This window comes from Robbsia sp. KACC 23696 (genome assembly GCF_039852015.1).
Lineage (GTDB): Bacteria > Pseudomonadota > Gammaproteobacteria > Burkholderiales > Burkholderiaceae > Robbsia.
Genome location: NZ_CP156626.1, coordinates 576,715 through 634,209, shown reverse-complemented (window position 1 = coordinate 634,209; position 57,495 = coordinate 576,715). Strand labels below are relative to the sequence as shown.

The 57,495-nt window shown below is 60.1% G+C and carries 53 protein-coding genes and 2 riboswitches (2 of these 55 cut by a window edge); of the genes, 26 read left to right on the top strand and 27 right to left on the bottom strand.

The genetic code is table 11. The annotated features are described in order from the left end of the window. The 3 genes from kdpB to ABEG21_RS02545 form a co-directional block, all read right to left on the bottom strand. Positions 1–29 carry the start of a potassium-transporting ATPase subunit KdpB gene (kdpB, locus tag ABEG21_RS02555; protein WP_347556587.1) on the bottom strand. It extends 2,053 nt beyond the left edge of the window, so the window shows 29 of its 2,082 coding nt (coding positions 1–29); it begins with the start codon at positions 27–29; the stop codon falls past the left edge of the window. Positions 30–159: 130 nt separating this feature from the next. Next, complete coding sequence (gene kdpA, locus ABEG21_RS02550) at positions 160–1,968, bottom strand: potassium-transporting ATPase subunit KdpA (protein WP_347555718.1); 1,809 nt, start codon at positions 1,966–1,968, stop codon at positions 160–162. Further along, positions 1,965–2,060 carry a potassium-transporting ATPase subunit F gene (locus ABEG21_RS02545; RefSeq protein ID WP_347555717.1) on the bottom strand — a complete coding sequence of 32 codons (96 nt, stop codon included), beginning with the start codon at positions 2,058–2,060 and terminating at the stop codon, positions 1,965–1,967. The genes kdpA and ABEG21_RS02545 overlap by 4 nt, the downstream gene beginning before the upstream one ends. A gap of 434 nt (positions 2,061–2,494) precedes the next feature. Between ABEG21_RS02545 and ABEG21_RS02540 the strand changes: the two genes are divergently transcribed. The 6 genes from ABEG21_RS02540 (at position 2,495) to ABEG21_RS02515 (ending at position 6,452) form a co-directional block, all read left to right on the top strand. Further along, on the top strand, positions 2,495–2,821 hold the full coding sequence (locus tag ABEG21_RS02540; protein WP_347555716.1) for a hypothetical protein: 327 nt from the start codon (positions 2,495–2,497) through the stop codon (positions 2,819–2,821). Next, positions 2,818–3,741 (top strand): dihydrodipicolinate synthase family protein, encoded by a 924-nt coding sequence (locus ABEG21_RS02535; RefSeq protein ID WP_347555715.1) that lies wholly within the window; start codon positions 2,818–2,820, stop codon positions 3,739–3,741. Before ABEG21_RS02540 ends, ABEG21_RS02535 begins: the two co-directional genes overlap by 4 nt. 3 nt (positions 3,742–3,744) lie before the next feature. After that, entirely contained in the window at positions 3,745–4,083 is a 339-nt protein-coding gene (locus ABEG21_RS02530) for a hypothetical protein (protein WP_347555714.1), read from the top strand. Positions 4,084–4,167: 84 nt separating this feature from the next. After that, complete coding sequence (locus tag ABEG21_RS02525; RefSeq protein WP_347555713.1) at positions 4,168–4,554, top strand: VOC family protein; 387 nt, start codon at positions 4,168–4,170, stop codon at positions 4,552–4,554. A gap of 101 nt (positions 4,555–4,655) precedes the next feature. Continuing rightward, a riboswitch (cobalamin riboswitch) is annotated at positions 4,656–4,862 on the top strand. 79 nt (positions 4,863–4,941) lie between these two features. Beyond that, on the top strand, positions 4,942–5,979 hold the full coding sequence (locus tag ABEG21_RS02520) for a HoxN/HupN/NixA family nickel/cobalt transporter (protein ID WP_347555712.1): 1,038 nt from the start codon (positions 4,942–4,944) through the stop codon (positions 5,977–5,979). Positions 5,980–6,269: 290 nt separating this feature from the next. Then, positions 6,270–6,452 (top strand): hypothetical protein, encoded by a 183-nt coding sequence (locus tag ABEG21_RS02515; RefSeq protein ID WP_347555711.1) that lies wholly within the window; start codon positions 6,270–6,272, stop codon positions 6,450–6,452. Positions 6,453–6,468: 16 nt separating this feature from the next. Here the strand turns inward: ABEG21_RS02515 and ABEG21_RS02510 are convergent, their stop codons facing one another. Next, on the bottom strand, positions 6,469–7,380 hold the full coding sequence (locus tag ABEG21_RS02510) for a LysR family transcriptional regulator (protein WP_347555710.1): 912 nt from the start codon (positions 7,378–7,380) through the stop codon (positions 6,469–6,471). Between the two features lie 93 nt (positions 7,381–7,473). On the opposite strand from ABEG21_RS02510, the gene ABEG21_RS02505 reads away from it, so the two are divergent. Then, positions 7,474–8,394, top strand: coding sequence for an EamA family transporter (locus ABEG21_RS02505; RefSeq protein ID WP_347555709.1), 921 nt, complete (start codon positions 7,474–7,476; stop codon positions 8,392–8,394). Here ABEG21_RS02505 and mntP read toward each other — a convergent pair. Next, on the bottom strand, positions 8,391–8,960 hold the full coding sequence (gene mntP, locus ABEG21_RS02500; RefSeq protein ID WP_347555708.1) for a manganese efflux pump MntP: 570 nt from the start codon (positions 8,958–8,960) through the stop codon (positions 8,391–8,393). The genes ABEG21_RS02505 and mntP overlap by 4 nt on opposite strands. Before the next feature lie 10 nt (positions 8,961–8,970). After that, positions 8,971–9,136, bottom strand: a riboswitch (yybP-ykoY riboswitch). 802 nt (positions 9,137–9,938) lie between these two features. Here mntP and ABEG21_RS02495 point away from each other — a divergent pair. The 4 genes from ABEG21_RS02495 to ABEG21_RS02480 are packed head-to-tail and all read left to right on the top strand — an operon-like array spanning position 9,939 to position 14,209. Then, positions 9,939–10,178 carry an acyl carrier protein gene (locus tag ABEG21_RS02495; protein ID WP_347555707.1) on the top strand — a complete coding sequence of 80 codons (240 nt, stop codon included), beginning with the start codon at positions 9,939–9,941 and terminating at the stop codon, positions 10,176–10,178. A gap of 2 nt (positions 10,179–10,180) precedes the next feature. After that, positions 10,181–11,407 (top strand): acyl-CoA dehydrogenase family protein, encoded by a 1,227-nt coding sequence (locus ABEG21_RS02490; protein WP_347555706.1) that lies wholly within the window; start codon positions 10,181–10,183, stop codon positions 11,405–11,407. Positions 11,408–11,409: 2 nt separating this feature from the next. Continuing rightward, positions 11,410–12,366 carry an amino acid--[acyl-carrier-protein] ligase gene (locus ABEG21_RS02485; protein WP_347555705.1) on the top strand — a complete coding sequence of 319 codons (957 nt, stop codon included), beginning with the start codon at positions 11,410–11,412 and terminating at the stop codon, positions 12,364–12,366. 4 nt (positions 12,367–12,370) lie between these two features. Further along, entirely contained in the window at positions 12,371–14,209 is a 1,839-nt protein-coding gene (locus ABEG21_RS02480) for an alpha/beta fold hydrolase (protein ID WP_347555704.1), read from the top strand. A 66-nt stretch (positions 14,210–14,275) separates the two neighbouring features. Here ABEG21_RS02480 and ABEG21_RS02475 read toward each other — a convergent pair whose 3' ends face one another. Then, a complete protein-coding gene (locus ABEG21_RS02475; protein ID WP_347555703.1) occupies positions 14,276–15,433 on the bottom strand; it encodes an acyltransferase in 1,158 nt (385 codons plus the stop codon). A 520-nt stretch (positions 15,434–15,953) separates the two neighbouring features. Here ABEG21_RS02475 and ABEG21_RS02470 point away from each other — a divergent pair. Further along, positions 15,954–18,233 carry a TonB-dependent siderophore receptor gene (locus ABEG21_RS02470; RefSeq protein ID WP_347555702.1) on the top strand — a complete coding sequence of 760 codons (2,280 nt, stop codon included), beginning with the start codon at positions 15,954–15,956 and terminating at the stop codon, positions 18,231–18,233. 80 nt (positions 18,234–18,313) lie between these two features. On the opposite strand, the gene ABEG21_RS02465 is transcribed toward ABEG21_RS02470, so the two are convergent. The 5 genes from ABEG21_RS02465 to ABEG21_RS02445 all read right to left on the bottom strand — a co-directional run bounded on the left by ABEG21_RS02465 (position 18,314) and on the right by ABEG21_RS02445 (position 22,820). Beyond that, positions 18,314–19,768, bottom strand: a complete 1,455-nt coding sequence (locus ABEG21_RS02465; protein ID WP_347555701.1) for an aldehyde dehydrogenase family protein — start codon at positions 19,766–19,768, stop codon at positions 18,314–18,316. Positions 19,769–19,807: 39 nt separating this feature from the next. Then, positions 19,808–20,488 (bottom strand): type 1 glutamine amidotransferase domain-containing protein, encoded by a 681-nt coding sequence (locus tag ABEG21_RS02460; protein WP_347555700.1) that lies wholly within the window; start codon positions 20,486–20,488, stop codon positions 19,808–19,810. Between the two features lie 99 nt (positions 20,489–20,587). Next, the gene (locus ABEG21_RS02455; RefSeq protein ID WP_347555699.1) at positions 20,588–21,196 is read right to left on the bottom strand and encodes a TetR/AcrR family transcriptional regulator; all 609 of its coding nucleotides are present in this window, start codon (positions 21,194–21,196) and stop codon (positions 20,588–20,590) included. 73 nt (positions 21,197–21,269) lie between these two features. Then, positions 21,270–22,034 carry an alpha/beta hydrolase gene (locus ABEG21_RS02450; protein WP_347555698.1) on the bottom strand — a complete coding sequence of 255 codons (765 nt, stop codon included), beginning with the start codon at positions 22,032–22,034 and terminating at the stop codon, positions 21,270–21,272. A gap of 45 nt (positions 22,035–22,079) precedes the next feature. Next, positions 22,080–22,820: an SDR family oxidoreductase gene (locus tag ABEG21_RS02445; protein WP_347555697.1), complete on the bottom strand. Its 741-nt coding sequence runs from the start codon at positions 22,818–22,820 to the stop codon at positions 22,080–22,082. 274 nt (positions 22,821–23,094) lie between these two features. Between ABEG21_RS02445 and ABEG21_RS02440 the strand changes: the two genes are divergently transcribed. The 3 genes from ABEG21_RS02440 to ABEG21_RS02430 all read left to right on the top strand — a co-directional run bounded on the left by ABEG21_RS02440 (position 23,095) and on the right by ABEG21_RS02430 (position 26,579). Next, positions 23,095–23,904 (top strand): helix-turn-helix transcriptional regulator, encoded by an 810-nt coding sequence (locus ABEG21_RS02440; protein ID WP_347555696.1) that lies wholly within the window; start codon positions 23,095–23,097, stop codon positions 23,902–23,904. A gap of 96 nt (positions 23,905–24,000) precedes the next feature. Further along, complete coding sequence (locus ABEG21_RS02435; protein WP_347555695.1) at positions 24,001–25,416, top strand: NAD-dependent succinate-semialdehyde dehydrogenase; 1,416 nt, start codon at positions 24,001–24,003, stop codon at positions 25,414–25,416. A gap of 53 nt (positions 25,417–25,469) precedes the next feature. Further along, positions 25,470–26,579 (top strand): alkene reductase, encoded by a 1,110-nt coding sequence (locus ABEG21_RS02430; protein WP_347555694.1) that lies wholly within the window; start codon positions 25,470–25,472, stop codon positions 26,577–26,579. Positions 26,580–26,628: 49 nt separating this feature from the next. Here ABEG21_RS02430 and ABEG21_RS02425 read toward each other — a convergent pair whose 3' ends face one another. The 9 genes from ABEG21_RS02425 to ABEG21_RS02385 form a co-directional block, all read right to left on the bottom strand. Further along, positions 26,629–27,456, bottom strand: coding sequence for a hypothetical protein (locus ABEG21_RS02425; protein ID WP_347555693.1), 828 nt, complete (start codon positions 27,454–27,456; stop codon positions 26,629–26,631). Positions 27,457–27,584: 128 nt separating this feature from the next. Further along, entirely contained in the window at positions 27,585–28,172 is a 588-nt protein-coding gene (locus tag ABEG21_RS02420; RefSeq protein WP_347555692.1) for a sel1 repeat family protein, read from the bottom strand. Between the two features lie 516 nt (positions 28,173–28,688). Continuing rightward, entirely contained in the window at positions 28,689–29,510 is an 822-nt protein-coding gene (locus ABEG21_RS02415; RefSeq protein ID WP_347555691.1) for a hypothetical protein, read from the bottom strand. Positions 29,511–29,601: 91 nt separating this feature from the next. Beyond that, complete coding sequence (locus ABEG21_RS02410; RefSeq protein ID WP_347555690.1) at positions 29,602–30,684, bottom strand: beta-propeller fold lactonase family protein; 1,083 nt, start codon at positions 30,682–30,684, stop codon at positions 29,602–29,604. A 63-nt stretch (positions 30,685–30,747) separates the two neighbouring features. Then, on the bottom strand, positions 30,748–32,166 hold the full coding sequence (locus ABEG21_RS02405) for an SAF domain-containing protein (protein ID WP_347555689.1): 1,419 nt from the start codon (positions 32,164–32,166) through the stop codon (positions 30,748–30,750). A 73-nt stretch (positions 32,167–32,239) separates the two neighbouring features. Then, a complete protein-coding gene (locus ABEG21_RS02400; RefSeq protein WP_347555688.1) occupies positions 32,240–33,589 on the bottom strand; it encodes an MFS transporter in 1,350 nt (449 codons plus the stop codon). A 251-nt stretch (positions 33,590–33,840) separates the two neighbouring features. Continuing rightward, the gene (locus ABEG21_RS02395; protein WP_347555687.1) at positions 33,841–34,530 is read right to left on the bottom strand and encodes an arylsulfatase; all 690 of its coding nucleotides are present in this window, start codon (positions 34,528–34,530) and stop codon (positions 33,841–33,843) included. Positions 34,531–34,628: 98 nt separating this feature from the next. Beyond that, a complete protein-coding gene (locus ABEG21_RS02390; protein WP_347555686.1) occupies positions 34,629–35,546 on the bottom strand; it encodes a LysR family transcriptional regulator in 918 nt (305 codons plus the stop codon). 112 nt (positions 35,547–35,658) lie between these two features. Then, complete coding sequence (locus ABEG21_RS02385) at positions 35,659–36,774, bottom strand: putative zinc-binding metallopeptidase (RefSeq protein ID WP_347555685.1); 1,116 nt, start codon at positions 36,772–36,774, stop codon at positions 35,659–35,661. A gap of 188 nt (positions 36,775–36,962) precedes the next feature. On the opposite strand from ABEG21_RS02385, the gene ABEG21_RS02380 reads away from it, so the two are divergent. From ABEG21_RS02380 to ABEG21_RS02370, 3 genes are all read left to right on the top strand, one after another. Then, positions 36,963–40,379, top strand: coding sequence for a transglutaminase family protein (locus ABEG21_RS02380; RefSeq protein ID WP_347555684.1), 3,417 nt, complete (start codon positions 36,963–36,965; stop codon positions 40,377–40,379). A 74-nt stretch (positions 40,380–40,453) separates the two neighbouring features. Next, positions 40,454–43,087 (top strand): circularly permuted type 2 ATP-grasp protein, encoded by a 2,634-nt coding sequence (locus ABEG21_RS02375; protein WP_347555683.1) that lies wholly within the window; start codon positions 40,454–40,456, stop codon positions 43,085–43,087. Continuing rightward, the gene (locus ABEG21_RS02370; RefSeq protein ID WP_347555682.1) at positions 43,084–43,974 is read left to right on the top strand and encodes a transglutaminase family protein; all 891 of its coding nucleotides are present in this window, start codon (positions 43,084–43,086) and stop codon (positions 43,972–43,974) included. The genes ABEG21_RS02375 and ABEG21_RS02370 overlap by 4 nt, the downstream gene beginning before the upstream one ends. A gap of 65 nt (positions 43,975–44,039) precedes the next feature. Here ABEG21_RS02370 and ABEG21_RS02365 read toward each other — a convergent pair whose 3' ends face one another. Beyond that, the gene (locus tag ABEG21_RS02365) at positions 44,040–45,026 is read right to left on the bottom strand and encodes a substrate-binding domain-containing protein (protein ID WP_347555681.1); all 987 of its coding nucleotides are present in this window, start codon (positions 45,024–45,026) and stop codon (positions 44,040–44,042) included. 294 nt (positions 45,027–45,320) lie between these two features. Here ABEG21_RS02365 and ABEG21_RS02360 point away from each other — a divergent pair, with 294 nt between their 5' ends. From ABEG21_RS02360 to ABEG21_RS02350, 3 genes are read left to right on the top strand one after another with little or no spacing between them, the layout of a single operon-like run. Next, positions 45,321–46,004: a response regulator transcription factor gene (locus ABEG21_RS02360; protein ID WP_347555680.1), complete on the top strand. Its 684-nt coding sequence runs from the start codon at positions 45,321–45,323 to the stop codon at positions 46,002–46,004. After that, positions 45,991–47,355: a HAMP domain-containing sensor histidine kinase gene (locus ABEG21_RS02355; RefSeq protein ID WP_347555679.1), complete on the top strand. Its 1,365-nt coding sequence runs from the start codon at positions 45,991–45,993 to the stop codon at positions 47,353–47,355. Before ABEG21_RS02360 ends, ABEG21_RS02355 begins: the two co-directional genes overlap by 14 nt. 36 nt (positions 47,356–47,391) lie before the next feature. Beyond that, positions 47,392–48,498: an aromatic ring-hydroxylating dioxygenase subunit alpha gene (locus tag ABEG21_RS02350; protein ID WP_347555678.1), complete on the top strand. Its 1,107-nt coding sequence runs from the start codon at positions 47,392–47,394 to the stop codon at positions 48,496–48,498. Between the two features lie 39 nt (positions 48,499–48,537). On the opposite strand, the gene ABEG21_RS02345 is transcribed toward ABEG21_RS02350, so the two are convergent. Beyond that, positions 48,538–49,137 (bottom strand): TetR/AcrR family transcriptional regulator, encoded by a 600-nt coding sequence (locus tag ABEG21_RS02345; RefSeq protein ID WP_347555677.1) that lies wholly within the window; start codon positions 49,135–49,137, stop codon positions 48,538–48,540. An 88-nt stretch (positions 49,138–49,225) separates the two neighbouring features. Between ABEG21_RS02345 and ABEG21_RS02340 the strand changes: the two genes are divergently transcribed. Further along, entirely contained in the window at positions 49,226–49,711 is a 486-nt protein-coding gene (locus tag ABEG21_RS02340; protein WP_347555676.1) for a VOC family protein, read from the top strand. 53 nt (positions 49,712–49,764) lie between these two features. On the opposite strand, the gene ABEG21_RS02335 is transcribed toward ABEG21_RS02340, so the two are convergent. The 3 genes from ABEG21_RS02335 to ABEG21_RS02325 form a co-directional block, all read right to left on the bottom strand. Continuing rightward, positions 49,765–50,733 carry a VOC family protein gene (locus tag ABEG21_RS02335; RefSeq protein ID WP_347555675.1) on the bottom strand — a complete coding sequence of 323 codons (969 nt, stop codon included), beginning with the start codon at positions 50,731–50,733 and terminating at the stop codon, positions 49,765–49,767. A 67-nt stretch (positions 50,734–50,800) separates the two neighbouring features. Beyond that, entirely contained in the window at positions 50,801–51,556 is a 756-nt protein-coding gene (locus ABEG21_RS02330; RefSeq protein ID WP_347555674.1) for a pirin family protein, read from the bottom strand. A 71-nt stretch (positions 51,557–51,627) separates the two neighbouring features. After that, positions 51,628–52,392, bottom strand: coding sequence for an SDR family oxidoreductase (locus ABEG21_RS02325; protein WP_347555673.1), 765 nt, complete (start codon positions 52,390–52,392; stop codon positions 51,628–51,630). Positions 52,393–52,564: 172 nt separating this feature from the next. Here ABEG21_RS02325 and ABEG21_RS02320 point away from each other — a divergent pair, with 172 nt between their 5' ends. Then, positions 52,565–53,482 (top strand): LysR family transcriptional regulator, encoded by a 918-nt coding sequence (locus ABEG21_RS02320; protein ID WP_347555672.1) that lies wholly within the window; start codon positions 52,565–52,567, stop codon positions 53,480–53,482. Between the two features lie 77 nt (positions 53,483–53,559). Here ABEG21_RS02320 and ABEG21_RS02315 read toward each other — a convergent pair whose 3' ends face one another. Together ABEG21_RS02315 and ABEG21_RS02310 are read right to left on the bottom strand one after the other, a co-directional pair. Then, a complete protein-coding gene (locus ABEG21_RS02315; protein ID WP_347555671.1) occupies positions 53,560–54,453 on the bottom strand; it encodes a LysR family transcriptional regulator in 894 nt (297 codons plus the stop codon). Positions 54,454–54,549: 96 nt separating this feature from the next. Further along, a complete protein-coding gene (locus ABEG21_RS02310; protein ID WP_347555670.1) occupies positions 54,550–55,530 on the bottom strand; it encodes an aldo/keto reductase in 981 nt (326 codons plus the stop codon). Between the two features lie 360 nt (positions 55,531–55,890). Between ABEG21_RS02310 and ABEG21_RS02305 the strand changes: the two genes are divergently transcribed. From ABEG21_RS02305 to ABEG21_RS02295, 3 genes are all read left to right on the top strand, one after another. Beyond that, on the top strand, positions 55,891–56,304 hold the full coding sequence (locus ABEG21_RS02305; protein ID WP_347555669.1) for a cupin domain-containing protein: 414 nt from the start codon (positions 55,891–55,893) through the stop codon (positions 56,302–56,304). Positions 56,305–56,386: 82 nt separating this feature from the next. Next, positions 56,387–57,052, top strand: coding sequence for a carboxymuconolactone decarboxylase family protein (locus ABEG21_RS02300; protein ID WP_347555668.1), 666 nt, complete (start codon positions 56,387–56,389; stop codon positions 57,050–57,052). Between the two features lie 293 nt (positions 57,053–57,345). Beyond that, positions 57,346–57,495 carry the start of an NADP-dependent oxidoreductase gene (locus tag ABEG21_RS02295; RefSeq protein ID WP_347555667.1) on the top strand. Its footprint extends 828 nt past the window's final position, so 150 of the gene's 978 nt are visible here — the first part of the coding sequence; its start codon is at positions 57,346–57,348; its stop codon lies beyond the right edge, outside the window.

Genomic DNA, 57,495 nt, shown 5'->3' with positions numbered 1-57,495 from the left:
GCGGGACGCAACAAGGCCGGATCGAACATCGATCGTGCGCCCGGTTTCGGCTGGGGAGTCGGCGCACCGCCCTCGGCGTGTTGGCCCCCGGAAGCCGGCGCATCGCCGACGACATGCTTTAACGGAGAATTCATTTTCGATCTCGTGAACGACGGGGCCTCAATGGCCCGACACCATCATCAATTGCTCGACCACCGGTCCCAAGGCCAGCGCCGGAACATAGGTCAATGCACCCACCAATACGATCGTGCCGAGCAACAGCACCACAAACAGCGGACCATGCGTTGGCAGCGTCCCGGACGTCACGGCCAGTCGCTTCTTCGCGGCGAGCGCACCCGCCACCGCCAGTACCGGCACGATCCAGACGAAGCGACCGAACCACATCGCGATAGCCAGCAGGATGTTGTAGAAGGGCGTGTTGACGGTCAGGCCGCCAAACGCGCTGCCGTTGTTATTGGCCGCGGAGGAAAAGGCGTAGAGCACCTCCGAGAAACCATGCGGGCCGGGATTGGCGATGCCCGCGAGCCCGGCCGGCGCAAGTACGGCGATCGATGATCCGACGAGGACCAGGAAAGGCGTCAGCAGGATCGCCACGGCGACCATTTTCATCTCGTACGCTTCGATCTTTTTTCCGAGATATTCCGGCGTGCGGCCGATCATCAACCCGGCAACGAAGACGGCCAATACCGCGAAGGCCAGCATGCTGTAGAGGCCGGAGCCCACGCCGCCGAAAATCATCTCGCCCAATTGCATCAGCAGCATCGGCACCAGGCCGCCGATCGGCGTCAGGGAATCATGCGTGGCGTCCACCGCCCCGGTCGACGCCGACGTGGTTGCAACGGTGAAGATGCCGGTTTGTGCGATGCCGAAGCGCGTTTCCTTGCCCTCGGCGTTGCCGCCGGACTGCAAGGCGCTTGGCGTCTGATCGACATGCAGCGCGGCGAATGCCGGATTGCCGCTTTGCTCGGCATGCAGTTCGACGCCCAAGGCGATCGTGAAAGCGATCGTCATCGCGGCGAGAATTGCGATGCCTTGCCGCCTGTCGCCCACCATGACGCCGAACGTGACGCACAAGCCCGCTGGAATCAACAGCATGGCCAGCACTTGCAAGAAGTTTGTCAGCGGCGTGGGATTCTCGAAGGGGTGCGCCGAGTTGGCATTGAAAAAGCCGCCGCCGTTCGTTCCCAATAGCTTGATGGCTTCTTGCGAGGCAACCGGCCCGAGCGCAAGCGTCTGCTTGCTGACGGACGTATCCACCGTCTCGGGATTGCCGCTGGCGTCTTTCACCGGATTGCCTGCGCCATCCAGCTTCGGCGCCTGATATACCGTTGTCTGGAGCGTATCGATCTCTTTGTAAGGCGCAAAGGTTTGGATGACACCCTGGCCGACAAAGCACAACGCGACGACCACGGCGAGCGGCGCAAGGATGTACAAGGTAATGCGTGTGAGGTCGACCCAGAAATTACCGATCGTCCGCATCGTGTGTCGGGCAAATCCCCGGATCAACGCGACGGCGACCGCGATCCCGGTGGCGGCGGAGAGGAAGTTCTGCACCGTCAGCCCGACGACCTGCGACAGATAGCTCAGCGTGCTTTCCCCGCCGTACTCCTGCCAGTTTGTATTAGTGACAAAGCTGACCGCGGTATTGAACGCGCCATCAGGGCTCATCGGCCCCATCGCTTGCGGATTGAACGGCAGCCATTGCTGCAGTCGAAGCAATGCATAGAGAAACAGCGTACCGATGCCGCTGAACAGCAGGATGCAAACGGCATAGCGCTTCCACGACATTTCGGTATCGGGATCGACGCCTGCGATCGCGTATAAAACCTTTTCGATGGGGCGACCCAGCCGCCGCACGACAAACGACGAACCGTCCATGACCGCTGCGATATAGCGTCCTACCGGGTAGGCCAACAACAACAGCACGACGATAAAAACTGCGGATTGCAGCACGGTGTTGGCATTCATTGCAGATCCTCCGCACGCACCAGCGCATACACGAGGTAGAGAAAAAGCAGCAACGATGCGCCACCCGACATCCATAAAGTCCAGGCAGTCATATCAGCGACCTCCCGGGGTACGGCGCAAACGGTCGCAGCCGCGCACCAATAAGAGACAGACTACGCAAAAGCCGACGATGCCGGCCACGTAAAAGGCGTCCATTTTGCTTCGTTCCTTACACGAAAAAGTCGTGGCGATCCTGCGTATAAAGCGTATCAAGAGCAGCATAAAGATCGCGATAAGAAACAGGGCGAAGGTATAAAGAACGCATAAAGATTGATGTGCAAGGGCCCGTACGCCTCGCTGTCCACAAAAAATCGCCGCGTCCTTGATGCAAAGGGGCGCTTTTTTTACGCCAATTTGATGCACCCCGGCGCTACGATTCCGGCATCGCCTCTCTGCCTGTTGGCGCGTCAACGGGCTCCCGGAGGAAAGCGCGCATTGGATCGCATTCCTGCGCGATCCCGGCATGTGGCAACAGGAGGAATGAGTCATGCTTTCGTGGAACAAGACGCATGCGGTGCGGCGCCCTTCGCACGCCGCGCTACCCGCACCGTTCGATGCCTACATCATCGAAGTGGTCGCGCACGATCTCGCACCATCGCAACAGCGAATGCAACTGAAGCGCGTATTCGAATCGTCACTCGGTGCGACGGTGCGCGAGGCCACGCTGTTTCCTTCACGCATTCACTTCACGTTCGACGCCCCTGCCGCCGGCATGAAAGCGACCTTGCAACATCTGCTGTCGCTGATCCCCGGTGCAACTATCCAGCAAATTTACCCGCGGGAATTTGAATACCCGTCGCGACGGACAAAATGATGATTTCAGGTATATGGCTGCCGCTGGTCACGCCGTTTAAACATGGCGAAGTGGATCTGGCCGCACTGCAAAAGTTGATTCGATACTATGCAAAAACGGGTATCAGCGGCTTCGTCGCCTTAGGCACAACCGGCGAGTCGGCACTCCTCTCACCGGCAGAACGCCTCGCCGTACTGGAGACCTTTTTCGACGTAGTCCCAACCGGGATGCCGGTCTTTATCGGCGTAGGCGGCATGAGTACTGCGGAGATGTGCGACGCGATGTCGACCTATCGCGCCTTCGATCCGGCCGGCTATCTGATACCCGCACCCGCCTATATCCGTCCCGATCAAGACGGCTTGCTATGGCACTTTTCCACCATCGCGGACGCTGCAAAAAAACCGATCATCCTCTATGACGTGCCTGTGCGATCAGGCGTCGCATTGGCGCCCGAAACGGTCGAGAAGCTGCTTTATCGGCACGAGATCGTTGCGATCAAAGCGTGTGTCCCGGCGAGCTTCACCGCTTTCGGAAAATTACCGCTCAGCATGCTTTGCGGTACCGACGCCGCCTTGATCGAGTGTCTGCTGGCCGGCGGCAGCGGCGGCATTCTCGCAAGCGCGCATGTCTTCCCGGAGGCGCTCGTCGCAATCGACCGAGATATGCGCGGCGCGGCCGAAGGCGCCGCCCCCTACGGCATGGCGCGCCGACGCAGTGAGGCCTCGCTCGACTTCGACGCGCTCACCGACACGATTCGCCTGCTTTTCTCGACGAGCAATCCCACCGCGATCAAAGCGTGCCTGGCATTGGCCGGCTTAGCGCGCGCCGAAACCCGTCCGCCCTTGACGACGGCGTCCGACAAGCTGATGGAGCAGCTGTCTCGTGCCCTGTCCGTCACCCCCTCGGCGCTACGCCGGATGCCCTTGTCTGTTCTGGAGTAAGCGATGAACCGTTCTACGCCGCAAACCGCGCCGCTTTGCGCCGCACCCTCCTTGACGCCCGCCCGCGGGCTTGGCGATGCCGCCGCTGTCGCACAGCAACGCGTGTTTCTCGACATCACCCTGCAAAGCGACTGTCACGGCAAGGCCGGCTCGCCACGCGACCGGCTGAGTCAGTTGCTCCATTCCGCTTTGGGCGTGTACATCATCGGTACCAGCGTCGCGGGCGAAAACGTGGTCGTGCGTTTCGATATCGCCGCGGCCGACGTCGACTTTACGCTGCACATGCTCATCACGGCCTTGCCTGGCGCAATGATCGGCCGGCTCGTGTCGCGCGGCGTTTGAGCGGCGCTGCCCGTGACGCCGATCGAAGCGTGCCTCATGCGTTAAAATTGCCGCATCCTCCGCGATCGGACAAGGCACGCATCAGTGAATATTTCAGGCATCCACCACGCGGCAATCATCGCCTCCGATTACCCGCGCTCGCGCCGTTTCTATACCGAAGTCCTCGGATTGGAGATCGTCGCGGAGGTCTATCGCGCGCAACGCGACTCCTACAAGCTGGATTTGCGCCTGCCGGATGGCGCGCAGATCGAACTGTTTTCCTTTCCCTCGCCTCCGCCGCGCGTCAGCCGACCCGAGGCCTGCGGTCTACGCCACCTTGCATTCAGCGTGCCGGATCTGGAAGCAGCCGTGCAGTCATTACGACATCACGGCATCGAACCGGAGCCGGTGCGGGTGGACGAATATACCGGCAAGAAGTTTACGTTCTTTGCCGACCCGGATGATTTGCCGCTCGAGCTATACGAAGCGTAAGGTCCGCGCCCAGCTGGCAAGGCGACGCGTGCATATCGCGCCCGTGCGTCGATGTTTCGGGTCTTTATCGAGATACGCCCTTTCCAGCGCCCGGATCCCGCCGTATAGTGGCGATCGATGGTTCCATATCGGATTAAAAGGGAACACAAGGCGCGGAGGCGGCATGCCGCGGGCTTGTGGCTGCCCCCGCAACTGTGTGCGAGAAGCGCGCCGTCCTTGACTGCCACTGACACCGCAAGGTGTCGGGAAGGCCGACGGTGCGCGATGATCCGCCAGCCAGGAGACCTGCCGTCGAACCCGGGTCAGAGCGATGGCGTCGTGCGGGGTGCCGCGACGCCGTTGATGCGCGAATGCGCGGCTCTGGCAACCTGACCAATGAGTTTCGCCGTGCAAAACACGTCTTTGACGAGGGATGACGTCTCCCTTAAAGCCCGCATCCTCTCCGTTTTTTCGGTACTCGGCCTTTTCAATATCGGCACCTGGATATGGGCCTTTATCGCCCTCCACGGGCAGCCGCTATTACTCAGCGCCGCACTGCTGGCGTATGGCTTCGGCTTACGGCACGCCGTCGATGCCGATCATATCGCCGCCATCGATAACGTGACCCGCAAACTCATGCAGGACGGCAAGCGGCCCGTCACCGTCGGCTTCTTTTTTGCACTGGGCCACTCCGCCGTTGTCGTGATCGTCGCCTTGGGCGTCGCCATTGCCGCGTCTGCCTTGCAAAGCCGCGTGGATGCGTGGCGCACGATCGGCGGCATTCTTTCGACATCGGTCTCGGCGCTCTTTCTGTTCCTGATCGCCGCGATGAATATCGTGATCTTGCGAGGCGTCTGGAAGCGGTTCGACAAGGTGCGCCGCGGCGAGTCGATCGAGGCGGACGATCTGGATCTGCTGCTGAATAATCGCGGGTTGCTCGCGCGCTTGTACAAACCGCTTTTCCGGCTGGTGTCGCATCCCTTGTGGATGCTGCCATTGGGCTTCCTGTTCGGCCTGGGATTCGACACGGCAACGGAAGTCAGTCTGCTGAGCATGTCCGCCTCGCAGGCGGTACATGGCGTCTCGCTATCTCAAATTCTCGTTTTTCCGATGCTGTTCGCGGCGGGCATGTCTTTGGTCGATACGGCCGACGGCGTCCTGATGCTAGGCGCCTATCAATGGGCTTTCGTCAAACCGATCCGCAAGCTTTACTATAATCTGACGATCACGCTGGTATCGGTCGTCGTCGCCGTCATGATTGCCGGCATCGAAACGCTCGGGCTGTTGAACGACCAGTTCGGCTTTACTGGCGTGTTTTGGGATATCGTCGGCGCGCTGAACGATAACTTCAACGATTTAGGCTTCTTTATCATCGGCCTGTTCATCTTTGCGTGGGTGTCGTCGTTGGCGATCTATCGCTGGCGCCGCTACGATCGGCTTGCGTGATCATCCGCGCAACACCCTTCCTTAACGCAAGCGCAAGGCGACGCGATCGCCGAATTTTCGATGTCGATGGAGAACATGTCCGCACGGCCTTTATTCATAATCCAGATGGGGATCCCGCCCCTCGATGTAAGAGAGGCATACGGCGAACAGGCGGCGTGGGTGCGGCAAGCCTTGGCGAGTGGGCATCCCGAAATCATTGGCGTACAGCCGGAACGGGGTGAGAACCTGCCATTGCCCGCGGCGGTGTCGGGGGCGATCATCACCGGCTCCTGGTCGACAACGACAAGTCGATGTCCGTGCAGTTTCACCCCGAGTTCACCGTCGCGCTGATTCGACACTGTCTGACGCGACACCGGAACGCCTCATCTCGCAATGGCAACGCGCTGCCGCCAGAGACAACCGGCACGTCGGCATCGTCCGATACGCCCCACGCGCATCGCTTACTGCTGCGCTTCGTGGCGTCGCTCGCGTAGCGTGCCGCGTGCCTCGTCAGCCGCACACGCGACTGACAAGGAAATCCACGAAGAGGCGATGCCGCGCCGATAGATATCGCGTGCCGGGATAGAGCAACCATGCTGCGCCTTGCCACGGCGTGCGCAGCTCCCAATCGGTGAATATCGCTTCCAAGGCGCCCGAGCTCAGCGTATCGCCCACCATGAAATCCAGCATACAGGCAATGCCGAGGCCCGCCTTGGCCGCGTCCAGCCGCATCGGACTGTGATTGCACACATAGCGTCCGGCGACTTTCACGGAGACTTTCTCTGCGTCGCGGTGAAAATGCCATACATTGTCGTCCGGCGCTTCGCCCAGGAACACGCAACGATGGCCGGCCAACTCGCTGGGATGATCCGGGCGGCCGTACTCCTGGAAATAAGCAGGCGAGGCGCAGACCACTTGCCGCACTGGCGTCAACGGGCGCCCCGTCAAACCCTCGGGCGGCGTGTCGGTGATGCGAATCGTTAGATCGACGTCTTCCTGGAAGGGATCGATGACGCGATCGGTGACGATCAACTGGAGATCGACAAGGGGATAGCACTTCAGAAAGTCGATTGCGATGGGCTGCACGACCTTCACTGCGAACGCGCGCGGCACGCTCAGGCTGATTTTTCCTTGCGGTGCTTTCACGAATCGATCGCTCAGCGCCACGACCTCCTGACTCGCGCTCAGCATCGCGCGTCCGTGCGCGTACGCGGCCTGCCCCGCGTCGGTCAAGCGCAGCGAGCGTGTCGTCCGAACGAGAAGCTGCACACCGAGCGCATTTTCGAGACGTGCAATCTGCTTGCTCACCGACGATGGCGTCCGGCCCAGTTGCCGTGCAACCGCCGAAAAGCTTTCCGCCTCCGCGACTTTCGCAAAAACGGCGATGTCGGGCAGCAGCTGGATGCCGAGACTTGTGCTCACGGGGAATAAATGAAGTGCCTGAGAAGAGGATTATCACCGTTTAGGATGCCCCTGAGAATAGGTGCCGTCAACCACGTCATCTCAAAGGTCCGTATGAAGCTGCCAGCACGTTGCCAGACTGTCCATCTGGCGGAATGGATGTTGCTCCTGGTCGCCATTGCGTGGGGCAGTTCCTACAGCATCGCCAAACACGCGGTTACCTTTTATCCGGTGCTCGGCTTTCTGTGCATTCGCTTCGGGCTGACGTTTCTGCTGACCTCGCCCGCATTTTTGCGATTGCATCGAACCGACAAGGCCCGCGCGTTGAAAGTCGGCATGCCGTCCGGCATGATCTTGCTCGCCATTTTCGTGTGTGAAACCTTCGGGGTTGCACAGACGAGCGCCAGCAACGCGGCCTTCCTGATCAATCTCTGCGTCGTCATCACGCCCTTTGTCGAATGGGGGCTGCTTAAGCGCACACCCAGCGGTCGGGAGCGCGCGGCGGTGCTCGTCTCCGCGGTAGGCGCGCTCCTGATCACGCTCAATGGGGGGTTCTCATCGATCGGAACAGGGGACGTCTTGATTTTGGCCGCCGCCTGCCTGCGCGCGTTGATGGTGTGCGCGACAAAATGGCTGACGCGCGACAACGCCGTCTCGCCGCTTGCGTTGACGTCGATTCAAAGCCTCTCGGTCGGCATCGGATCGGGTATCGGCGGGATCCTGTTCTTCGGGCACGGCATGGCGGCGTTGCCACATGAGGCCAGCTTCTGGCTCTGTACGGTCTATCTCGTTTTGGTCTGCACGGTCTTCGCGTTTTTTGCGCAAAACGTAGCGGTACAAAAAATCGATCCGACGCGGGTGTCGCTGCTCATGGGCACCGAGCCGGTGTTCGGCGCCGTGTTTGCCTGCGTCTGGCTGCATGAATCGGTGCCGATGCTCTCATGGCTGGGCGGGGGGCTGGTCGTCGCGTCGGCGTTGTTCGTGACGGTAGGGCCGAAAGCGCTGGGCCCGCGTCCCGCTCCCGTGCTGGACTAGCCGATCAGATTCAGGTGCTCGGCGAGAATCAGCGTGCCGATGCCGATGAGCACGACACCTCCGGCGCACTCCGCACGGCGCCCCACGATGCGGCCCACGACACGCCCCACCATGACCCCGATCGTTACCATCGTCGCCGTGGCCATACCGATCGCGGCGGCCGTGGAAAAGATATTGACGTCGACGAACGCCAGCCCCGCGCCCACGGCCATGGCGTCAATACTCGTTGCAAAGCCCGTAACGGCCAGCAGCCAGAATGAATGACGCGCCGGCTTCTCGTCGATCGCGTCCTCTACGTTGAAGCTATTGATGATCATGCGGCCGCCGAGAACGCCGAGCAAGGCGAAGGCGATCCAATGATCCCAAGCGGAGACATATTGCGCCGCCGCCTTGCCGAGAAACCACCCGACGATCGGCGTCAGCGCCTCGATCACGCCAAAAATCAAACCGGTCCGGATCGCCTCGCGCCATCGCGGTCGATGCAGCGCGGCGCCTTTGCCGATCGCAGCCGCGAAGGCATCGGTGGACATGGCAAAAGCAAGGAAAAGCGTCGCGACGGGATTCATTGTGTGGGGACTCTAGGTCGGGCAAAAAACCACGACACATCGCCGCGCCCGACCGGTCGCGAGATGTGTCGATGGTCTCGCCAACCTAAAGGCTGGCTGCGCCACGGTCTGGGCGACCGAGAATGTTGACGCAGCTGCTTCCAGATAGAAGCCGGCTACTCCCCAAAGACAAGCGCAACATTAGCACGAATGAAAGAATATTGTAATTTCAAGCGCCTCGGCCGCGCGACATCAGGCTGAAACGCCGACGGACGTTTCCGACACGCGGGAATCACCGAATTGAAAACGTTTGCACGTAAAATAGGAAACAGACCATTTGCGTAAATGGGGTCATTCGTCACAAAGGACGGACGCGTCCCATATCAGTACCCATCGAAAGACGTAATAAAAAAAAATAATAACGGGACGCGTGCGGAGACCCATCATTCGTTTCAAAGGAAATTCTTACCGAATACGCGAATGGCGCTCTTTCCCGCTCCCGATCGACGCAGGCGTGACGTATTTACTACATGGAAAATCATGTCCGCAGACTCTTAAAGCGTCGACTACCGGTAATTAGCCGTGGTCGCGCCGATATGCCGCGGACGGGTAAATGATCATCCGGCACATCCAATAACGAAAACTTTCAATTTTTTTCCGTGTGCAAAGAATTAACGGTAGTATTTAGGGCGGACGTTTGATTCATGCGATTGTCTGAAATCAAAGATTGCCCTCGGCTAATGCAGGCGGGGGAGTAGCGTAAACGCAACAGACTGAGTATCGTAAGACGCCCCCTCCGCGATCGCCCCGTCGAACGGCGCAACTGCGTGCGCTCCGGGTGGCTGACGAATCACGCAACGTGTAGCGCAGCATTTATTACCGCATTACGAAAAAAGAAAGGCAGGGACGCGCATTCGAGAACGATTGCACAGCAACTTTCTCATACGAGTCGCCGCCATGCCTTCGAGTTTGTAAATCTATTCAGGGGAAGGAAATCCGGTGGAAGATACACTACGCGAAATTTTGAGCGAAACCGCTAATCTGAGCGTGCCGGCCGCAACAATCGGTTCCGGCGATGACTTGTTCGCATGCGGGCTGACGTCATTTGCCACCGTCGGCGTCATGCTCGCAGTCGAATCGGCGTTTGACGTCGAGTTCCCCGACAGCCTGCTGGTCCGCTCGACGTTTTCCAGTATCGATTCGCTCGCGTCCGCTGTAAATAGCCTGACAGGCAGCTGACCGTGAACGCCATCCACAGTGAGCAGCTGGCGCAGGGCGCCGAGTTGGACCTTGCTGGTGTAGTACGCGTGGCCGCGAGTTTTGCGGACCAGGTGGATCGGGAAGGCCGATTCCCGACGGAGGCCATCGACGCATTGCGTTCGGCTGGCTTCCTTGGCTGCATGTTCCCATCGGAACTGGGTGGAAGCGGTGCTTCGCTTCTCGACATTGCGAGACAGTGTCAGCAATTGGCGCGCGGATGTTCGTCGACGGCGATGATTTACGCGATGCATCAGAGTCAGGTAGCCTGCATCGTCGGGCACGCCCTCGATCAGCCGTGGCATCGCGCCCTGGCCCAACGTATTGCCAAAGACGGCTTGTTGCTCGGATCCGTGACATCGGAAGTCGGCGTCGGTGGCGATATCAGCTCGAGTCGATGCGCGCTCATCGTCGATGGCGATCGTTTTACATTGGACAAGCAAGCGCCTACGGTTTCGTACGGCGCGTATGCGGACGTTCTCCTGGCGACATGCCGCACGCACGCGGATGCACCGCCGTCGGATCAGGCCTTGGTCACGTTGCTGCGCTCGGATTGTAGTCTGGTCCCTTCTGGCAGCTGGGATGCGCTGGGCATGCGGGGAACATGCAGCAGCGCCTTTCAACTGTCCGCATCGGCTGGCGTGGAGCAGATCATTCCCGCCGCCTTTTCCGTGATCAGCGACGAGTCGATGATGCCGGTCTCGCATCTCCTTTGGAGTGCGGCCTGGACCGGCATTGCCGCCGAGGCGTTGACGCGTGCGCGCGCGTTTCTCCGCGCGCAGGCCCAGCGCCAGATAGGCTGCGCGCAGCCCGGCGCCATACGACTGGTGCAGGCGACGGCAATGCTCGACGCGATGCGCACCAGCTTGTCGAACGCCTTGAAACAATTCGATGCGGCCAATACCTTCAAACGGCCGCGCTCGGAAACGGAAAGTGCCGCCGCGCAAGCGATCGAACCCTGGCCGTCGGGTATGGCGCGGACCTCGCTATTGAACACCCTGAAAATCGAGATATCGACGCAATGCCACGAAGTAGTCTTGGAAGCGCTACGTATCTGCGGGATGGCCGGCTACAAAAACGGCGGCGAATTCAGCGTAGGACGGTATCTGCGCGATAGCCTCAGCGCGCAGATCATGATCTCGAATGACCGCATCGCCAACAACACAGGCGCGCTTCTCATAGCACAACGCCGAAACTTGAGCACACTCTGACCATGAACATCGAGCCGACTTTTCGCGAGCAACTGATTGATGCGGGCATTCTGATCCCTCTAGGCGTCGATGGCGTCTGGGGTCGTAATGGCGTCTTCGAAGCCATTTGCGCCGGACTCGAACATGCGATCAGCGAAGCCGGGTTGAACGATGCGCCGGAGGTGATGCGCTTTCCGCCGGCCATGCCGCAGGATTATTTTGAGAAAAGCGGCTATATGAAAAACTTCCCGCATTTCGCGGGGACGATTCATAGCTTCGACGGCGACGAGCGCGGTCAGCACAAATTGCTCGGCCAAATGGCGCGCGGCGAACCGTGGATGGAGCAGCAGCAGCCTGCCGGCCTCGTGCTCACGCCCGCTGCATGCTACTCGGTATATCCGACGCTCGCGCGTCGGGGTCCGCTGGCGAACGTGGGCGCCTTGGTCGATGTGTACTGCTGGTGTTTCCGACATGAACCGTCGCTGGAGCCCACGCGCTTCCAGTTCTTCCGCATGCGTGAATTCGTTCGTGTCGGAACCGTGGCGCAAGTGATGGCATTCCGAGAGGACTGGGTCGCACGCGGCAAGGTATTCGCCACGTCGCTGGGCATTCCTTTCGAAGTCGATATCGCGAACGATCCCTTCTTCGGCCGCGGTGGAAAATTGATGGCGGACAGCCAGCGCGAACAAGCGCTCAAGTTCGAACTGCTGGTACCGATCAATGAAGGCGCCGGACCGACGGCTTGCATGAGTTTCAACTATCACATGACCCACTTTGGCGAAACGTGGGACATGCGCACAGAGGACGGTGAAGTGGCCCATACGGCGTGTATCGGCTTCGGCATCGAGCGCCTTGCATTGGCGATGCTGCGCCATCATGGCTTCGACCTCGATCTATGGCCCGTCGACGTGCGTGCGTTCATGGGTTTCGGCACCAAGGTAAGCAAGAGCGTTGGATCGGTCGACGCCGTGGAGGCATGACCCCATGAGCATGCAGCCTACCTATTTCGAACGCCGGTTCGGATGGCTCCACCAGCCGGATACCACGGGTGATGGTGTTGTGGCGTTGTCGTCCGTCGGCGTGGTGATCTGTTCAGCCTTCGCGCAAGAGGAAATCTGCACGCACTACGGCGTGATGCATTTATCCGAGTCACTGGCGAACGCTGGCGTATCGACGCTGCGTTTCGATTACAACGGCACCGGCAATAGCGATGCCGTCCCGCGTTCGATCGACAGTTTTGTGGAAGATGTGTTGCTCGGCGCGGAGCATCTGCGCGCGCGCACCGGCGTCCAGCATATCGTCTTGGTGGGCATCCGCCTGGGTGCCATGGTCGCCACGCTCGCGGCCCAGAAACTGGCGGGCGCGGGCCTGGTGCTACTGGCACCGGTGGTGGCGGGTAAAACCTTCCTGCGCGAGACGCGTACCGCGGCGAAGGTATCGAGCCTGTCGACCTACAACCCGATACCCGACGCCGAAAGCGACGAACCGTTGAACACGAACGGCTTCTGGTGGACCGCGGCGCTACAGGCGCAGATCGGCGCTGTCGATCTTGCAAAGTCCATCGTACCGCATCAGCCGGTCAGTGTTTTCACCGTGCGCGGCGATCGTCGCAGTGATGCGTTGGTAGACGCCTGGAAAGCGGCCGGCATTCCCGTTACCGCGAACGTCTTCACCGAATACGCGGCCTGGATGCAGGATCCGACGACGAGCACGTTGCCCGTCGAGACGATCGCGGCCGTCCGTGACTGGGTGCTGGAACGACAGCCCGCGAACCACGCTGCCGCGCACCGCGCAACGGTCGTCGCCGATCGATTGATGGCGCCTGATTTCATCGAGGAGCCGCATCGCTTTGGTCCGGACAACAATTTGTTCGGCATCTTGTGCCGACCCTCGCACTCGCGCGGGGAGCCGATCGCGGCGTTGCTGATCCACGAAGGATCGAGCCACCACATCGGCAATGGCGGTGCTTACGTTTCCTTGGCGAGACGACTGGCGCGCGCCGGCATCGCATCGCTTCGATTCGATCTAAGCGGCGTGGGCGATAGCCTGGCGCCGCTCGATCAGCGACATCTGCATACGGATCCGAGCACCCTCGACGACGCAATGGCGGGGATGCAATGTCTTGTCGATCAGGGCTATCCGAATGCCATCGTGTCGGGCCTGTGTTCCGGCGCCTATATCGGCCTGCATGTTTCGGCCCGGGATCCGCGCATCGTCGGCAGCATCTTGGTGAACTTGCAGAAGTTCATCGTCCCGGACGGCGAAGAGGTCAAGATGGCCGTGCGAACCCATAAGCGCAGCGTCAAGGCATATTTGCGCTCGCTACGTAACCGGGGTGAATGGCAGCGCGTGCTACGCGGCGACGCCGATCTGCTTGGAACCGCGCGTGTGCTGATCGTCCGGTCACTCAAGCGCGGCGTGGAAGTGGCCAAGAACATGTTGCCACCGGCCGCGGATTCCGAGCGCGCGAAATCGTATGCGTTGATGCGCACGCTGGCGAAACGCAATGTGCAGACCAATCTGCTGTATAGCGACGATGATCCCGGCCTCGGCGACCTGACGCTGAACTTCGGGCGGGGCGCACGCCGCATGAGCCATTTCGCGCCGGCACGGGTGACCTTCCTGAAGCAGGCAGACCATCATTTCAACGCGACGCGAACGCGATTCGAATACTACGAACTCGTGCTGCAGGTCTTCCGCGACACCAAGGCCGCCCACGCGACATCGCAAGCCACGCGCGACGCGACCGGTGCCCCGTCGGACAAGGTCGGCGTGCATGCCAGCGGCAGCTATTCGAACTCGAAGGCCTCTTCTTTGAGCTGAACGGTACGGCGCAAAACTCGGCGACGACACAGAAGCGGCACGCTGGCCTTTCGGGCCAGCGTGCGCTTACTCGCCGGCGACCGCTTCCTCTCTCCCTCCCCTTGGTTTCCCGAACACCCCACGAATGACATCGCGCGTCCGATCAGTCCTTGATTCGAAGGCGTAGTAGATCAGACAGGCCAATGCGAGCGCGCCCATCATGCCGATACCGAATTTCGCAAAGACTGCAGCGTTGAGCGCCGACAACGTCCATGGCGTATCGATCAAAGCGCATATCAAAATCAAAAACGGGAGATGCGTCAGATAGAGCGAGTAGGAAAGGTTGGATGACCAGCGCGCGACCCAGCCATAAAGCGAAGGCCGCTGCGGCGTACGTTGGCAGATGATGGCATACAACAGCGCGCCGACCAGTAGCGCCACCGCCGCTTCGCCGACATACAGCGGCAGATGCAATTTTTTGATCTCGAGGAAGCACACGCAAAAGACGACGGCGGCGATCGACACGACCTTATTCGCGCGCTCCGCGGGAATAAGGCGCGGCACGACAGCAAGCCCGGCACCAAGAAGCCAGGGAAGGAAAAGAAAGGCCGCATGCGCGCCGATCAATCCAACGATGCATACGATGCCGAATGCGTAAGCGAGTCGGCGAGCCAGGCGTCGCTCATACCGCACGGCAAGCATTCCCATTGGAAACAGCAAGTAATACCAAAATTCGTTCGACAGACTCCACAGTGCCGAATTCGTTCCCACCGTCGGCACGACGATCGTTTGCAGAAAAAAGAGATTACCGATAATGATCGGGATACTTTTTATCTGATCTGAAAGGATCGTTTGCACATAGGTCTGTCCGGCCGGCGCGGAATAAATGCTTCCATTCGCCGCCAAGAAATGAAAACCGATCGCATCGATTGCGATGCCGAGAAATACCGCAGGAATCAATACGATCCATAATCGGACGAGACGCTTGAGGAGGTAGTTGGACCATGACCAACGATGCCGCCCCATATCGCGGATGACGCTACCGCCAACAAGATAGCCGCTTAACACAAAGAAGACCATCACGGCCTCATCGCCAATCGTCAGCTGCCCCGCGTCGGACACACCTGTCACGCTCGCAAAGAAGAGACTTCGGGCATGGCCGAGCGCAACGATCAACGCTGCTGCACCCCGCATCGCGTCGATATGTACCTGCGCCCAAGTGGTTCGCTTATCCTGTATCGTCATCGCATCACCGTCTTCCTTCCCCTTGATTTTAAGTTTTTTTATTACGGCACTTGATGGTCTGCGCGTTTTGCGTCAACAGGATCTCGGATAAAGATCGGTAATTTTTTTCGATTATTTTTTCAGGTCTCCCCGCAGGCCTGAATGAGATCGCACCACGTTGATTGGATGCGTTATTGATCTATCCGACGTCACGCGCACAGGCCTGCGTACAGACTTTTTCGACGCGTGCAGCCAATCCGAGCCGGGTGATATTAGCAGATCAAGGTCCACCTCAAGCGCTATTGCAAATGGCGATGCGTGACGAATCCGGTGGCACCAAGCGTCCATGCGCAAGTCAGGGCACGGTAAGAATAGGTAAGGCGAAACGACCGGCTCGCCCGGTACGCGTCGACCAGCGCGAGCAGGAAGGGACGCGACATGAAGCAGCGCCCGCCGTCCGCACGCAGCTGTCTCAAAAACGGTTATTGCAAACGATAATGATTTTCATTTATTATTCTGCTTTTCTTAATAAATGAATGCCATGCGTCGCTTATTCTCCGAAACGCCCGCCCAGCCGTCCGCGTCGATTCGTCGGGCTGGCCGGAATAACGTGCCGCGCCCGGCACGGCCGATCGTAGCGCTGTTGGCGATTGCCGGCATGCTGCCCATGCTTTCGTGGGCGCAGGCGAGCACCGCCACGAACGACAACGGCGTCGGCGGAACGAGCGGCGCATCGGCTGCGACAGGATCGACGGCGCTTGCCACCCCTGCCCTCGCGCAAGATTCGGCGCTACCCACCGTCACGGTCCATGCGCAGAACAGTGGCATCCAGCAGCCCACCGAACGCACGCACTCGTACACGATCCAATCGACGACCGCGGGCAGCAAGATCGGCTTGTCACCGAAAGAGACGCCCCAATCGGTCTCCGTGCTGACGCGCGAAGAAATGGACGACTTCCAGCTCAACGACGTGAACACCGCGCTTCGGCATGTCACTGGCGTCACGGTCGAACCGTACGATTCGTATGCAACCGACTTCACGTCGCGTGGTTTTCATATTACGAACCTGCAGTTCGACGGTGTCGGCTTGCCGTTGGAATACACATCGCAGTACGGCGATATCGACATGGCGCTATACGACCGTGTCGAAGTCCTCCGTGGCGCGGACGGACTGAACGCCGAAACCGGTAATCCCTCGGCCACCGTCAACTTCATTCGGAAGCGCCCCACGTACCAGTTTCAAGCGTCGGGGGATGTCTCCTATGGATCGTGGGACACGAAGCGGGTCGATGTCGATATCTCCGGGCCGCTGAACAAAGCAGGAACCGTGGCGGGACGCCTCGTCGCCGTGCATCAGGACGGCAGCTCCTATACCGATCGATTACAGCCGAGCAAGGACATCGTCTATGGCGTGGTCGATATCAATATCACGCCGAGCACCTTGGCGACCGTCGGCTATAGCTACGAACACAATCGCCTGAAAGGCGCCAGCTGGGGCGGCCTGCCGTTCCTCGATGCCTCGGGCAATCAGCTCAGCTATAACGTCGGCGCGAGCATGGCGCCCAGTTGGGCATTCTTCAATACCGAAGAGCAGCGCGCCTTTGCGGAAGTGACGCAGCAGTTGGGCAATCGATGGAAATGGAAGACATCGGTCAATTGGAACGATATCTACAGCTACGCCCAATTCTTCTATCCCTACGGCTCCTTGAATGCCGACGGATCGGGTATCAACTCCTACACGTCCAACTACCAGTCGTCGAATCGGCAGTTCGTCCTGGACTCCAGCGTGACAGGAAAGATCGATTTGTTCGGTCGGACACATGACCTCGTATTCGGCGCGAACTTCTCGCGATCCCAGTTCACGAACCCCTCCGTCGAAGGCGATACCGATGGCATACCGGTTGGTTATGCGGAACTGCTGGCCGGCACCTATCCAAAACCGTCGTTCGGCGACGCCACCTCGCACGTCAATTACCTCGATGTCCGGCGTTCGCTTTACGCCTCGTCGCGATGGAGTCTGACCGACCGTGCCCATCTGCTGCTCGGGGTGAATTACACGCAAGCGGCGAGTAGCGGCAGCGCCGATGGTACGGGATACAACCAGCAGTCGTCCGGGTCTGCGCCCTATGTCGGGTTGACGTACGATCTGACGAATCAAATCACGGCGTATGCGAGCTTCACCAAAATCTTCAACCCGCAATACCAGCTGAATATCGACAATCAGTTACTCGGCCCGGCGCGCGGACGCAGTGCGGAAGCCGGTATCAAGGGCGCGTTTTTCGACAATCGTCTGAACACGTCGCTTGCGGTGTACCGCATTCACCAATCGAATATCGCAACGCAAGCCGGCTTCAATTCGGATACGGGCGACTATTACTATTCCGGTGGCAATGCGACATCGGAAGGGATCGAAGCCGATATTTCAGGACAGATCACGCGTGACTGGAATGTCAGCGCGGGCGCGACCATTCTGCGCGTCACCGATGACAGCGGGCAATCGACGCAGCTCTACGTACCGCGAAAATCGGCGCATCTGTCGACCAGCTATCGCTTGCCGTACTTCGACCACAAGCTGACCGTGGGAAGCAGCATCCGCTGGCAGAGCGCCACACGTTACGTCGATGCGACGCTGGGAACGGCACGGCAAGGTTCGTATGCCGACGTCGACTTCATGGTGCGCTACGACGTGAACAAGCATTTCACGATCACGGGCAATTTGTACAACGCGTTCAACAAGAAATATTGGGCGTCGATGGAATACAACTACGGGACCTACGGCGCACCGTTGAACGGCAGCGTCAACCTGACCTGGAAGTATTGATCGAGGCGATGCCGTGCGACGGGGCCCCGCCCGTCGCACGGCATTTCACCCTGCCCCCTCTCTCGACCACGGGTGCACGCTTACTTCCGGATCAGCACTGTCTTCGGGTTGGTAAAGAGCTGACGCCCTTCGCTACCGTGCTCGGTGCCCAGACCCGATTGCTTCTGCCCACCGAACGGGATATCGACGCCTTGCGTGTGGATCTCGTTCACCCACACCATGCCGGTCTCCAGGCGGTTGGCCACCGCCACCGCCGCCTTCGTGTCGCGCCCCCACACGGAGCCGCCGAGACCGAACGGGCTGTCATTTGCCCGCTCGATCACATCGTCGACATCGTCATACGCGATGATGGGAACGATCGGGCCGAACTGCTCTTCCTGGACGATACGCGAATCTTCGGGCGGATTGTCGACGACGGTGACCGGGATGAAATAGCCGGGACGGTTCTCGTCCACCTCGCCACCCAACACGACCTTCTGCCCATTCGCCTTGATGTCATCGAGGAAGGTCTTCACCTTGTCGAATTGCATCTTGTTTTGAACCGGGCCCACGGTGACGCTGGGATCCAAGCCATCCCCCAGCTTCTGCTGCTTTGCATAATCGACAAACGCGGTGACGAAGTCCTGGTGGAAGGAGCGGTGCACGTAAAGGCGTTTGATGCCGACACACCATTGCCCCGAATTACCCACCGCGCCCCAGAACAATTGCGGGATGATTGATCGATAATCGGCGTCCGGCAGCACGATGGCGGCATCGTTGCCACCCAGCTCCAGCGTCACGCGCTTGATGGTCCCCGCGGCCGAGCGCAGCACGTGCTTGCCCGTCTCCGTCGAACCGGTGAAGCTGATCTTCGCGATATCCGGATGCGCGGTCAGTTGCGGCCCCAGTTCATTACCGCCCGACACCACCGACAGCACGCCGGGCGGCAGGACCGATTGCGCAATTTCGCCGAAACGCAACGTCGACAACGGCGTGAACGGCGACGGTTTGATCACCATCGTATTACCGGTGATCAGCGCGGGCGCGACCTTCCATAAAGCCAGCAATACCGGGAAGTTCCACGGCGTGATGGCGCCGATGACGCCTAGCGGCGTGTGATGCAGCTCGACGATATGCTGATCCGTTTCCTCGACGATTTCGACCGGGATGCGGCGCGCGGCGATCTGGCGTATCCACGAAATCGATTGATCGACTTCCGGCTCGGCCATCGTCGTCAACGGCTTACCTTGCTCCTGGGTCAGCAGGCGCGCCAGCTCGTCGCGATGCGCTTCGAGTGCATCGGCATAGGCGTTCAGATAGCGCTGTCGCTCCTCGTAGCGGAGGGCCGACCACGTCTTGTACGCTTTCTTCGCGGCGGCAATCGCCTCCTCCAGTTGCGCCGGCGTGGCGGCCGGCGCTTGCGCGAGTACCGCGCCTGTCGCGGGATTCATCACATCGAAGGTCGACGTGGCGGCACGCTGCTCGCCGGCGATGCTGAGGGTATAGGCGCCTTCGAAGAGGCGCTGCGACGGCTTGGATTTGAGTACGGCGGACATGGGAAACGCTCCTCTAAGAGATATCGGGTTCGCGACGGCTTAGCGCGACAGCTGGTCGATCAGGAGCACCGCTGCCTCGGCCGATGACGCCGGATTCTGGCCCGTGATCAGCAGCCCGTCGCGGACCACATAGGAGCCCCAGTCGGCGCCCTTCGAATAGATGCCGCCCTTCGCCACCAGCTCGTCCTCGACCAGGAACGGCACGATGTGAGTCAAGCCGACCGCTTCTTCCTCGGTATTGGCGAAGCCCGTCACGCGCTTACCTTCGACCACCGGCCGACCCTCTGCCGACTTCACGTGGCGCAGCACGCCGGGAGCATGGCAGACCAGTGCCACCGGCTTGTTGGCGGCGAAGAAGGATTCGATCAACGCGATGGAATCGGCGTCTTCGGCGAGATCCCACAGCGGACCGTGACCGCCCGGGTAGAAGACCGTATCGAAATCCGCTTGCGACACGCTGTCCAGGCGAACCGTCGTGGCCAGTTGCGCATTGGCGGCGGCATCGGCCTCGAAACGATGGGTCAGCGCGGTCTGGAAAGACGGCTCATTGCTTTTCGGATCCAACGGCGGCTGACCGCCCTTGGGCGAGGCCAGCACCACTTCGGCGCCAGCATCCTTGAATGCGTAATAGGGCGCAGCCAGTTCTTCCAGCCAGAAACCCGTCTTCTTGCCGGTATCGCCCAGTTGGTCGTGGGAGGTCAGGATCATCAGTACTTTCATGGTGTTACTCCTTGGAGGGGTGAGACCGTCACATCGGATACGAGTAGACCGGTCGTCTATTAAAAAGGTAAAAAAAGGCGGTTTCCCGCCATTGCTACGTTATGCAGCCGGCAGACCCAGCAATTGGCGCGTCGCCACCATCGCGGTCTGAAACGGCTCGGGATTGCGGACGATTTTCACCATCACGCTGGCACCCAACCACATCTGATACAGGCTCTCGGCAATCGCCTTCGGCTTTCCGTCGACCACCACCGAGCCTTCCGCGACGCCGGCTTCGATCGCGTTCGCCAAGCGTCTGACAATGCCGGACGTCCCACGATCGAGTGCCGCACGCATGGCGTCCGAAAAGTCCGCCACCTCGGCACCGAGCTTCACGGCCAGGCACTTTCCCTGACACTCGAGGAAAGATTGGTTTTCCTGCCACTGCTCGAAGTACCGCACCAATCGCTTCGCCATCGTCAAACCGGGCAGGCTCATCGTGGCATCGATGTCCGCCAGATAGTCGGTGAAATAGTGCTCGAGCAGCGCTTCGCCGAACGCATCCTTCGAACCGAAGTAATGGTAGAAAGAGCCCTTCGGCACACCGCTTGCCGTGAGAATTTCATTCAATCCGACGCCCGAATATCCCTTCCCGGCCATGATGCGTTGGCCGGTATCGAGGATGTTCCGACGGACATCCGAGGTGTCGTGAGCAGTTGAAGTGTTCATGTGTCTACTCTAACCCAAATTAGACCAGTCGTCTACAACTTTTCAATGTCGATATCGTTCTAGCGACTGCCGCTTATTCCGCGTTGCCGGACGCGCGCGCCGCCTGCTCGATGACCTTCGCCACTTCGGCCGGGTGCGCGATGAACGCCACATGGCTGCCGTGAATTTCGGTCACTTTGCTGCCGGCGCGCTGGGCCATGAAGCGCTCCAGGTCGGGATTCACCGTGCGGTCATCCTTCGACACGATCGCCCAGCTCGGTTTCGTTTTCCACGCCGCCTGCGTCACGGCGGTATTGGCGGTCTGCAGTGTCGGCAAGACTTGCGAAATCGCCATGAACTTCGCGTCGGCCTCCGGCACGCCGGCGGCGAAGTCCGCGCTGAAAAGCGTCTGATCGAAGGCCAGATGCCCGTCGGGCGTCGCCTTGATGCCCTTGGTCGCGGCCGGCATCTTGTCGGTCAGATCACGCAAGGTCTCGCCCACCTCGGGTTCAAAGGCGGCGATATAGACCAGGCCTGCCACTTTGTCGTCGTTGCCGGCCTGCGTGATCACCATGCCGCCATAGCTATGCCCCACGAGCAGACTTTGTCCGTCGAACGCATTGACGGCGCTCTGCGTCGCCTTGACGTCATCCGCCAGCGATGTCTCCGGCTCCTGCACGACCGCGACATGGTAGCCGTCCCGCGTCAGGATCTTCGACACGCCCTGCCATCCGGAACCATCGGCGAAAAAGCCATGGACCAGCACGATATTCTTGACCGGTGCGGCACTGGCCGCCTGACCCGCCGTCAAAGCCAACGCGACAGCAACACCGGATACGATACGATTCAATGAAAACATGATAAGCACTCCTTTTTAGTATGAAGAAAATGAACAAACGACGAATCAAAATACCTGGCTTGTGGGACGCAGCACGATCTCGTTGATATCCACGTCGTCCGGCTGCTCGATGGCGAAGGCGATGGCGCGCGCGACCGAACCGGCCGGAATCGCCTGACGATAGAAGTCGAGCACCGTGTCCTTGGCGGTTCCGGACGTGCTGTGCTTCAGATCGCTGTCCACCGCGCCGGGCGCGATCGACGTCACGCGAATCTTGTCACCCACTTCCTGACGCAGGCCCTCGGAAATCGCCGAGACGGCAAACTTCGTTCCGGAGTAGACCGTGCCGCCCGGGGCGAAGACCTTGACGCCGGCCACCGAACTGAGATTGATGATGTGACCGCTTTCCTGCTTCAGGAAGCGCGGTAACACGGCCGCGATCCCATATAGCGTGCCTTTGAGATTGACGTCGATCATCGCGTCCCACTCGTCGGTATTGACCTCCGCCATCGGTCGAATCGGCATCAGGCCGGCGTTGTTGATCAGTACGTCGACCTTGCCGAAATCGGCGACGACCGCCGCGATAACCATTTCGACGTCGGCTTTTTTCGAGACGTCCAACGCATAGGCTTTCGCAACCCCGCCTTGCAACGCGATATCGTCGACGACGGCGTCCAGTTTGTCCTTGCGACGCGCGGCGATGGCGACAGCCGCCCCTTTGCTCGCCAGTAACCGGGCCACTTCGGCGCCAATGCCGGTACTGCCGCCAGTGATCACTACGACTTTCCCTTCGATGCCCTTGCTCATGTCCCGCTCCTTAATGGTGAGTCCACGTTTTATAGTAGACCAGTCGTCTATATTGCAGGCAAATCAAAAGTCGGGGGGCGCTTGCGCCCTGAACCGACTCGATGGAATGGACTATAGCCTCAATTAGACCGGTCGTCTATAGATTTTCGCATTTTTTTTCGATCTTTCCTATGGCGCCGCCGCGCGCCGTCCCGATGTCATCTCGATTTTCGTGAGATCCTTGCCAGCAGTTCACGTAAGCGCGTCACGTCCCCGACACTCCTTCCCGCGTCCCATGGTCAAGAAAACCTCTCCCGAACAGCGACGAGAGCTAGGCACCTTCCTCTCCAGCCGCCGTGCACGCCTGCAGCCAAAAGCGTTCGGCTTGCCGGAAGGACCGCGCCGCACGCCGGGCTTGCGACGCGAAGAACTGGCCGTGCTCGCCGGCGTCAGCGTCAGTTGGTACACCTGGCTGGAGCAGGGTCGCGATATTCAGCCATCCGCCGATGCCTTGCAGCGCATCGCGAAGGTCATGAAGCTCGACCGCGTCGAATCGGCGCATCTCTTCGCGCTCTCGCCGCGCGAGCAGCCGGCGACCGCGACCGAGAGTGAGGTCAGCGAGGGCTTGGAACGGTTGGTTCGCGCGATCAATCCGATTCCGGCCTATGTGCGCAATACGCGGCTCGACATCCTGGCTTGGAACGATGCCATCGCCGATCTTTTCGTCGACTATGGCTCGCTGCAACCTCATGAGCGCAATACCCTGCGGCTGCTTTTCCTGTATCGCCCCTATCGCACCTTGATACTGGATTGGGAACAGATGGCGCGCGGCATGATTTCGACGTTTCGCGCCTCCCGTGCGCAGGCGCTGGACAAAGCGCCCTTCGATCGACTCATCGATGAACTCTCGGAACAAAGCAGCGAATTCCGCGAGTGGTGGCAGGACACTGGCGTCAAGGGCTTCGACGAAGGCAGCAAGCGTCTGCAGCATCCCACCTCCGGCCTCATGTCGTTTACCTATGTCGCGCTGACACCCGAGGGGCGACCCGACCTCTCGCTGGTGACCTATATCCCGAAAACGCCTGCCTATGACCCGCAGTCATAGGATCACAAGACGCCTTCTTCGCTGAATCCGACTTGCCTACACTGACTTTCATCGCAGCATCACTTGCTGCTTTCAACTGTCATGGAGGCAATAAAGATGTCGAACGCACACACCCAGTCCCCGATTCAACAAGCCAATGTCGCCACCTCGCGCAATCCGGCGACTGGCGAACTGATCGCCACCTATCCCTACCAAACGGCGGAAGAAGTCGACCGCCTGCTGGACAAGAACGCCGCGGCCTTCCGCCTGTGGCGCGCAACGCCGATGCGCGAGCGTGTTGCGGCCTACGGTCGCCTTGCCGCGGAACTGCGGTCGCGTTCGGAAACACTGGCCGCGCTGATCACCGCCGAGATGGGCAAGACCCTCGGCGCCGCACGCAGCGAAATCGAAAAGTGCGCGGCCACGATCGATTGGATCGCTGAAAACGGCCCGGCCATCCTGGCCGACGAACCGGTCGCGATCGACGGCGACGATCAGGTGCATGTTTCCTATCTGCCGATCGGCACCGTACTCGCCGTGATGCCGTGGAACTTCCCGTTCTGGCAGGTTATCCGCGCCTCCGGCCCGATCATGCTGTCCGGCAACGGCTTCCTGCTGAAGCATGCGCCCAATGTCATGGGTTCCGCCTATGCCTTGCAGGAAGCGTATGAGGCCGCCGGCTTCCCCAAGGATCTTTTTGCAAACCTGATTACCGACAACGACACCGTTGCCCGTGCGATCGAAGACGACCGCGTGGCTGCCGTCACGCTGACGGGCAGCATGCGCGCCGGCTCGGCGGTGGCCGCCACGGCAGGCAAGGCACTGAAGAAGAGCCTGTTGGAGCTGGGTGGTTCCGATGCCTTCATCGTCCTGGCCGATGCGAACATCGATCTGGCCGTCAAGGCGGCCGTTGAAGCGCGCTTTCAAAACGCCGGACAAGTCTGCCTGGCCGCCAAGCGCTTCATTCTCGAAAAGCCCATTGCCGATGCCTTCACCCAAAAGTTCGTTGCCGCGGTCCGGCAACTGAAGATGGGCGATCCGACGGATTCGCAAAATGTCGTCGGGCCGATGGCGCGCTTCGACTTGCGCGACGAATTGCATGGCCAGGTCCAACGGACGATCGATGCGGGCGCGACGCTGCTGCTCGGCGGCAAGAAGGTCGAAGGTGCCGGCAATTTCTACGAGCCGACGATCTTGGCAAACGTCACGCCAGGCATGGCGGCATTCGACGAAGAAACGTTCGGTCCGGTCGCGGCAATCACCATTGCCGACAACGCGGAACACGCGATCGAACTGGCGAACACCAGCGACTACGGATTGGGCGGTAACCTCTGGACCCAGGACATCGCTCGCGCCCAGCGCATCGCGCGCCGCCTGGAAACGGGGGGGGTCTTCATCAACGGCTTTTCCGCAACGAATGCACGCATTCCCGTGGGCGGCGTGAAAAAGAGCGGCTATGGACGCGAGCTGTCGCATTTCGGCCTGCGCGAATTCACGAACGCCCAAGCGGTCTGGGCCAAGACGGTCGACTGAGGGGGGCGGTACGCCGATAGCCCTTTCACGCACATTCAGAGAGAACACCCATCATGTCCAATCAACAATCCAGTCCGGTTCTGCAACCGGTGATCCTCGGCGAGCTTCATCTTAGAAATCGTATCGTCATGGCGCCGATGACGCGCAGCCGGTCCGATGAAGCGGGCGTACCGCCGGACTACGCCGCGGCCTACTATGCGCAGCGTGCCAACGCGGGGCTGATCATCACGGAGGCAACCAATATCTCGGCCCAGGGTCGTGGTTATCCCCGTACGCCGGGCATCTGGAACGACACGCAGATCGCAGCCTGGAAGGAAGTGACGGACGCCGTGCACCGTCAAGCAGGCAAGATCTTTCTGCAACTGTGGCATACCGGGCGCATGTCGCATCCGGACATGCAGGACGGCGCACTGCCGGTCGCACCGTCCGCCATCAAGCCATCGGGGCAGATTCGCGTGCACGACGGGATGAAGGATTTCGTCACGCCGCGGGCACTGGATACCGACGAGATCCCCGGGATCGTCGAGGATTACCGTCGCGCAGCGGAGAATGCGAAGCGCGCGGGTTTCGACGGTGTCGAGGTGCACGCGGCCAACAACTACCTGCTGGAGCAGTTTATTCGCGACAGCACCAATCACCGCACGGACCAATACGGGGGCGCGCTCGAAAACCGTCTGCGTTTTCCGCTGCAAGTCGTGCAGGCGGTTGTCGATGTCTGGGGCGCCGCACGCGTCGGCATCCGCATCTCGCCGGTCACCACCGCGCCGGGCGACACGCCGCTCGACAGCAATACGATGGAGACCTTCGGTACCTTCGTCGATGCGCTTTCCGATCTCGGACTGCTGTACATCCACGACATCGAAGGCGTGACGCAGTTGAATCGGGACACGTCCGACGGCATCAGCTTCACCGCGCTGCGCGAACGCTTCAAGGGCACGTATATCGCCAACAACCAGTACACGCTCGGCCTGGCCGAGAAGACGCTGGCCGCGGGCGACGCCGATCTGTTCAGCATCGGGCGTCCCTTCATCGCCAATCCCGATCTGGTCGACCGCCTTCGCAGCGGCGCGCCGTTGGCAGAGGCGCCGAAGGAATATTGGTACGGTGGCGATGCGACCGGTTATTCCGACTGGCCCGCGTTGACCGGACGGCAAGACCTTTAAATAAGGTCGTCGGCAGGTTCCGATCCCGGATCGGAACCGACACCGCGGATCAGTTCACCTTCAACTGACCGCCGCGACCCAGGCCGCCCTTCACGTCTTGCGCCTTATAGTTACGCAGGGCGACGACCATCTTGTTCCAGGAGTCGATGAAGGCCACGACCGTCGCTTTGCCTGCGGGGGTGCTGGAGAAGCCGCTGAGGCCTCCTGCCGCGCCGCCCCCAATGCCCGCAAGCGCCGCGCCATAGTTGGTCGACGTCGCACTCCCTTCCGCTGCAGCGATTTGAACGGCGGAGCGGACATCGAACAATGTCAGCGTCACGACAGATGCCTTCGTTTGCATTCCGCCGGCCGCCTTCGAAAACGCGCTGTTACCGATGAAGCCCGCGATCACACCGCCGACGCTGCCGACGGCGGAGTCATTGATGATGATTTGCGGCTCGAGATAATAATCGGCTGCCACGCGCTGGCCTTTCTGTTGTTTCGATCCAGCGCGGTATTCACCGGAGTTACGTTGAATCTCCGTGATCCGCGAAATCCGCGAGTCGGTTTTCTGGTTGCCGATTGCCGTGATGACAAAGCAGTTGGACTGCTGGACGGCGAGACGCAATAACGGCTCGATGGTCGTCACCTGAGTGGCACTGCCGAATGCACCGTACCAATCGGCATTCCGTCCATCGTCCACGGCGATCGTCCCCAGCGGGCTCGCGCAACGCTCCAGCTTGTCGTCCGCGCCGGCACTGGTGCCGCCGCCAGCGGCACCCGTCACCCCGGCGTTTTGGCCGCCACTGCTGACCATGCCGCCGCACGCGGCCAAAGTGGTCGTCAGCGCGAGGATCGCGACAGTCTTTACGCCCGAGAATCGAGAACGGAATAACATGGTCTTTTTTATCGAATGGAGGTGGAGGGTAACGCCAGACGTCTCAAAAAAAGAGACGCGTGCTGCCGGTGACGATGGATACGCTCCCGCCTTGCAACAGGGAACGCGTTGCCGCGAATGCAGGATGCTCAAGGCCAATACCAGGCGCTGCCACGCCAATAACCCCTATAGGCATAGCCGCTGTTCCAATAGCCGTAGTACACGCCGCGCCACTGTGTCCGCCATTTGTAGTCGTCCTCATCGGATTGCTTCGCGGCTCGGGCCTGTACCAGGAGATTCGCGGACTCCTTGTCTCCCCGACCGGCCGCGATCGAAAGCCACTTTTCCGCCTCACGCGGATCGGCGCCCATCTCTTCCAGCCCGAAGAGATAGAACACGCCGAGTGCCTTCTGTGCATCGAGATAGCCGGCCTCGGCCGATTTGCGCATCCACACGATGGCTTGATAACTGTTCTGCCCGATGCCATCGCCTCTGAAATAGCGCAGGCCGAGATCGTAGGCCGCACGGGGATTGGTTTCTGCAGCGCGTTGCAAGGCCGCGATACGCGCGTCTTCCTCGGTGCTGGAAGCCGATTGCATCGGCTGGTAGTTCACCTGGCTTTTCGGCTGGACGTGGCAGTCTACGTCGCATATGCGAACGTTTTCACTGCTGCTTGAATTCGAGGCACAGGCTGCGAGTACGACGCAGGAAATCAGAATAAGTCCGCGATATGTCATGCCGAATCTCGCATCTCCCACTCGTACAATGAATGGCGGTCCGGCTTGCCGCCGACACATTGAAAGAATCGAAGCCGCGACCCATTACGACTTCATTACATCACACGGGCGCAATGGGACACCATCCCCCGGCACGATGTCACGCCACCCACCCCTGAAATGTCCGTTCCATAAAGGTTATTTCAAAGAATTCGACGTGTACCGCGATCGGTCAGACGGGCCATCGACTGCCGGCCGACAACTCAGGAAATCCCGAAGTTATCGACTTTCTGCAAGCGAATTGCAAGAATTTTGAGAACTATATAGAAGATTCTGTATCCCTGTCAATATCTCACAAAGGCAAGGCAGTCCTTACCTCAGCTTTCCGACTGGAAAGCAAGGACGGGCGGTAGGCGTGTATCGATTAGGGCTCGGAACGGGATGGGGCAGGAGGCCGCCCACACTACGTGGGGGAGAGAAAAAGGGAGAAAGACGCGCCCGATGCGAGTACCGCACGGCCGTGCGGCCAAGAGATCACTATCGGAGCTCGTACTCCATGATTTCGAGCGGCTCCTCGGCGGCATTGGTCACTGCGATCAGACCCGGGGTGGTGAACAGCGCGTCACCGGGCCGAAGCGAAATCTGCTGCCCCAACTCACCGGGACGTCGATCGATCAAGCGCGCACCGGAGAGCACCACGCGAATACCGGGCCCATCCTGCCGATATACCGGCGTGGTTTCGCCCGGCTGCAGCTTCAAGCGCCACCCCCGCACGTGAGGTTTGTCGAGGATAACGCTGAAGTTCGTCGCATGCGATCGATCGGCATTGCCGTAGTTTCTGCGGGCGAGATCGGTGATCTCAAAGGCGATCTGGTGATTCAAGGTGGTGCCGACATTGCTGACGCGATCGACAATCGGGCTGCGTTGATAATCGCCATAGCGTACCGAGCCGGTCTTCATTTCGACGGGCTCGCCCGGACCCTCGCCTTTTCGCGCAATGATGTTGTGCGAGCCACCGATGATCGTATTGACGAAGTCCAGATTCTGCGCGTGCCACAGCGTGGCGTGCCCCGGTGGAATCATGACGCGCATGACACGCATCACGCCATTTTCCATGATGACGTGATGACGGGGTTCGTCATAGATAGGAACGATCAGGTTGTCATCGTTCGCGTCCGGATCCACGCTGTTCCAACTGACAGACGCGGCGCTGCCCGACGAAGTCGCGCTGTTCGTTTCATTTGCGCGGCCGACCGCCGGCGAGAGCGCGAGCAAGGCCGCACCGGCGCTCGCCAATAGCGCGCTGCGACGTTCGCGATTGATGTCTGTGGTGGAAAGGGGGAGAAACGTATCGGGCATGACCTCTTCCTTCTAGTGGCACCCTGTAAGGGTGGAGAAGCGCCGCGCACGTCGTCGCGGCGGCGCGCATGGAATGCCTGCCTGCCGCGGACTAGGCCAGGTCGACGATTTCAACCCAGTTGGCGCCCCGTCCCACCGGATAGCGTTCGTGCAATTGCAAATGCCCGCTTTGCCCGTCGATCGCAAAGACCGAGAGCTTGTCCGACTTCTCGCCGGCAGCCACGAGCCAACGCCCGCTGGGATCGATGGCGATGCCGCGCGGTTGGCGCTCCGCGGCAAAGCGCGCGACATAGGTGGGCCGTCCGCTATCCGCGTCCAACTGTAAGAGAACGATCGCACTTCGCGTCCTTTCCGTGGCATAGAGGAAGCGTCCGTCCGGCGTTATCTTGATATCAGACGCCCAGATTCGCGCGACGTCCCCCTCGTCTGCACCAGCAGAATTGGCTTCCGCCGCGTTCTCCCGCGCGACGCCTCGAACCAGGCCCATATCGGCCTGCACGAAAAGCGTGTCGCTCACATGGCGCAGTGCCCCGGAACCTTGATCGATTTCGCACTGCGCGATTTCCCCTGTGTGCTGGTGAATCACGTACAGATAGCGATTGTCGGGAGAGACAACCGCGACGCGTGGGCCCTGGCTCGGATCGACGCGCAACGCCGCCTGGACGGTGGGCGTCAGTGCGCCGGTTTCCGCGTCGAAAAGAAACGAGAGAATATGCCCTTCGCCAAAGTTGATCGCGTAGACGAAGCGATTGGAACGGTCCGGGATAATGCAGTGCGCCTTCCCGCCGATCGGCAACACCTGACGCGGAAGCGTTTCCGGAAGCCCCTTTTCGGTCAAACGGAACACGGCGAAATTATTGCCCGCGAACGAGGCGGTGAACAGATACCGTCCGGTATTGTCGAGCGAGAGATACACCTTGTTATCGGGCAAGGCGGTGACGGGGCCCGCTGCCGCCAGGGTCCCCGCGCCGCTATCGATGTCATAGGTGTGGATCGATGACGGCACCGAGCGGACCGCCGCATAGAGCCGCGGCTGCCCCTGTGACACGACTGTCATTGGCATCACCAGCTTCCCGACGTCGGTGGCACCGGTGCGGGTCAGCAAGCCGGTATCGCCATCCAGGCGGTACCCCTCGATTCGACCGTCTTCTGACGTGGAAACAAAAACAAACATGTCGGTATTCGCGTAAAAAAGCGCGCTACGCGAAAGCGCTCCGCGCAGGCAAAACTCGAACGGTCACTTCGTCCCGAACGTCTCGTCCTGAAGGCGACGCAAGCGCCACAAAGTCGAATGCGCCGGCTCTTCGACCATGTCATAGGTGATGACGGTACCGCGCGGGATATCGACTTTCGCCCGGTTCCCCGTCAACAGATGGGCGCAAGCCGGGTTCGCGGACGCGACCGGTTTGGCCGGCGTAATTTTTGCAGTGAGTTGATGGCTATGGTCGTTGCCGAAAATATCCCCGGCGGCGATGTCTTCCGCCGCCACCTTGATCAGATCCCAGCGCGGCAGGAAATCGTCCGAGCCGGTGTCCACGCCCAGTAAGCCCGCCGCCAGCAAACTGACCGACGTTTCCACACCGCAAAGATGATACGGCCGATACAGCACGCATGCTGAGTCGTCGTAATTGGCGATCTGACCTTTGGTGGCCATGACGTGATTGGAATACGCGTTCTCGGCGCGGACTACCAGGAACACGCCACCGCCCAAGCCTGATTCATTGGGCGTGCGCAGGCACGTCGCTAGATCGATCGCGCCAGGCGCCTTGAACACGCCACCGTCGGCTTGCGTGCAATACGCCACCGGAATTTCAGTGATGCGTAACGGCGCGTGCCAGAGCGAATCACGCGCGGGCGCCAGGCCCGTGTAATTGGCGGCAACCGTCATCTCGCATAAATCGTAGGCACCCGGCTGCGGCAGGCCCGACAGAATTTCCGCCCGACGCGCCACATACTCCTCGACGCCGCCATTCGGAATTTTTTCGAGATAACGACGATCGTTTGCCGACACGCTGACGCGTTCCTGATACGGCGGCTTGATATGCTTGTCGGTCTTGATCGTGACGGTGCTCTCGCGCTCGTCATAGACGAATTCGCCGTCCGTCGCTTTCCCGCCGCTGATCACCTCCAACCCGATGACCTTGGCCCACTCGTACATCTGAATGAACAGGCCGTGCTGGTCACCATCCACCGGCGTATAGACCACGCCTTTCTCTTTCGCCAGACGCTTCAGCATCGGCCCGACGGCAACGTCGCAATCCTTGGTGCACATGGCGACGTGCTTGCCATTTTCGATAGCCGATAGCGCATAGTTCGCCGCCCCTTCCGGACTGCCGGTGCTTTCGCAAACGACATCGACGCGCGACAGTTTCGGGACGATTTCGCAGTGATCGGTATAAACGCGGTTGCCTTTCTCTATTTCCGCCTCGGCCCGCGACACTGTCTCGCAATACACCAGGCGAGATGCATCCACGCCCGCCTTCTCGAACGCCCCTTTGGCCAATGTGGCCGACAGATCGGCAACGATCATGACTTCCAGACCCGGCGTATAGGGCGCCTGCGTCACCACGGCGGTGCCGTAGGCGCCCGCTCCGATAATGCCCACGCGAACCGGTGCTTTCGCGGCCGCCTGCTTGAAAAGATGGTGATAGATCATAGTGAATCTCCCAAATGCTGCTTTGTAGATGAGCCGCGCAAGGTAATCGAGACCCCGCGCCGCTGACACGAACCTATAATGGCGGCGCTTGACGCGCCCGCCCCCTTATCTGGCTCGCGGCAGCGGAACGGTTGATCGGACGACTACGGGCAAAGAAACAGGCGCCAGCCGCAATCAACGACGTTGCAGCCAAACCGTACAAGCCGCCCGCGACGGACCCCGTATGCTGCTGAAGAAAACCAAAGGCCGTCGGGGCCGCGAAGCCGCCCAGGTTGCCCACGGAATTGATCAAGGCAATCACACCGCCGGCAACGCGCGCATCCAGATAGCCCTGCGGAATCGGCCAAAACAACGACGATGCGGCCTTGAATCCGATTGCAGCGAAACAGATGGCAATGAAAGAGGACATCGGACTGCCCGACGCCGAGGCGAACAGGCCCAGCGCGGCGATCACGAGGGATAAGGCAACCCACGACCGTTGCGAACGACGCTTCGCCGACAGCACCGCGAACCCGTACATGGCGACGATCGCGATCAGCCAGGGCACGGCGTTGTACAAGCCCACCTGGAAATCCGTGAGTCCGCCGATCCGGCGAATGATGGTGGGCAACCAGAAGACCACTGCGTAGATCGTCATCTGGATGGCGAAGTCGAGGCAGCAAAACAGGATGATTTGCGGATCTTTCAGCAGCGCCAGTTTAGAGACGCGCGCACTCCCCGCGCTCCGCTCGCGCTCCGCCTGCTCGTTCACCATGTACGTCTGGAGCGCGTCTTTTTCCGCGTCGTCGAGCCAATGCGCGTCACGAATATTCGACTTCAGAAAGATCCAGCACACGCCACAGAGAAGGATCGAGAATCCCCCCTCCACCAGGAACATCCACTGCCAGCCCTTGACGCCGAAACCGTGCAAGGACAGCAACAGTCCGGCCAACGGACCGGCGATGACAGACGATACGGCCGCACCGGACAGAATGATCGCTGCGGCTTTGCCGCGATCTTTGTCCGGTAGCCACTGCGCAAAATACAGGATGATGCCCGGGAAGAACCCGGCTTCCGCTGCACCGAGCAGGAAACGCAGAACGTAGAAAGACGTATCGTTACGGACGAACGCCATGGCGCCGGCAACGATCCCCCATGTCAGCATGATGCGCGTGAGCCACGCGCGGGCGCCGAACCGCTGCATCAGGATATTCGAAGGCACTTCGAATATCGCGTATCCGACAAAGAACAATCCACTTCCCAGACCGTACGCCGCTGCGGATATGCCGAGATCGGTTTCCATATGCGCGTTGACGAAGCCTACGCTGACCCGATCGATGTAGTTCGCGATGAACATGATCAGGAATACCGGTACCACGTGGCGCATCACCTTGCGCGCGGCGGATTCCAAAGGATCGTCGCGCCTTACAATAGACTCTGACATGCAAGTGTCTCCCACTTATTTGCAGTCCTTATGAAGTGGCATTGCTTCACAAGGATGCTTCGGCGTCTCGCGCGGCACGGCCATGACATCGCTTACAAACCTGGCGCCCCAACCTTCACTGGACACCATGCTGAAATACCGCGTCATTACCTTCCGGCGTATGCGCCTTCATATGAACCGATGGTACAGCCGATTCGACACGATGTTAAATGGCAATAATTGATCGGACGGCATTCCGATCTGGAATGCCTTCATTGCCCTCGATGCCCTTTTTCAAGGCGCTCGCGCATCCGAATGACCGCGGCATGCGGCGCGGTCAGCACCGGCACGTCGATTTTGGCGCGTACGGCATTGGCAGCGCGGGACGTGGAAAAATGCGCCAGCATCACGACGTCGCAGTCTCGCAACTCGGCCGCGCGCTCGGCGACCAGCGCGTTATGACGCACGTCATCTCCTGCTCGCAGTGCTTCGATGGCGCCCGTTACCAGCACCGTTTCGAGGCGCGTCGATGCCAGAGACGGATCGTCTTTCGCGGCCAACGCCACATAGTCTTCGAATTCCTGCGTCATCGATGCCACCGCCGGCGCAAACGTTGCCAGCATGCCGATACGACGACCTTGTGCGACGGCGGCCTCGAACATGGGCTGATTCGGCTTGAGCACGGGGACGGGAATCGCGTCCGCCAGCCGCTCGATCGCTTCGCCAAACGCGGAACAGGTGGCGAGGATGCCATCGGCCTGCATGTCGTGACCATACCGGCCGAACCGTACGAAGCGTTCGATCATGGCGTCGGACAAATCTTTTTCGCGAGCACGATCGATCGACAGGCCGTCATCGAGCAGATTCACGGTTTCGGCTTCCGGCCAGGCGTCCGCAAAGGCCGCGGCGATAGGCGCCATGGCAACGGGGGTGGCGTGCAAAAGGATGATTCGGGCGGGCATGACGGAATCCCTCCATGCAAAATGCAACAGGATGAAAAAACGACGCGGCGCATGCCGTCCTGTCACGACCGCCAACGCGGCGCCGGACGACGTTGCGCTTATCGGTGATGGGGTGCCGTTTCAAGCGTGCGCGCGTCGACCGGCGATGCGTCAGCCTCCAGCTGTTCCTGCATGAAATCGACGAAATTCCGCACCAAGGGGATGGCGCGCATATCCTTCTGCCAAACCATCCAGGAATTGCGTATCAGCGGCGTGTCGTCGGCATAAGTCAGCGCGAGTTCGTAGAGACCATGGTCTTCCGGGAGAAAGACATTCGACAGGAAAATGCCATAGCCGAGACCGGCCGCGACCATTTCGCGACACGTATCGCCGTGATTCGCGCGCATCCCGATAATGGCGGGCTCCTTGAATCGGTCTCGCCACCAGGCGTCCACGAGCTTGTTGGCGAAGGGATCCCGTCGATACACGATCTGCGGCAACGTGGGGAGATCGGCGAGCGTGATCGGCGTGCTGCTGACTGCACGCGCCTGATCCTGGCTGATAAGCACGCGTTCGAACTCGACATCGGTCTCTCCGCAGATGAAACCGACATGCGCCGTATAGTCCTTGAGGCTTGCAATCAGATTGGCACTGATATCGGCCGACACACTTAGCTCGACGCCAGGAAAAGCCTGTTGAAACTTTTTAAGATACAGCAACAGCGTCGAGCGGGCAAAGCCGTTCGTGGCGCCGATGCGTAACTGCCCGGATCGGCCACTCCCGACCTGAAGAATCGTTTTCTTGATGTCGTCGAATTCTGCGAGAAAGGCGCGCGCCTTTTCGGCCAGATATTCGCCCTCCGGCGTGAATACCACGCCTTTCGAAAACCGCAGGACGATCTGCACGTCCATTTCGCTTTCGATCTGCTGCAGACGCTTCGACAAAGCCGACTGCGTCATATTGAGGCGCAGAGCCGTCTTACTAATGTTCGGTGTTGCGTGCAGCTCCGAGACAATTTTCCAATCAAGGTTGTTCATCGACAAACCTTACTCTTCATCGTTTGTCGACCCAGCTTATCAGATTTCGCCGAGCCGCCTGATACGATGAAGAAAGGCATTCCATTTTGGAATGTCTTGTCACGAAAATAGGTCATACCGCGACGTGGGGTGCGCTCTCCGGCAGCCTCGGTTCACTCGGTACCGTCAGGCTCGGTCGTTCAGCATGGATAACGCGATGCACGAAGCGCAGCTTGTCTATGACTTTCGGCGCCAATGTGAACGGATAGGCATCGGCCAGCCCGAGGCTGCGGTTCAAGCTGTTCAGCGCATACGTCAGCGGAAACCACTGCTTCATGAGCCGATCGAAACTGGCGTTCTCCACCGGCGTCAGCGTCGTCAGCGTCGGTTCGTTCGGCGTATCCGGCATCAATTTCATGCCGCATCCCACTGCCGTATCGAGCGTATCGATGATATGCAGGTAATGCGCCCAGGTTTCCGCCCAATCCTCCCACGGATGCGTCGTTGCATACGCACTGACGAAGGACGTCTCCCAATCGAGCGGCGCGCCGGCCTGGTAATGCGCTTGCAGCGCGGCCTCGTAGTCGGCGCGCTCGTCGCCGAACAATGCGCGGAACGGCTCCTCCCACGCCTGCCCTTGAATCAGGCGATCGAAATAATAGTGACCGATCTCATGCCGGAAATGACCGAGCAGCGTGCGATACGGCTCCCCCATTTCCTCTCGCACCTTGACCCGGATGGCATCGTCGGCTTCCGCGACATTCATCGTGATCAAGCCCCGATCATGGCCGGTCAGCACTTTCTCGCCGCCCGGATCATCCTGGAGAAAATCGAACTGCAGGCCGTTCTCCGGATCGGTGTCTCGGCCTTCCGCTTGTAGCCCCAATGACTCCAGCGTGTACAGCAGGCGACGTTTGGCGTGTTCGAGCCGATACCAATACTGCGCATTTCCCGGCACCGACAAATTGGGAATCGTCCGCGTCAGTTTACACGCCGGGCACAGCGTATCCGGGCTTTCCGCCGGAATCATCCAGTTGCAGACATTCGCCACGGCATAGTTCTGGCATTGCCGGAACAGCCGGCCCTCTCCCTGCGGATGCAGGCTGCGCCACGTCACGCCGCCCGCCGGCTCAAAGGCACTTATCTCCTTAAATTCAGGGACATACCCCAACATTGCCGCACATGCGCCGCAATTGATATTTTCGAAGAAAACGTGCTGCTGACAACGATTGCAATGAAAGGTTTTCATATTGGCATGCCAAGCTCTTATTCTCGTGTGAAACGCTATCGAGCGGCTCAGATCGCAAAAACCGTGCCGCCAGGCCGCCAAGTGCTACCCGATTGCCCAAACCGACGAATCTATGCCGTGGAAATTGTTTCGGGCGGCATAATTCACCCTAGCGTGCCGGGTTCGCTTAATCCAACGAGGAGTCTAGTGTGTCGATTCGTGTCGCATTGAACCATGTTACGCACTACCGCTACGACCGCTTGGTCAGCTTGTCGCCGCAGATCGTCAGATTGCGCCCGGCGCCGCATTGCCGCACTCCCATCCTGTCCTATTCGATGCGGGTCGAGCCCGCCGACCATTTCACGAATTGGCAACAGGACGCCTTCGCGAATTATCAGGCGCGGCTGGTGTTCCCGGAAAAAACCCGCGAGTTCAAGGTCACGATCGATCTGATCGCCGAGATGGCCGTGTATAACCCGTTCGACTTTTTCCTCGAACCGGAAGCCGAACAGTTTCCCTTCACCTATTCGCCGCAGCTCGCCGCGGAACTGGCGCCTTATCTGGTCAAGGGCGCGGTAACGCCGCTACTGGCCCGCTTCCTGGCGGATATCCAGACCGATATCGCCACGGCGCCAAAAGCCACTGCGGATTTCCTCGTCGGCATCAATCAGCAGATTCAGCACAAAATCGGCTATGTGATCCGCATGGAGCCGGGAGTGCAGTCGCCCGAGGAGACGCTCGAAAAAGCGCTCGGTTCTTGCCGTGACAGCGGTTGGTTGCTCGTCGAGACGTTCCGGCAACTGGGTCTCGCGGCGCGTTTCGTATCGGGCTATCTGATTCAATTGACGCCGGACCAAAAGTCGCTCGACGGTCCCAGCGGCACGGAGGTCGATTTCACCGATCTGCACGCCTGGTGCGAGGTGTATCTGCCGGGCGCGGGCTGGGTCGGCCTGGATCCGACGTCGGGTCTGTTTGCCGGCGAGGGCCATATCCCCGTCGCGTGTACGCCTGAGCCGGGCAGCGCCGCCCCTATTTCGGGCGCGGTGGATCAGTCCGAGGTCAGCTTCGAACACATCATGCAGGTCGAGCGCGTGCGCGAGACGCCCCGCGTGACCAAGCCCTTCACCGAGGAAGTCTGGCGCGACATCCTCGCCATGGGTGCGCAAGTCGATAAACAGCTGGCCGATCAGGACGTGCGTTTGACGATGGGCGGCGAGCCAACCTTCGTCTCGGTCCGGGATCGCGATGGGGCGGAATGGAACACGGACGCGCTCGGCCCCACCAAACGCAGCTATGCGGTGTCGCTGATGGAGAAACTGCAGGCGCGCTATGGCGCGGGCGGTTTTCTGCATATCGGTCAGGGGAAATGGTATCCGGGAGAGCAATTGCCGCGTTGGGCGATGTCGCTGTTCTGGCGTACCGACGGCCAGCCCATCTGGCAAAACCCCGCCTTGTTCGCCGACGAACGCGATCCGGGCGACTATACCGCCGAGGATGCGCATCGCTTTCTGACGCATCTGACGGGCAAGCTGTCGCTGAATCCGGCCCATATCGAGGCCGGCTATGAGGACGCGTTCTATTACGCCTGGCGCGAGCGCCGCCTGCCGGTCAACGTCGCACCCGACGATGCGAAACTCGACGACGCCTTGGAACATATGCGCCTGCGGCGCGTGTTCGGCGCCGGCCTGCCGAGCATCACCGGTTATGCGCTGCCGATCACGCGAGAGCCCGCAAAAAGCGGCGAGCCGGCGATATGGCGTAGCGGTCCCTGGCATTTCCGCGACGACACGATGCTGCTGACGCCGGGCGATTCACCAATGGGATATCGCCTCCCGCTCGACTCGCTGCCGTGGGTCGATAAGACCGACTACCCGTATCAGCATCCGGTCGATCCCTCCGTCACGCCGACGCCTTTACGTGCGACAGAGGACTTCCGACGTGCTTATTTCGGAAAAGCTGTCGATGAAGCAGGCGCCGCCGCGGCGGGTTCGACGGACCCGGTAAAGTCACAGCCGCCCTTACCCGGCGAATCCGCGCATTGGGTCCACCGGACCGCCTTGTGCGTGGAGGCACGCGATCCGGCGCGCGCGGCCGGGCCGAAGGTGGAAGCTGCCGCGATGGGCCGCAGCAAGCGCCTGTTGCATATCTTCATGCCGCCGTTGACCGAACTCGACGACTATCTGGATCTGGTCACCGCCATCGAGTCCACCGCGACGGATCTGCAGATGAAGGTGGTGCTCGAAGGCTATCCGCCGCCGCGCGACGTACGCTTGAAGATGCTGCAGGTCACGCCGGACCCGGGTGTCATCGAAGTCAATATCCATCCGGCTGCAAGCTGGGATGCCTTGGTCGATCACACCGAGTTTCTGTATCAAGCGGCGCAGGAAAGCTATCTGAGCAGCGAGAAATTCATGCTAGATGGCCGCCATGCGGGAACCGGCGGCGGCAACCACTTCGTGATGGGCGGCGCGACGCTGGAGGACAGTCCCTTCCTGCGGCGGCCGGATCTGCTGACCAGCCTGATCGCGTATTTCATCAATCATCCGTCGCTGTCCTACCTGTTCTCGGGCATGTTCCTCGGGCCGACGAGCCAGGCGCCGCGCGTCGACGAAGCGCGCAACGACCAGCTGTATGAATTGGAAATCGCCTTCGAGGAATTGCAACGGCAGCTCGACCGATTCGGCGGGCGCGACCATGCGCACATCCCGCCCTGGCTGATCGATCGGGCGCTGCGCAACCTGCTGATCGATGTCACCGGCAATACGCACCGTGCCGAGTTCTGTATCGACAAACTCTACTCGCCGGACGGTCCGACCGGCCGCCTCGGCCTGCTTGAACTGCGTGGCTTCGAAATGCCGCCCCACGCCCGGATGAGTCTGGTCCAGCAGCTGTTGTTGCGCGCCTTGGTCGCGCGCTTCTGGGACAAGCCCTACAAGACGCGGCTCACGCGCTGGGGCACGGAGTTGCACGATCGCTTCCTGCTCGGCACCTTCATCAAGCGGGACTTCGACGACGTCATCGCGGACTTGAACGATGCCGGGTTTGCCTTCGACGCGAGCTGGTTCCTGCCGCATTTCGAATTCCGTTTCCCGGTGGTCGGCGCGGTGCAGGCGAACGGCATCGAACTCGAAATTCGCAATGCACTCGAACCCTGGCATGTGATGGGCGAGGAAGGCGCCATCGGTGGCACGGTTCGATATGTCGATTCCTCGCTCGAACGGTTGGAAGTGCGGGTGCTGGGATTGAACGATAATCGGCATCGCGTCACCGTGAATGGCATGACGTTACCGCTGCAAAGTACCGGCCGGGCCGGCGAGCATGTCGCGGGCGTTCGCTATCGCGCCTGGTCTCAACCGTCCGCGCTGCATCCGACGATCGCCGTCGATGCGCCACTGACGTTCGACATCATCGATACGTGGAATGGTCGATCGATCGGCGGTTGCAGGTATCATGTGGCACACCCGGGAGGACGGAATTACACGACCTTCCCGGTCAACGCGTACGAGGCGGAAAGCCGGCGCCGCGCGCGCTTCTTCGAAACGGGCCATTCGCCCGGTTTATGGACCGTCGGCGAGGCGCAACGCAGTTTGGAATTTCCATTTACGCTTGACCTCCGCCGCCGTTAAATCGGCTTGTCCGATGCGAAAAACGCCGACATCGCGCGCGGCATCGGACCCGATTTTTTTGAAAGTGAACGACCGTGGCATTTCAATCCACTCTGCCCTTCGACGCGGCATCGCCTAACGATCTGGCGGCCTCGCTGCGTGCCAAGCCGATTCGGCAAGGTTGTTGGGATGAGTTGCGCGACCCGTCGGGACAGGTACGCGGGCCGTGGCGCCGCTTCCTCGAACTGCTGGGCGAAGACGGCATTGCCGGGCTCGATCAGACGACCGATGCGATCGCCCAGCAGGTCCGTGACAACGACATCAGTTACAACGTCTACGCGGACAAAGGCGAACCCCGGCCATGGTCCCTCGATCTGCTGCCCTTTTTGATCAGCGAGGCGGAATGGCTGACGATCGAAGCGGGCGTCAAACAACGCGCGAAATTGCTCGACGCGATCGTTGCCGATACCTATGGCGCGCAAACGCTGTTGCACCGTGGCCTGTTGCCGCCGGCCATGGTGTTCGGCCATCCGGGCTATCTGCGTCCGGTGAAAGGTTTCACCCCGCATGGCGACCGATTCCTGCAAGTGGTCGCCGTCGATTTGGCGCGCGCGCCGAACGGCGAGTGGACCGTGCTGGAACACCGCACGCAAGCGCCGTCGGGACTCGGCTATGCGCTCGAAAATCGGCTGATCGTCTCGAATGTCTTCGCCGAGCCGTTCCGATCGATGCACGTACAGCGCCTCGCGCCTTTTTATTCGCAATTGATCTCAACGCTGGTGGAAGGCGGTCGCGCGACGATGCAGCCCGACGAAGGCGGCTCGCCCCGCCTCGCGCTGCTGACGCCCGGCCCTTATAGCGAAACGTTTTTCGAGCATTCCTTCCTGGCGCGCTATCTGGGCATGACGCTGGTCGAAGGAAAAGACCTCACCGTTCGAGACGACAAACTGTTCCTGAAGACCTTCTCCGGTCTGGAGCGGGTGCACGTGCTGTTGCGCCGCCTGGACGACGCCTACTGCGATCCGGTGGAGTTACGCGCGGACTCGACGATCGGCGTACCGGGCTTGTTGCAGGTCATGCGCGCCGGCAATGTCATGGTGTCGAACGTTCCCGGGACCGGCTTCGTCGAATCGCCGGCACTGCATGGCTTCTTGCCCGCCATCTCGCAAGCGCTGCTCGACGAGCCCCTCGCGCTCCCCAGCGTCCAGACATGGTGGTGCGGCGAACAAGCCGCGCGCGACGCCGCGCTGGCGCAGTTGGACGAAGCCTTCGTCATCCCCACCTGGCCCGGTGTCGAACTGGATGGCGCAAGCCTGCGAGGATTCAGCGACGGTCCGCAGGCATTGTCGGACTGGCGTGCACGCATCGAGGCCACGCCGGATGCTTTCACCGTGCAGGCACCCTTTCCGGGCTCCCACGCACCGCGCTACGCCGACCAGACGCTCAGCGGCCGCCCTGCCGTGTTGCGCGCCTATGCGATCGTCGACGCGAACGGCCATTGGTCGGTGATGCCCGGCGGTTTCACGCGACTGGGCGGCGAACTGCAGGCCTATGTCTCGATGCAAGCGGGCAGCAGCAGCGTCGATACCTGGGTGCTGTCGAGCAAGCCCAGCTCGGACCTGTCCTTGCTGCCGACGGCGCTGACGCCGGATGAACTGTCGCACAAGCGACGCATCGTCTCGTCTCGGGCCGCGGAGAACCTGTTTTGGGCCGGTCGCTATGGCGAGCGCGCCGAAAACAATGTGCGCCTGCTGCGCTTCATCCTGTCGGCATTGGAGACCAACGAATCCGAGCCGTTGTTCGACATGCTGGTGGGGCTGGCCAAGCAATTCGGCTTACTGCCGTTCGACACCGAGGTCCCGGCACGCTCGCCGCACGCGTTCGAACTGCTGTTGTTCGCGCATCTCGGCGAACAGGCACCCGCCGCCAGCATCGGCCAGAACCTGGCGAGTCAGGTTCGGACGAATAGCGATATTCGCAATCGGCTGTCGGCGGACCACTGGCGCACGATCCTGGCCGCGCGCAACGACTTCCGGGACGCGATGCGCCTCTTGATGCCGGCGTCGGCCAGTGCCGTGACGGGCACACCGTCGACGGCGCAGACGCCGCCTTCGATGGCGATCCGCTACGACCGCGTGTTGCTCACGCAGACGCTGGAGAATCTGACGACGCAGTTGCTCGCCATCAATGGTGCGCAGCGCGACCGGATGACACGCGACGAGGCCTGGGTGCTGATGTATGCGGGCCGTCATATCGAACGGGTCTGGACGATGGCGAACTACATTCGCGAAGTCGCGGAGAAGCGCCAATTGCACACGCCGCAAGGCTTCGATCTGTTGCTGCAACTGTTCGACAGCACCTTGACCTACCGTTCCTTGTATCCGGGCCGTTTCGAATTGCCGGCCCTGCTCAGCTTGCTGGTGGTCGAGCCGACCAATCCGCGCGGTCTGTATGGCGTGTTCGGGCGCTTATGCAAACGGCTCGACGAAATTCTGCACGCGGCCGATCATCGCCGTGACGACGGCCCCGCCCCGTTCGCCGATGCCAGCCGCACGTTAGCGTCGTTGCCGGGACTCGAAGCGCTGTGCGCGGTGTCCGCCGATGGCGTGCACGACACTTTGATTTCGACCTGCGATGCACTCAGCGACTGCGTCAGTGCCGCGGCCAACGAGATCAGCGCACGGTACTTCAGCCACGCGCAGCCGCCACTGTCGGGGATCGTTCTGTGACGACATCGGAAACCGTCCTGCGTGTCACGCACGAGACCACGTACGACTATTCGACCGCGGTCGAGAATGCACAACACCTGGCGATCACGCGGCCATTGGATTGCCCTTGGCAGAAGGTGATGTCGTGTGTCGAAAAGATCGCGCCCGAGCCCTTGCACATCGCCCAGCGCCTCGACAGTTTCGGCAATCAAGTGCTGTATTTTTCTCTGGAACTCCCGCACAACCAGTTGTCGATGCGCACGGAGACGTATGTCGCGCTGGCACCGCGCTGGACGTCCTTGGTGCCGGCGATGACGCCCGCCTGGGAAACCGTTGCCGAAGCGATGCGTTTCCGGGTTGGCGCGCCCTACCAGCCGGAGACCGAGTTCTGTTACGCCTCGCCGAATATCGGCATGGGCTCGGGATTTCGCGATTATGCGCTGCGGAGCTTCACGCCTGCCAGGCCTCTCGCCGAGGGGGCGATCGATTTGATGCATCGCATTCATGCGGACTTTACGTATCAGCCGACCGTGACCGCGTTCAATACGCCGGCATTGCGCGCTTTCGAGATGCGTCGCGGCGTATGTCAGGATTTCGCGCAAGTGATGATTGCCTGCCTGCGCGCCGTGGGATTGCCCGCACGCTATGTCAGCGGGTATTTGCGCAATGATCCGCCCGAGGGTCAGGAAAAGCGAATCGGCGCCGACGCGTCGCACGCATGGGTGTCCGTGTTTTGCGCTGACCACGGCTGGATCGATCTCGATCCGACCAACGATATGTTGGCGGATCTGGAACACGTCACGCTCGCAACCGGTCGCGATTACAGTGACGTGTCACTGCTTCGCGGCACGATCCTGGGCGGCGGTGCGCATGAAGTCAAAGTCGCCGTGACAGTGCAAGCGGTTTGACTATCGTCGATATTGCATCGCCGCCCCACACGCATCACGTAACGTGAAAAAAGCGCGGAGGCCGACTATGGTTGGCGCAGGCGCTCGACTTTCTCGAGTTCGGCTTGTCGCATCGCCTCGGAGAGCGGCAGGAAACCGCCCTCTTTCGATTGTTCCTGGGCGATGATGGCTTGGCCCGCCGGCGACAGGAGCAAATTCAAATAATCGACGAGCCAGGGCGCAACCGACTGTCCCGGCGGCTTGTTGATATAGATATGCAGGTAGGACGTCAGCGGATAGCGATCGGCGCGCAAGTCCTCCTGGGAGGGCGTGGCAAAGGGTTGACCGGCCGCCGCCGCGATGGGCAGCAATCGCACACCCGGTGTCTTCGATGCGTCGAACCAGCCGACAAGGCCAATACCGTTCGCATCGCTTGCGACTGCCCGCATCACCTCACGCGCATTCGGCAACGTCTCATAATGACTGGTGAACGGCAGCCCCTGCAGCTGACTGATACGAAAAGCGCTGGCAAAGCCGCCATTGTCCGATATGCCGTAGACGTGAATTTGTCGCGACACGGCCTTCGGATCTTTCTCGATTTGGGACCACGTGCGAATATCGCCGTCCGCCGCCCCGGTGGTCAGAACCTGCCGAAGCTGCGTCAGCGTCAGGCCGGGTAGATGGTTCGATTGATTGACGTAGACGGACGGCGGCGTCTTGAAACCTTCGCGCGGCCCCCATCCCGCATAGCCGATCTTGATGTCGATCGGCTCATAGCCCAAGGTGTTCTTGAAATTGGTGCGATCGTTCGGCCAGATATCGCGCCCCATCGGCGCAAAGGCGCTGATACCGCTCGTCAACGCGGGCATGGCCGTAGAGGAGCCGTGCAGATACATCGCAAAGCGAATGTCCGGATGCGTCTTTGTAAACAACGTATTCGCCGCTTTCAGCATGGTGTCCATGCCGTCATTACCGACGATTTGAATCGCGCCGGATGCATCGGTATATCGCGGGGGTGGCTGCCGACCGTCCTGCTTTTCCTGCGCTGAGCCGACAGACAGCCCGATCGTCATACAGGCCAAGCCGATCGCGGCGCATCCCAGCAAGCTTTTTTGAGATGCCCGCGAGAATGCCCGGCGTGCCGCAAACGCTGTTTTTTTCAAGGTTTTCTACTCACGAGAAAGAGGGCGCCAAGCTGGCCGCGCAACTGCTGACACGGAACATAAATAGGAATTGTTCGCATTTATACATTAAAATGCCAAATGTCGCAAATTCTCATATAATCAAAGGGTTAAAAAGGTTTCATGAACTTTTTTTAACTTTGCGCCGATCTCAAAAACGTCTCACTGCCTTGTAAAGGGAGAGGAATGCCGGCTGTACTTGTCGTCGAAGACGATCTCAAAACGCTCGATGAGATCAAGATCGCCTTGCTGGATCACGGTTGCGAGGTCGACACGGCCCAAACGGGTCAAGCCGGGTTGGCGTTGGCGCTCGCCCGCTCCTACGATGCGATCCTGTTGGATCGGATGCTGCCGGGCGACATGGAGGGACTCGAGGTGTTGAGCGCCTTGCGACGTTCCGGGGTCTCCACGCCGGTGATGATCCTGAGTGCGCTATCGGCGGTGGACGAGCGCGTGAAGGGATTGCGCGCGGGCGGCGACGATTATCTGGTGAAGCCGTTCGAATTCATCGAACTTACCGCCCGGCTCGATTCCCTGATGCGTCGAAGCCAGACGCCGCCCGAAACGCCGCTCAGTCGCGTCGGTCCGCTGACGCTCGATTTGATACGCCGCACGGTCAACTATGCGGAGCGCGAAGTGGATCTGTTGCCGCGCGAATATCGCATCCTCGAGTATTTGATGCGCCATGCGGGACAGGTGGTCAGCCGGAGGATGTTATTCGAAGCGGTGTGGGACTATCAGGTGGAAGAGCGCACGAATGTCGTCGATGTCCATATCAGCCGATTGAGAAGAAAGCTCGACCCCTCCGGGACTTCCACCATGATTCATACCGTACGCGGTTCGGGATATATCCTCCGTGCGCCTGATTGATCTGCAACGCACCACGAGCTTCAGGCTTGCCGTATTGTTCCTCGGCATTTTCGGTGCGATATCCGTATTCCTGTTCGCCTATCTCTATATTTCGATCACGGGCTTCGAAAGCGATCGCGTCGATGACTGGCTGAATCGGGAATATGCCGCGATGCAGAGAAAGACCCCGGAGCAGATGGCAGCACAGTTGACCGTATTGCGGCATAGCGATCCGGCCAATCATTTGACGAACGGGATGTATGAGGACGACGGCACTTATGTTGCCGGCGCCTTGCTGACCGCCCCGGGAAAAACACCCGAATTCGGTAAGCCCTTTTCGATGCGCCTGGAGGGTGAGCCGGGAAGGCCATGGGTGCGCTGCATCGCCATCCAGTTTCCGAGTCAGCAATATGCGATGCGATGCCAGGATGCGGGCACGTTGCACCAATTCAACAAGGCGCTGCTCCGCGTCTTGATTGTTGCGGCCGGCGTCACGTTCTCTGTCGGCCTGCTTGGTGCGGCGCTTTTCGGCCTGAGGTCCGTGCGCCGATTGGATGCCGTGACCGCGTCAATCAGGCAGATTATCGCTGGCGATCTGTCGCAACGCCTGCCGACGCATCGTGGACAGGACGATCTGGAGCGTCTCGTCCGCGTGGTGAATGAGATGCTCCACGAGATCGAGCGCTTGATGAACGAAGTCAAAGGTGTCTGCGATGCGATCGCGCATGACTTGCGCACGCCCCTCACGCGCTTGATCGCTCGACTGGAACGCGGTCAACGCCGCGCGCGCACGACCGATGACTATCGTCTCGTATTGGACGATGCCTTCGTCGAAGCGAATGGGATGTTGCGGACATTCAATGCCTTGCTGCGTATCTCGGAAATCGAGAGCGGGACGCGCAGAGAATCCTTCCGGCCGGTCAATCTCGCTTCCATCGTGCAGGATGTCTTCGAATACTACGAGCCGTCGTCGGAGGAGAAAGCGATTCGCTATCGCTGTCAGGTGCAAGAGCACGCCGACTTCGTGTTGGAAGGCGACCCGAATTTGCTCTTCGAAGCGCTGGCCAACCTCGTCGAGAACGCGATCAAGTTCGCCCCCGAACACGGCGACGTGACGCTTCGGCTTACGTGTGATGACACTGCATTACATTTCTCCGTGACGGATAATGGGCCAGGTATTCCCCCGAGCGAGCACGAAGCGGTGCTGCAGCGTTTCTATCGCGGGGAAGCGAGCCGCCATACGCCAGGCAACGGTCTCGGCCTCAGCCTCGCCAGTGCGGTGGCGGCGATGCACGGGATGAACCTGGCGTTCGAGCCCGTGAACGTCGGCTGCCGTGCCGTGCTCTCGCGACCGGTAATGGCAGTGGTTTGAACGCCCCCTGATTGGATCGCCCCTTTTCTGTTAACGATGCTGAAGAATCTCTGGTACGTCGTCGCTCCTTCCGCGGATCTCGGTACGTCGCTGATGCCCGTGCAGATTCTCGGCCAGCCATTTGTCGCGTTTCGCGACACGCAGCAAAAGGCGCATCTGCTGTCCGATATCTGTGTACATCGTGGCGCGGCGCTTTCCGCGGGCGCCAGAAATGGCGACACTGTGCAATGTCCGTATCACGGCTGGCGGTTTGGCGGCGACGGGGTGTGCACCCACATACCCGCCCAGCCGGAGCGACAGATTCCTGCAAAGGCGCGCATCGATGCCTATGCCGTCGTCGAGCGGTATGGATGGATCTGGGCCTTCCTAGGCGACTTGCCCGAAGCGGAGCGGCCTGCGCTACCTGAACTCGGATGGGTGGATGACCCGCTGATTCGTGTCGTACGTGGGCACTTCGATTGGGAGGCGAGCTGGGATCGCGTTATCGAAAACGGCCTGGATTTCGCACACGCGCCGTTCGTGCACGGATCGACGTTTGGCGATGCCGAACGCCCCGAGATCGATGCCTTCGACGTGACCACCGATGCGTGGAGCGGCGAAGCGCAAATGACGATGCGTCGGCCGTCGAAAAAGCGTTTCCTATTCGCGCGTCGGAACACGGACGTTCGGGTCGAGGTGCCGACGGTGCCGGGGTTTCACTTCTCCGGCCCATGCTCGACGTTAGCACTAACGCCCCGCGCGAGCTGGAAGATTCATATCGTTGCGGCACATGTGCCGGTGGCAGCAAACCGTACGCGGACCTGGTGGATGATGGGACGTTCCTTCCTGCGTTCGCCGCTGTTTGACCGACAGACGATTCAACGCAATCTACGCATCTTCGAACAGGATCACGCGGTCTTGCGCAACGTACGGCCTGAGCGCGTGCCGGATGATTGGCAGCAGGAAGTGTCGGTGAAATCGGATGCCTTGCAAATCGCCTTCCGGCGTCGGCTCAAGGAGCTGGAAGCGAAGGGCTGGCGCATCGACGAGGGGCGGATCGAAGCGGAGTATCGCGGACGTCGCGCCTGCGCGATTCCAAGCCCCGCGCGACGCGATGCGACCTCGTGGGCGATCGATGCGATTCCGGTGGTTATTCAAAAGTAGGACGAATACGGCAGCGCGATAAACAAGCAGCTAGCGTCCCTAAGACAAATCGAGATATCCAAACACCGCCCGGCACACTCTTTCTTCGAGTCGACGTCTATCCGACTCCCCGCGCTCTCCCGCGGCATCCACCATGCCGCGGATGATGGCGAGAATATCCACTGCTATGACGTGTGGCGTTTCGAAGTCCGCGAGGGGAAGTCGCGGCAGTAGCGCTTGAACGATTTCCATCAAGTCGGCGGTAATGACTTCGTCTCGCTGACGCAGCGGCAGTCGCTCCTCCTCAAAGTCCAGCAATCGCGCCAGGATCGGTCGGCGCATCTGGTGCATCGTACAGGCCGCGATGAGGCCCCGCAGAACGACACGCCCCTCCTGCTGCATGTCGATCGCCAAGACATCGTGCATCAGCATCGCCGTCTCGCGATGGATCAAGGCGACTGTCAACGCGTCTTTTCCCGGAAAGTATTGATAGAGCGACCCGACGCTCACGCCGGCGATAGCGGCGACGGCGTTCGTCGTATAGCCCTCCAGGCCTTTCTGCTCCAAAACGCGAGCTGCCGCTTCGAGAATGACGCCGACCATTTCCGCCGAGCGCGCTTGAACCGGTCTTTTCCTGGGTTTGAGGGTCTTCAGATCCATCCGTCACGTCCCTTCGAAATGCGAGTTGTTAATGCGAATATTAGCTCGTATTATTGCTCTATCTTATTGATAAAGAAAGGACTTCGTGATGATTCAGCAGATTCCCGCCGCCAAGTTGAACCACATGAGTTTCCCCAGCGACGACATGGGCGCGACGGTCGCGTTTTTTGAGAAATACCTTGGTTTCAGCGTGTCGATGATCGCTCGCGATACCTACGCCATTTTGAAGCGACCCGGCATGGATGTCGTTATCGAGAACGTGTCGGCAACGTCACCGGCCCTTCAGTCCCGCGATGAAAGCGAGACACGGCCGCCGGCCTTCGCTGAAAACGTCGGTCAGAGAGGGGAAGTGAAATGGCCCGGCTCGTTTCACATCGGTCTGGAGTTCGCGACACGGGACGACATCGTGCGCGTGAAAGACAGCCTCGCCTCGGACGGCTTCGCTGCGGAAACCGGGATCTTCAACAACGACCGCGGCTCCCGCTTTTTTCTGCGGGCACCGGGCGGTGTACTGATTGAATTCAATACACGCTCGGATGCGTCGGAGGCCTACCGCGGGACATTCGATAGCTGAATGCCGATAGCGGCAAAAGGCAAAGGCACGCCGCGCCGTCGTTGACTGATTTCTCAGTTATTCAAGAAAACGCGGAAGCTCTCGATCTTCCCATTCTTGATCGTGAAGATGTCTTCGCCGCGCACCGCGTTCGGTTTGTCGCTCGGACCGTATCCCCATGTAACCCGTCCGAACCCGTGATTCCATGTCACCGGATCCGGCGTGAATGCAAACCCCGGATGCTGGGTTTGCACACGGCCGATCAACTGATTCACGTCTTCAAAACCGCTAGCGATGCCGGCATAATCCGCGACCGTCAAATCCGGCGCATACACCGCGTCGAACTGGGTCCGTCTCGCCGCCGGATCGGTGTCGTTCCATATCTTGAAATGTGTATCGATCAGGCGCTGTGCCAGTGGCAGCGACACGTCGGCCCGGGCGCTCGCGCCTGTCTGCGCGGTGGCGGCCTTATCCGGCATAAAAACCAGTTCGATTTGCGAACCCCACGGCGTAAGGAAATAGAACCAGGTCTCGCCGTCGGGCAATGTGATCGGATCGTTCAACACACGCAGGCGCATCGCTTTCAGCACGGCAAGACTGTGGCTGACATCCGTTGTTCGCAGCGCGATATGCGTCGCAGCGGCATCATCTTCATGCGGCAGCGACCGGGATATTTCCGGACCGGCATATTGGAACAATTCGATCTTCGTTCCATCCTGCAGCTGCATCATCACGATTCGCTGAATCTCGCTGGAACGATGCCAGCGAAACTTGTCCTTCCACGCATCCGTTATCTTTCCCGGATTCATATCGGACACGACGTGCGCGCCCAAGAGTTTCTCAAAAAAAGCCGACGCTGCGTTCACATCGGGGACGTTGATGCCGACATGATCGATGCCGCTGACCGCGAGTCGATGTTCCGAGATCGACGCGACAGCGGCGTTATCCGCTTCGGCACGCGTGGCGGCAAAAGCAGTCGCCGTAAAAACGGATTGCGCAACCAGGAAACCAGCCAATACTTTATATATACGGATGTTGTTCATTGTTGTTCTCTTTCGTTTCGAGACGACCGCGCTATGACAAGCAGGCAGTCCATTGGATTTACGATGCCTAACGTGGCGTGCACTGTCCAACCCTCTCGCTTTGCGTGAGATGCGCCGGCGCAAAAAGCTCCACCATGAAGACGTCGGTATCGTCATGTGCCATCAGCGATATCGCGGATTCGTCGCGGATAAGGGCTCCGTCGCGAGGGCTGATTCGAACCGCGCCGATATCGAGACAGCCATGCTCCGTCACCAGATAGGCGGCACCCGGCGGCGGTAATGCATGAAGCAGCGTCGTGCCGCCGCGTAGCGTCGCCACGCGGATTCGCGCATCCGCATTGATCGCGAGTGCTCCCGCGCGGACGTCCTCTTGATCGCCGCTTGCCAACGTCACGAACCGCCCCTCTCGACGTCCCGATGCACAGCATTGCCTGGACCACTGCCCCACGCCCCCGGACTGACGCGGATGCAGCCAGATCTGAAACAACCGCGCTCGCTCGCTTTCGGCGTTGCGCTCGGCGTGATGCACGCCGGCGCCCGCACTCATTACTTGCACGCATCCTGCAGTGAGGCGCGCACGATTTCCGGCATCGTCTTCATGCGTGATGGCGCCCGAGCGCACCCACGTCACAATCTCGACATCGCGGTGGCCGTGCAATTCGAAGCCGGAATGCGGTGCGAATTCGTCGTCGTTCCAGATGAATAAGGGCCCGAGCGGCGTATGGCTCGCGCGTCCGATATCGCCATGCCGAAAATGCAGCCGTGCCTTCAGCCAGTGGTTCGAGATCGCGCCAAGCGACAGGAACGGACGATGTTCGATCATGACCTACCTCCTTCCGCAGAAGGACATCCGAATATCGAGATCGAATGCCCGCCCGCCACGTTTTGCTGCGCTCAGATTTGTTGCTGTCCGCCGTCGACAAACAATTCGATGCCGTTGATAAAGCTCGCGTCATCCGAGGCCAGGAACGCCGCCGCGCTGGCGATTTCCTCCGGCTTGCCAAGACGCCCCATGGGAATTTGGGCGGCGAGGTAGTCTGCAAGTCCTTGCCGCGCCTCGGCGTCCTGCCCGGCCAGATCCAGCAGGCCAGGGGTGCGGGTTGCGCCGGGGCTGACCGTGTTCACTCGGATCTGGCGGTCCTTCAAATCGAGAATCCAGCTACGAGCGAAGGAGCGTACAGCGGCCTTCGATGCGGCATACACGCTGAACGCCGCGGCGCCTGCACTGCCAGCTGTCGAACCGGTGAGAATCACCGACGCACCGGTTGCAAGCAGCGGCAGGGCCTTTTGCACGGTGAACAGCACGCCCTTAACGTTGCGATCGAAGGTGTCGTCGAAATGCGCTTCCGTGATGTCGCCCAGTGGCACCATCGAGCCGCCACCGGCATTCACGAACAACACGTCCAGGTGTCCCTGTTCCGCCTTGATCTGCGCATACAGCGCATCGAGCTCGTCGAGTTTCGTCGAATCGTTTCTCACGCCGACGACCTTGCCGCCCGCGCTGCGGATCGTATCGACCGCGGCATCCAGCTCGGCCTGACGGCGGCCGGTGATGTAGACATATGCGCCTTCCGCCGCGAAACGTTGCGCCGTAGCGAGACCGATGCCGCTCGTGGCGCCAGTGATCAGTGCTATCTTGTTGTCGAGTTTGCGTGCCATGGTGATGCTCCTTTCATGTGTTTAAGGGACGACTGCATCTGCCTGCGTAAGGGGTTTGGCGTTTTGCGGTCGGTGTTGCGTGTTCCGATGTAAGGAGAATATCGCCAGCACGATCTTTTCGAAATAGAATCAATCGCAAACCAACGTTGCATTTTTGAAATGATGAGGTGTGATGCCGAGACTGCCTGACTTCGAGGGGCTCGCCCTGTTTGCGAAAGTGGCGGAGGAAGGATCGTTCGCGGCCGCTGCGCGGGCGACCAACGTTTCGGTCGCGACGGTCTCCCGCGCGGTTGCCCGCCTCGAGGATCGGCTGGGCGCGCGGCTTCTCAATCGCACCTCGCGCCAATTGGCATTGACCGAGTTCGGCAGAACGATTTGTGAGAAAGCCGGGGACGTCTATCGCCGCGCAGCCGATGTGGAGAACGATGCGCGCGAAATGTCGGTGCAGCCTCGCGGTCTGGTTCGCCTGGCCGTGCCGATGTCATTCGGCTTGCGCTGGATCGCGCCGCTACTGCCCACGTTTTTTCGGGCCTATCCGGAAGTGTCGATCGATCTCCATCTCTCGGATGCTTCGGTCGAATTGGTCGCCGATGGCTTTGACGCAGCGCTGCGGATCGCGGCATTGCCGGATTCGTCGTTGGTCGCGAGGCGCATTTGTAGCGTCACGCAGTACGTGGTCGCATCGCCGGATTATTTGAGACGTAATGGTCGTCCGGAGCACCCGCGAGACTTGATAGATCGGCCGTGTCTGTCATATGCGTACCGCGCGCGCAGCGATGTCTGGCGTTTTACGAACGGGGCCGGAGAAGAACAATCGATCTTGCCGAGCGGCCCGCTGCGCGTAACCAATTCGGATGCCTTGATCCCAATGCTGCTCGACGGTTTGGCGATTGCAGAACTGCCTGAATTCATCGCCGGCGAGTATTTAAGCGATGGCCGTCTAGACGCCCTCCTCACCGACTGGTCGCTTACGAAAGGGGGCCTCTATTTCGTCACGCCGTCGGCACGGGCACGACCGGCAAAGGTCAGCGCATTATCGGATTTCTTTGCGGAGCATCTTTCCGACCCATCATGGCGATGGCCGAAATAGCATCGCCATTCGACGAAGTATCGCAATGCCCTTTTGCAAGGCAGGCTCGCACTTCAGCGTCGACTTCCAAGGTACAGTCAGCTCGTGTATCGAAGCGCGTCAATGACCAGCGTCATTGCGCGGGAGGATTGACGACGGCTCGGATAATAAGCGTGCGGTCCGGGAAAGGTGGGCGACCAATCCTCCAGAATCCACTGCAGCCTTCCCGCCTCGACATGCTCGCTCGCGACATCGTGCGGCAGATAGGCCAGTCCGTAACCCGACAACGCAGCCGCCAGAAGCTCGTACGTGCCGTTGAACGCCAACTGTCCTTCAACGCGCACTTGCAATTCGCGCTTTCCTTTTTTAAGTTCCCACGCGTAGAACCCACCGTGCGTAGGGAGGCGCAAATTGATGCAGTTATGAGCGGTTAAGTCCTGCGGCTTTTTCGGGATGTCACGGCCCTTCAGATATTCTGGCGCGGCGACGATCGACATCCGCACATCGGGACCGATGCGCACCGCAATCATGTCTTTTGCGACCTGATCGCCGTTCCGTATGCCGATATCGTAACGATCGGCGACGATGTCGGACAGCCCGTAGTCGGTGATAATCTCTACTTTTATTTCGGGAAACTGATGCAGGACCTTCGCCAGCTTGGGCCATAGAATGGTCCGGGTCACATAATCCGTCGTCGTGATGCGGATCGTTCCCGCGGGTTTATCGCGTAATTCCGTGACGGCATTCAACGCTGCTTCAATTTCGTCGAAATAGGACGGGACGGACTGCAGAAGCCGCTCCCCGGCTTCCGTTGGGGCCACGCTCCGTGTCGTGCGAGTCAGGAGTCGCACACCAATGCGTGTCTCCAAAGCGCGAATGGTATGGCTCAACGCCGACTGCGACACGCCGAGCTGCGCTGCCGCGCGCGTGAAACTTCGCTCGCGCGCGACGGCGATGAAAGCCAGCAAGTCATTGAAATTTTCACGCTGCATCGGTGAGCCTTACGCCAGTCTTTTCGCCGCGTATAGCGACGCGTCAATGCATCTCAAAACGATCGAATGCACGCGTGCCACGGCAGCGCGTTGCGATTACCAGGCGTACGCGCCGGGCGCTTCTCCGCCAGGGCCTGGCCAGATGACATCGAGCTTTCCTAGCGTCTCGGGCGTCAGCGTGATGTCGAGTGCGCGAAGGCTTTCGCGCAATTGCGCGACAGTGCGTGGTCCGACAATCGGTGCCGTGACGATCGGGTTATGTAACAACCACGCGGTGGCGACATCGGCCGGCCGTTCGCCGAGAGACTCGCACAGTCCTTCATACGCTTCCAGCGCCGCGCGATGCTTATCGACTTTTTCTTTGAATCCAGGCCGCCGTCCATCAGCGGCCTTTTGCAAAGCGCCGCCCAGCAAGCCGCCTCCAAGCGGGCTCCATGGCACCAAGCCCAGACCGAAGTGACGGCATGCGGGAATGACTTCGAGTTCGATCGTTCGCGCGGTGAGGTTATAGATGCTTTGTTCCGAAATCAAACCCATGAAATGACGGGCCATCGCAGACGACTGCGCGGTGGCGATGTCCCACCCTGCAAAGTTACTGCTGCCGATGTAGGAGACCTTGCCTTGTTGCACCAGCAGTTCCATTGCCTGCCAGATCTCCTCCCACGGCGTCTGACGGTCGATGTGATGCATCTGATACACGTCGATGTGGTCGGTCTTCAAGCGCCGCAGACTGTCATCGCATGCCCTTCTGATGTGATAGGCGGATAGACGACGATCGTTGGGCCCGGTGTCCATTGGCTCATAGACTTTTGTCGCCAACACGATGCGATTGCGCTTGCCGCTCTTGGCGAGCCAGTCTCCGATGATTTGCTCGGAGATGCCATAGCCTTTTTCGAGGCCGGGTTTCTGAGAGCCGCCATACACGTCTGCCGTATCGAAATAATTGATACCGCTGTCGACCGCCGCATCCATGATGCTGAAACTGTCCGCCACATCAGTCGACATACCAAAATTCATCGTGCCCAAGGCAAGTCTGCTGACCTTCAGGCCCGCTCTTCCCATATGCGTGTATTGCACAACCGATCTCCTGAAACGATTGATCCCGGACCCGTAGCTCGCCTCGTTACGTGTTTCTTAAATCATTGTCCGACGATTCGGCGTCAGGCATTGCCCTGCGCGCGAGGATGCTGACATGCATGGTATGCATGAATCGATGCGTTCGCAACACATGGCGCGTATTTCGCCCGCGCACTATCGACAACTTAAAACAGCATCCCAAATTCATGAACTGCATTCATGACATCTTGCGGTTTTATGGCCTTTATCGTTGGGATCACGCCCCCTATGATGTCGCCATGAGATGGCCGATGCGGTGCAGAAAATGACGCTGGACTTCCTGGAAGTCTGACGCGGTTTAACAAGATAAGGAGTTGGACGATGAATGTGATTCGCAATGGCGCCAAGCCCTCCGTAAAAGGGTCGGCAGACTACTTCACCGGTTCTGTACGCATCGATAGCGCGTTCCAAGTGGAAGCACCGGGCACCGCGGGCGGGGCCATCGTAACGTTCGAGCCCTCGGCACGTACCAATTGGCACACGCATCCGCTCGGTCAAACCTTGGTCGTTCTGTCCGGTGTGGGTTGGACGCAGTGTGAAGGGGGGCCAAAAACGGAGATCCGCGCGGGCGACGTCATCTGCTGCCCGTGCAAGCGCAGGCACTGGCATGGCGCCTCGCCGACGGTTGCCATGTCGCACTTGGCGATCGTCGAGTCTGTCGATGGTAAGAACGTCGACTGGATGGAGCCCGTCACCGACGCGCAGTACAACGCAGGCGACCTCGTCACAGACTGAGTGACATCGCTGCGGTAAGCATAGCGCCGCGACGGCCGACTGCAATGTTGCATCTTGAAAAAAAACGACGGAGTGCTCAAACGTGTCTTCCCCACTATCTGAAGAGAACCGCCTTTCTGATACGCAGAAGGCCGTCGTTCCGATCGCCGCATTTGCCGCATCCGGCGATATGCAAAAATTAAACCTCGCCTTGCATACCGGACTCGATTCGGGTCTGCCCATCAATGCCATCAAAGAGCTGCTCGTCCAGGCGTATGCCTATGCGGGCTTTCCCAGAAGCTTGAACGCGCTGAGTGCATTGATGAACGTCGTCGAAACGCGGCGTGAACGCGGGCTCGCGGACATTGTCGGCCCGGAGCCCAGTCACATTGCCCCGGTAGCTGCTGCACTTCTCGACGTAGGCACGCGCAACCAGACGGCGCTCGTCGGGGCGCCCGTCAAAGGCGCGCTTTTTGATTTCGCCCCAGCGATTGGGACGTTCTTGAAAACCCATCTATTCGGCGATATCTTTTCGCGCGATAGCGTTGATTGGCAGGTCCGGGAGCTTGCGACAATCAGTATGCTCGCCGCGTTGGACGGCGCCGATTCGCAATTGCAATCGCACCTCGGCATTTCGCTGAATGTCGGCTTGACTGAAAACCAGCTCGTCGATTTCGTTGGCGTTCTGTCGGAACGCGTGGATCAAACGGCAGCGACCCGAGCAGAGGAAGCCTTGAAAAGATTACGTGACAGCAAGAAAAGAGGCTGAAGCGGCGTGAGCGGTGACTTTTCCACCGACTAGATAGTACGTGGACCGTGGTTCTTGTTTGCGAACAACGCACACGCAGCGCAGCCGAGACTTAGAACGGCGATGCGTGTGGAGAGACATTCTCGGAATCCGCCCTGAGTGGAAGACGCACACTGCGGCTCCATGCGTCGATCGTTCTTACCCGCGCCGATGGCCAGACCGGGAAACTCATGCATTGACAGTCACTGACAACCATCTTAGTCTCTGTGTCAGGGACTGACTTTTGCTATTGCCACGTTTTGCATGGAGAACGAATGACGGCTAAGACGATGAGAACGATCCGCTTTCACGATTTTGGCGAACCTGCCGACGTACTTCGGCTCGAACACACGGAGTTACCCTCTCCGGGCGCTGGATGCGTCGCGGTGCGGGTCCATGCCTGCGGATTAAACCCTGCAGACTGG

Excerpts from the sequence above, each read along its gene's own strand:
- kdpA (WP_347555718.1), bottom strand. The coding sequence starts at position 1,968 with ATGAATGCCAACACCGTGCTGCAATCCGCAGTTTTTATCGTCGTGCTG.
- ABEG21_RS02545 (WP_347555717.1), bottom strand. The coding sequence starts at position 2,060 with ATGACTGCCTGGACTTTATGGATGTCGGGTGGCGCATCGTTGCTGCTT.
- ABEG21_RS02540 (WP_347555716.1), top strand. The coding sequence starts at position 2,495 with ATGCTTTCGTGGAACAAGACGCATGCGGTGCGGCGCCCTTCGCACGCC.
- ABEG21_RS02535 (WP_347555715.1), top strand. The coding sequence starts at position 2,818 with ATGATGATTTCAGGTATATGGCTGCCGCTGGTCACGCCGTTTAAACAT.
- ABEG21_RS02530 (WP_347555714.1), top strand. The coding sequence starts at position 3,745 with ATGAACCGTTCTACGCCGCAAACCGCGCCGCTTTGCGCCGCACCCTCC.
- ABEG21_RS02515 (WP_347555711.1), top strand. The coding sequence starts at position 6,270 with ATGTCCGTGCAGTTTCACCCCGAGTTCACCGTCGCGCTGATTCGACAC.
- ABEG21_RS02505 (WP_347555709.1), top strand. The coding sequence starts at position 7,474 with ATGAAGCTGCCAGCACGTTGCCAGACTGTCCATCTGGCGGAATGGATG.
- mntP (WP_347555708.1), bottom strand. The coding sequence starts at position 8,960 with ATGAATCCCGTCGCGACGCTTTTCCTTGCTTTTGCCATGTCCACCGAT.
- ABEG21_RS02485 (WP_347555705.1), top strand. The coding sequence starts at position 11,410 with ATGAACATCGAGCCGACTTTTCGCGAGCAACTGATTGATGCGGGCATT.
- ABEG21_RS02480 (WP_347555704.1), top strand. The coding sequence starts at position 12,371 with ATGAGCATGCAGCCTACCTATTTCGAACGCCGGTTCGGATGGCTCCAC.
- ABEG21_RS02475 (WP_347555703.1), bottom strand. The coding sequence starts at position 15,433 with ATGACGATACAGGATAAGCGAACCACTTGGGCGCAGGTACATATCGAC.
- ABEG21_RS02470 (WP_347555702.1), top strand. The coding sequence starts at position 15,954 with ATGCGTCGCTTATTCTCCGAAACGCCCGCCCAGCCGTCCGCGTCGATT.
- ABEG21_RS02465 (WP_347555701.1), bottom strand. The coding sequence starts at position 19,768 with ATGTCCGCCGTACTCAAATCCAAGCCGTCGCAGCGCCTCTTCGAAGGC.
- ABEG21_RS02460 (WP_347555700.1), bottom strand. The coding sequence starts at position 20,488 with ATGAAAGTACTGATGATCCTGACCTCCCACGACCAACTGGGCGATACC.
- ABEG21_RS02455 (WP_347555699.1), bottom strand. The coding sequence starts at position 21,196 with ATGAACACTTCAACTGCTCACGACACCTCGGATGTCCGTCGGAACATC.
- ABEG21_RS02450 (WP_347555698.1), bottom strand. The coding sequence starts at position 22,034 with ATGTTTTCATTGAATCGTATCGTATCCGGTGTTGCTGTCGCGTTGGCT.
- ABEG21_RS02445 (WP_347555697.1), bottom strand. The coding sequence starts at position 22,820 with ATGAGCAAGGGCATCGAAGGGAAAGTCGTAGTGATCACTGGCGGCAGT.
- ABEG21_RS02440 (WP_347555696.1), top strand. The coding sequence starts at position 23,095 with ATGGTCAAGAAAACCTCTCCCGAACAGCGACGAGAGCTAGGCACCTTC.
- ABEG21_RS02435 (WP_347555695.1), top strand. The coding sequence starts at position 24,001 with ATGTCGAACGCACACACCCAGTCCCCGATTCAACAAGCCAATGTCGCC.
- ABEG21_RS02430 (WP_347555694.1), top strand. The coding sequence starts at position 25,470 with ATGTCCAATCAACAATCCAGTCCGGTTCTGCAACCGGTGATCCTCGGC.
- ABEG21_RS02425 (WP_347555693.1), bottom strand. The coding sequence starts at position 27,456 with ATGTTATTCCGTTCTCGATTCTCGGGCGTAAAGACTGTCGCGATCCTC.
- ABEG21_RS02420 (WP_347555692.1), bottom strand. The coding sequence starts at position 28,172 with ATGACATATCGCGGACTTATTCTGATTTCCTGCGTCGTACTCGCAGCC.
- ABEG21_RS02415 (WP_347555691.1), bottom strand. The coding sequence starts at position 29,510 with ATGCCCGATACGTTTCTCCCCCTTTCCACCACAGACATCAATCGCGAA.
- ABEG21_RS02410 (WP_347555690.1), bottom strand. The coding sequence starts at position 30,684 with ATGTTTGTTTTTGTTTCCACGTCAGAAGACGGTCGAATCGAGGGGTAC.
- ABEG21_RS02405 (WP_347555689.1), bottom strand. The coding sequence starts at position 32,166 with ATGATCTATCACCATCTTTTCAAGCAGGCGGCCGCGAAAGCACCGGTT.
- ABEG21_RS02400 (WP_347555688.1), bottom strand. The coding sequence starts at position 33,589 with ATGTCAGAGTCTATTGTAAGGCGCGACGATCCTTTGGAATCCGCCGCG.
- ABEG21_RS02395 (WP_347555687.1), bottom strand. The coding sequence starts at position 34,530 with ATGCCCGCCCGAATCATCCTTTTGCACGCCACCCCCGTTGCCATGGCG.
- ABEG21_RS02390 (WP_347555686.1), bottom strand. The coding sequence starts at position 35,546 with ATGAACAACCTTGATTGGAAAATTGTCTCGGAGCTGCACGCAACACCG.
- ABEG21_RS02385 (WP_347555685.1), bottom strand. The coding sequence starts at position 36,774 with ATGAAAACCTTTCATTGCAATCGTTGTCAGCAGCACGTTTTCTTCGAA.
- ABEG21_RS02365 (WP_347555681.1), bottom strand. The coding sequence starts at position 45,026 with ATGACGATCGGGCTGTCTGTCGGCTCAGCGCAGGAAAAGCAGGACGGT.
- ABEG21_RS02360 (WP_347555680.1), top strand. The coding sequence starts at position 45,321 with ATGCCGGCTGTACTTGTCGTCGAAGACGATCTCAAAACGCTCGATGAG.
- ABEG21_RS02350 (WP_347555678.1), top strand. The coding sequence starts at position 47,392 with ATGCTGAAGAATCTCTGGTACGTCGTCGCTCCTTCCGCGGATCTCGGT.
- ABEG21_RS02345 (WP_347555677.1), bottom strand. The coding sequence starts at position 49,137 with ATGGATCTGAAGACCCTCAAACCCAGGAAAAGACCGGTTCAAGCGCGC.
- ABEG21_RS02340 (WP_347555676.1), top strand. The coding sequence starts at position 49,226 with ATGATTCAGCAGATTCCCGCCGCCAAGTTGAACCACATGAGTTTCCCC.
- ABEG21_RS02335 (WP_347555675.1), bottom strand. The coding sequence starts at position 50,733 with ATGAACAACATCCGTATATATAAAGTATTGGCTGGTTTCCTGGTTGCG.
- ABEG21_RS02330 (WP_347555674.1), bottom strand. The coding sequence starts at position 51,556 with ATGATCGAACATCGTCCGTTCCTGTCGCTTGGCGCGATCTCGAACCAC.
- ABEG21_RS02325 (WP_347555673.1), bottom strand. The coding sequence starts at position 52,392 with ATGGCACGCAAACTCGACAACAAGATAGCACTGATCACTGGCGCCACG.
- ABEG21_RS02320 (WP_347555672.1), top strand. The coding sequence starts at position 52,565 with ATGCCGAGACTGCCTGACTTCGAGGGGCTCGCCCTGTTTGCGAAAGTG.
- ABEG21_RS02315 (WP_347555671.1), bottom strand. The coding sequence starts at position 54,453 with ATGCAGCGTGAAAATTTCAATGACTTGCTGGCTTTCATCGCCGTCGCG.
- ABEG21_RS02305 (WP_347555669.1), top strand. The coding sequence starts at position 55,891 with ATGAATGTGATTCGCAATGGCGCCAAGCCCTCCGTAAAAGGGTCGGCA.